Below are 47,569 nucleotides of genomic sequence, written 5' to 3' on the forward strand. Positions count from 1 at the left end.
GGCCTGCGATGAGTGAACCGACAGACGTTCTCGACGAACTCGTGGCATCTGCGATGGCAGGTGACCGGCGGGCCGTCGAACGTGTGCTGGCCATCATCCGGCCGCTGGTCGTGCGCTACTGCCGGGCGCGGCTGGGCCGGGTGGACCGATCGTCCGTCTCGGCGGACGACGTCGCGCAGGAGGTGTGTCTGGCCGTGCTGACGGCCTTGCCCGGCTACCGGGTCCAGGGGCGCCCCTTCCTCGCATTCGTGTACGGCATCGCTTCACACAAGGTGATCGACGCCCACCGGGCCGCCACCCGCAACCGTTCCGAACCCGTCGCCGACGTCCCCGACGCCGTCGAGGTCGCGGACGGTCCCGAGCAGCGCGCACTTCGCGTCGAGCTGTCCGGGGAGATGGCGCGCCTGCTCGAGGTACTACCCGAGAAGCAACGCGAGATCCTCGTGCTGAGGGTCGTCGTCGGACTCTCGGCGGAGGAGACGGCGGAGGCCGTCGGCTCCACACCCGGCGCCGTCCGCGTCGCCCAGCACCGCGCACTCGCCCGATTGCGCAAGTCGATGCCCGAGGAGGAGGTGGTCTAGAGATGAGCGATCGTGAACCCGGCGGTCCCGAGGAGGCCCCCCGCCGCGGCCGTCACCGCCGTCCCGACAGCGCACCCCCGAACGGCTTCCCCCTCGACGGGGTCCCCAACAACGGCGCACCCCGCAACGGCGTCCCGTTCGAGCCCGGTCCGCGCGCCCAGGATCCGCAGGGCCCGTCGCAGCCGCCCGACCAGGGCGGCCGGCGGCACTCCGCGGCCGACCGGCCGGTCAACGGCTCCCACCCCGACGGGTCGCACGGCAACGGCGGGTACAGCAACGGGCGGCACGTCAACGGCACCGGCGGCCCCGCGACGGGCCGGTCGCTGCCCCCCCGTGTCCCGCAGCCCGCCGTCACGCCGCCGGCAGGCGCCGAGGACGCGCCCGACCTGATGGCCGTGCAGTCCGACGACGCCCTCATCGACGCCCTGGCCCGCGGCTACGGCGGCGGCGGGGAGGACGGTGAGGACGACCGGATCGCCGCGATGCTCGCCGCCTGGAAGGCCGAGGTCGACGCCGACCCGATCCCCGAGCTCGTCGACACCGACACCGCGCTCGCGACGATCATGGCCGTCACCGGCGGCCCGGTCGACGTCGACACCACGGTGTTCCCCGTCGTGCAGGCCGACGTCGAGGCCACCGGGCCCCAGGGCCCGGCCGGCGACCCCGCCGACGGTGCGACCGTCACGCCGATGCGCCGGAGCAGACGGCCCGGCAAGAAGGCCCGCCACCTCGTCCCGCTCGTGGGCGCGGCCGCACTGATCGTCGTCGCCGTCACCGGTGTGTCGATCGGGGCGCACGGCGCCCAGCCCGGCGACGCGCTGTTCGGCGTCACAGAGGTCCTCTACACCGAAACCGCGCAGTCGCGGCAGGCGGCGGTCGACGCGCAGGCCGGCATCGCCGCGGTCAAGGAGTCGCTCTCCTCCGGCGACACCAGCGGCGCGGCGCAGCAGCTCACCGCCGTCGAGCAGCTCATGGCCAAGGTGCACCCGGAGGACGGCGCGCCCGTCCTGCAGGCCAACCAGCGGTTCCTGACCATGAAGCTGCAGGAGACGCCGGCCGGGCAGAAGGCCGACCCGGAGGCGCCGCTGCGCGACGGCACGCCGCCGCCCGCGCCGCCGTCGATCCCCGGTACGCCGAGCACGCCCACCGCGCCGCCCACCCCCGGTGGCTCGGTGACGTCGACACCGTCGGCGCCGCCGACGACCTCGACGCAGCCGCCGTCGACCACGGCGGCGCCCACGACGACCCAGTCGCCGTCGGGCACGCCGAAGCCGACGTCGGAGGGCCGGCCCGACCCGTCGTCGACGACATCCGGGCTGGGCTCGACCAGCACGTCCGACCCCACCCCGGTGCCGCAGCCCAGCTGACCCAGCGACGACGAAGGCCCCACCGCGGTGGGGCCTTCGTCGTGTCGGAGGTCTCAGCCGTCGCTGATCGTGGCGTCCGCGTAGCCGCGGCAGTACTCCCACGTCACGTAGTCGGCCGGGTCGGGATCGAACGCGGGCTCGTGCGGGCGCATCTGACCCTCGTCGAGCAGCTGCTGCAGACTGGCCCGCAGGAGGCGCCACTCGTGGAAGTGCTGCTCACCGCAGTCGCCGCAGTCGACGACGATGCCACGCACCCCGCGGCACTCCAGCAGCGCCTGGTAGACGGCGAGATCGGCGAGGTCGGCCACGACCTCCTCGCGCTCGGAGCTGCTCAGCTCGTCGAGGTGTGCGGCGTCGTCGAGGGACAGCGCGGGATCGTGGGGATCCCCCGCGAAGGGGTCCGGAGGCATCGCGTCGGCCGACACGCTCGACACCGTATCCCGCCGGCACCCGCCGCGTGTCCGGACGGAGCAATCCCCGCAGGTGCGCCCGGTGCCGGGTGTGCCGCACGACTCGTCGGTTCGGCCCCGCCCGGCGACCCGGATACGATGGGGTGAGGGCGGCGCCCGGGCCGTCCGCACACGTGCTGACCGGTGAGGGGCTGAAAGCCTGCGATGACCATTGAGACCACCGGACTGCCGCCGAAGTTCGCGATGCTGGGTCTCACGTTCGACGACGTGCTGCTGCTCCCCGCGGAGTCCGACGTCGTCCCGAGCGCTGCCGACACCAGCACCCAGGTGACGCGACGCGTCCGTATCCAGGTGCCCGTCGTGTCCTCGCCGATGGACACCGTGACCGAGTCCCGCATGGCCATCGCGATGGCCCGCGCCGGCGGGCTGGGCGTGCTGCACCGCAACCTGTCCGCCGACGAGCAGGCCGCGCAGGTCGAGGTGGTGAAGCGCTCGGAGGCCGGCATGGTCACCGACCCGGTCACCTGCTCGCCCGACGCCACGCTCGCCGAGGTCGACGCCCTCTGCGCCAAGTACCGCATCTCCGGCGTCCCGGTCGCCGACGCCGACGGCAAGCTCGTCGGCATCATCACCAACCGCGACATGCGGTTCGAGATGGACCACAGCCGGCCCGTCCACGAGGTGATGACGCCCGCGCCGCTGGTCACCGCGCGCGTCGGCGTCACCGCGGAGGCCGCGCTCGGCCTGCTGCGCCGGCACAAGCTGGAGAAGCTGCCGATCATCGACGGCGACGGCATCCTGCGCGGCCTCATCACCATCAAGGACTTCAACAAGACCGAGAAGTACCCGCTCGCCACCAAGGACCCCGACGGCCGGCTCGTCGTCGCCGCGGCCGTCGGTGTCGGCGACGACGCCTACGGCCGCGCGATGGTGCTCGTCGAGGCCGGTGTCGACGTGCTGATGGTCGACACCGCCCACGGCCACTCCAAGCGGGTCCTCGAGACGGTCGCGAAGCTGCGCGCGGAGGTGGGCGACAACGTCGACGTCGTCGGCGGCAACGTCGCCACCCGGGCGGGCGCGCAGGCGCTCGTCGAGGCCGGCGCCGACGCGGTGAAGGTCGGCGTCGGGCCGGGCTCCATCTGCACGACGCGCGTCGTCGCCGGTGTCGGAGCCCCCCAGATCACAGCCATCTACGAGGCGGCGCAGGCCTGTGCCGCCGCGGGCGTCCCGGTGATCGGCGACGGCGGCATCCAGTACTCCGGCGACATCGCCAAGGCCATCGCCGCCGGCGCCTCCAGCGTCATGCTCGGCAGCCTGCTCGCGGGCACCGCCGAGTCGCCGGGGCAGCTGATCCTCGTCGGCGGCAAGCAGTACAAGACCTACCGCGGCATGGGCTCGCTGGGCGCGATGCAGTCCCGCGGCACGGCGAAGTCCTACTCCAAGGACCGCTATGCCCAGGACGACGTGCTCAGCGAGGACAAGCTCGTCCCCGAGGGCATCGAGGGCCGCATCCCGTTCCGCGGGCCGCTGTCGCAGGTCGTGCACCAGCTCGTCGGCGGACTGCGGTCGGGCATGGGCTACGCGGGCGCGCAGACCATCCCCGAGCTGCAGCAGGCCCAGCTGGTGCGCATCACGGCGGCCGGTCTCAAGGAGAGCCACCCCCACGACATCACCATGACCGTCGAGGCGCCCAACTACGCCTCCAAGTAGCCATCTACGCTTGTCACCCGTGCGTGACCTCGTTGAGATCGGGATGGGCCGGACGGCCCGTCGCAGCTACGACCTGCAGCAGATCGAGATCGTTCCGTCGCGGCGGACACGGAGCTCGAAGGAGGTCACGCTCGGCTGGCAGCTCGACGCGTACCGCTTCGAGATCCCGCTGATGACCCATCCCACCGACGCCGTCGTCTCGCCCGCCAGCGCCGTGCGGATCGGACAGCTCGGCGGCCTGCCGGTACTCAACGCGGAAGGGCTGTGGGCCCGGCACGGCGACGCCGACGCCGCCCTCGAACGCGTCCTCGACGCCGCCGACACCGGCGACGAGTCCGCCGCCATCCGGTTGCTGCAGGAGTTGCACGCCGCCCCGATCCAGCCCGACCTGCTCGCCGAGGCGCTCAAGACCGTCCGCGAGGCCGGCGTGACCGTCGCCGTCCGGGTCAGCCCCCAACGCGCCCGCGAGATCACCCCGACGCTGCTGGCCGCCGGTGTCGAGATCCTCGTCGTGCAGGGCACGATCATCTCCGCCGAGCACGTATCCCAGGGCGAGCCGCTCAACCTCGGCGAGTTCATCATGGGCCTCGACGTGCCCGTCGTCGCCGGTGGCGTCGGCGACTACCGCACCGCCATGCATCTCATGCGCACCGGCGCCGCGGGCGTCATCGTCGGCTACGGCGAATCCACCGGCACCACCACCGACGCCGTCCTCGGCATCGGCGTGCCCATGGCCACCGCGATCGTCGACGCCGCCGCCGCCCGCCGCGACTACCTCGACGAGACCGGCGGCCGCTACGTCCACGTCATCGCCGACGGCGGCATGGCCGGCTCCGGCGACATGGCCAAGGCCATCGCCTGCGGTGCCGACGCCGTCATGCTCGGCGAGCAGCTCGCCGCGTCCTCGGAGTCGCCCGCCGGGGGCCTGTACTGGACCTCCTCGGCCGCCCACCCCGCCCTGCCGCGCTCGGAGATCACCGTGCAGGACACCGGCGACCGGACGTTGGAGCAGGTCCTGTTCGGCCCGTCGGACAGCCCCTACGGCGACGTCGCGCTCTTCAGCGCGCTGCGCCGCGCCATGGCCAAGACCGGTTACTCCGACCTCAAGGAGTTCCAGAAGGCCGGCCTGACCGTCCGCGGCTGAGCGACGAAGTCGCACGTCACGGGAGTGCTGCGCCGGCGCCCTGGCCGCGGACGTCTCGGCAAGGGACGCGGGCAGGCAAACCTGATCCGGGGCGTGGAGCGACGGATACGTCGCCGTACGCACCGGATCGGCTCACTCGCGGTCGCGCCGTCGCGGTCACACCGTAGGTCTCCGCCGCCGGGGTGTCCGGGGGCACGAACTATCCTCGGGGGGTGCAGCAGCCGACCGTCCTCGTCGTCGACTACGGGGCCCAGTACGCCCAGCTCATCGCCCGCCGGGTGCGTGAGGCGCAGGTGTACTCCGAGATCGTCCCGTCCGACACCCCGGTCGCCGAGATCGTCGCCCGCAAGCCCGTGGCGCTGATCCTGTCCGGTGGCCCGTCGAGCGTGTACGCCGAGGGCGCGCCGGAGATCGACCCGGCGCTGTTCACGTCGGGAATCCCGGTGCTCGGGCTCTGCTACGGCTTCCAGGCGATGGCGAAGGCGCTGGGCGGCGAGGTGGCGCCGGACGGCACCCGCGAGTACGGGCGCACCGAGCTGTGCCTGACGTCGACGGCCGGTTCCCTGCACGACGGGCTGCCCGCGAAGCACCCGGTGTGGATGAGCCACGGCGACTCGGTGGTGCGCGCGCCGGAGGGGTTCACGGTCACGGCGTCGTCGGACCGGGTCGCGGTCGCGGCGTTCGAGGACAGGGAGCGGCGCCTGGCCGGTGTGCAGTACCACCCCGAGGTGGGGCACAGCCCGCACGGCCAGGAGGTGCTGCGGCGGTTCCTGCACGAGGTCGCGGGGCTCGCGCCGAGCTGGACGACGTCGTCGATCATCGACGACTCGGTGGCCGCGATCCGCGCCCAGGTCGGCGACGGGCACGCGGTGTGCGGGCTCTCCGGCGGTGTCGACTCCGCGGTGGCCGCGGCGCTGGTGCAGCGTGCGATCGGCGACCGGCTGACGTGCGTGTTCGTCGACCACGGGCTGTTGCGCAGCGGCGAGCGTGAGCAGGTGGAGCGCGACTTCGTCGCGGCCACCGGCGCGAAGCTGCACACCGTCGACGCGGCCGACCGGTTCCTCGACGCGCTCGCCGGGGTCAGCGAGCCCGAGACGAAGCGCAAGATCATCGGCCGGGAGTTCATCCGGGTGTTCGAGGCGGCGACGTCGGAGGTCGCGGCCGCCGAGCACGTGGGGTTCCTGGTGCAGGGCACGCTCTACCCCGACGTCGTCGAGTCCGGTGGCGGCAAGGGCACGGCGACGATCAAGAGCCACCACAACGTCGGCGGGCTTCCCGACGACATCGAGTTCGCGCTGGTCGAGCCGCTGCGCACACTGTTCAAGGACGAGGTTCGCAAGGTCGGCGCCGAGCTGGGCCTGCCGGAGACGATCGTCGGACGCCAGCCGTTCCCCGGGCCCGGGCTGGGCATCCGCATCATCGGCGAGGTCACGTTCGACCGGCTGGAGACGTTGCGGGCCGCCGACGCGATCGCCCGCGAGGAGCTCACCGCCGCGGGCCTGGACAAGGCGATCTGGCAGTGCCCGGTCGTGCTGCTGGCCGACGTGCGCAGTGTCGGCGTCCAGGGCGACGGCCGCACCTACGGGCATCCGGTCGTGCTGCGGCCGGTGTCGTCGGAGGACGCGATGACGGCCGACTGGACGCGCCTGCCCTACGACGTCCTCGAACGCATCTCCACCCGCATCACCAACGAGGTGGCCGAGGTCAACCGCGTCGTCCTCGACGTGACGAGCAAGCCGCCGGGCACGATCGAGTGGGAGTAGGAACCGACCCGTGACCTCCCTTACGGCGCTGCCGCGCGAGCTCCCCGGCCGGCTCGCGGACGCGTTGCGAACCGGGCGGTTCGCCGTCACCGCCGAGATCGCGCCCCCGCGCGGGGCCGATCTCGCGCCCGTCCGCCGCGCGGCCGAGCACCTGCGCGGCTGGGTCGACGCCGTCAACGTCACCGACAACGCGGGCGCGAACGTCCGCATGTCGAGCCTCGCGGGCAGCCTCGCGCTGCTGGGCGAGGGCGTCGACCCCGTCATGCAGATGACGTGCCGCGACCGCAACCGGATCGCGCTGCAGTCGGACCTGCTGTCGGCGTCGGCGCTCGGGGTGCCGAACCTGGTGCTGATGACGGGGGACCGGCCCGAGCAGGGGGATCATCCCGACGCGGCCGCGGTGTTCGACCTCGACTCCGCCGCGCTGATGTCGGCCGCGCGTACCCTGCGCGACGACGGGACGCTGCTGTCGGAGCGGACCGTCGACCCGGCGCCGCGCTACCTGCTGGGTGCCGTCGACAGTCCCGGGCCGTCGGCCGACCGGTTCGCGCAGAAGGTCGAGGGTGGCGCCCAGTTCGTGCAGACGCAGTTCGTGTTCGACATCGCGGCGTTCGGCGGTTGGCTGGGTCAGGTCCGCGACCTGGGCCTCGACACCCGCTGTGGTGTGCTCGCCGGGGTGGGCCCGATCCGGTCGCTGCGGGCGCTGGAGTTCCTGTCGTCCATCCCGGGGGTCGTGATCCCGGAGGCGCTGGAGCGGCGGTTGCGCGGTGTCCCGGCGGACAAGGTGGCGGCCGAGGGGGTCGCGGCGTGCGTCGAGACCTTGCGTGAGCTGCGCGAACTGCCCGGTGTGGCGGGCGTGCACGTGATGGTGGTGGGCGACGAGCGCGGCGTCCCGGAGATCCTCGAGGCCGCGGGACTACCCAGAACGTCGTGAGTGGCGATAGTCGCCATAGCGACTATCGCCACTCACAGGGCCGTCCGTCCCCCAACGGGCGGCCTTCGGCAGGCGGCGCCTCCCCCGCGCCGCCGCGGTCTACGAGCCGTTGCGGCGCAAGCTGCCGATCAGCATCAGCAGCCCGAACAGGACCGCCGCCCCCGCGAGCAGCCACCGCAGGTCGAACCCGGCCCGCAGCGGGTCGTGCCCGCTGAGGACCGCCCCCGCGACGCCGAGGCTGATCAGCCCGACGAGCAGGGCGAACAGGTCGGGGAACCGCCGGGTCGCCGGCGAGGTCTTGTCAGCCACGGTGCACCTCCACGTTGCCCAGGCCCGCGTGCAGGTGCAGGACGATCGGCGTGCCGGAGCGGATGCCGTCGGCACCCAGGTCGTCGACCACGTCGATCTTCGCGTCGCTGCCCTCGCTCACCCGGTCGCCGAACTGGACGTGGCCGAGCCCGGCCGAGCCGAACACGGTGACGTCGGCGTTCGGCGGGACCCACACCTCGAGGTTGCCCATGCCGACGTCGGCCGACGTCTCCAGCGGCACCAGCGCCGCCCCGTCGCCGCCCGCCGGGAGCGAGAGGTCGAGCTGCCGCAGGTCGATGCCGATGTTGCCGGCGGCCCGCTCGTAGGTCGGGGCGACCAGCCCGACCGACACCGGCTGCACCTCGGTGTTCCCGACGCCGCCGCGCAGCGAGTCGGTCGGCACGTGCATCGCCCCCCACGTCAGCAGGCACATGATCAGCGCGAACGGGATGATCCCGCGGCCGGCGCGCAGGAACGCACCCACCACCAGGCCCACGCCCAGGATGCCCAGCACGATCGCGAGGAGCGTCGGCAGCGGCATCAGCCCGACCCCGCCGAGCATCAGCGCCCCCAGCACCCCGCCGACGACGAGCGCGGTGGCCAGCGTGACCGCCGTGACCGGCGGACGGCGGCGCGGCGCAGGCGGCTCCGGCTCGGGCTGCGGCGACGGCTCGGGCAGGTCCCACGCGAACGGCGCGGCGCCCAGCGGGTCCCACGACGGCGGCGTCGGCTTCGGCTCACCCGTCACCGGGTCCAGCTCGGTCGTCTCGTGCTGCGTCGTGTCCCCGTCGACGTCCTTGCGCAGGTTCACCGTCGGCGCACCCGCCGGCGCGGCGACGCCCGCCTGCGGGGCACGACCCGGGCCGGGGACACCGCGGCTGCCGCGGGCCCGGTGCAGCAGGAACAGCAGGCCCAGCGCGATGATCGCCGGCCAGATGATCCCGCCGTCGTGACCGAAGATCGCGCCCGTGCCGACGACCGCCGCCACCACCAGCGCGATCAGCAGACCCGGATGCGGCCGCTTCCCCGGCTTCGCCGCCGACTCGGCGCCGTCGGTCGGGTCGTTCTCGTCGGCCTCCGGGAGCAGGACCCAGCCCGCGATGTACAGCGCGGCGCCGATCCCGTAGATCGCCGCCACCACGAAGCCCACCCGCACCAGCACCGGGTCGATGTCGTAACGACGGGCGATCGCCGCCGCCACCCCCGCGACCTTGCGGTCGTGGCGAGGCCGCGCGGGGCGCGTCTCCCACATCTCCCGCAACGTCGACTGCACATCCGTGCTCATCGCTGTTCCCCCTCCATCATGGGCACCAGCCTCCCGCGTGGCGGGCGCGCGCCCATCCGGGACGACCCTGAGGTCACCCGGAGGTCGTCCCCGATGCCCCGGGGACGTCCTGCGTGTGACCATGGTGGCGTGAGTCAGCCGGCAGCAACCAGCGGAGCCCCGGGCGCGTCGCGTCCCGGGACGCCCACCGCGGTGGCCCCGGAGCCGCCCGTGCCCACGCGCGGCCCGCTCGAACGCCGCCGGTCCGGACGGCTCGTCGCCGGTGTCGCCGGCGGTGTGGCCGACCACCTCGGGATCGACGTCCTGTGGGTGCGCGCCGCGTTCGTCGTACTCGCCGCCATCAACGGCGCGGGCGTCGTCGGCTATGCGCTGCTGTGGATGTTCGTGCGCCAGGAGAGCGCCGACACCGACCGCACGGTGCCGCGCCGCGAACGTCAGCAGGCCATCGGCCTCGTCGTGCTCGGTGCCGGCATCGGACTGGTCGCCGCGCTGCTGGGCAACTCCGTCATCGGCTGGATCGTCGGCCCGCTCGGCGTCGCCGCCCTCGGCGCGGCCGTCGTGTGGCGGGAGGCCGACGAGGCGCAGCGCCGCCGCTGGGCCGCCGGCGCCCGCTCGGGCGTCACCGGTGCGGCGGGAGGCGGGCGCACCGCGCTGATCCGCATCGTCGCCGGGGCACTGTTCGTGGCCCTGGGCATCGCGGTGTTCCTGATCGGGAACATCAACCTCGGGCAGGTGCAGTTCGGTCTGCTCGCCGTGATCGCGACGATCGTCGGCGTCGGTGTGCTCACCGTCCCGTGGTGGCTGCGGCTGGCCCGCGACCTCGGCGAAGAGCGCCGCCAGCGCATCGTCGAGGCCGAGCGCGCCGAGATCGCCGCCCACCTGCACGACTCCGTGCTCCAGACCCTCGCACTGATCCAGCGCCAGTCCGACGACCCCCGCGAGGTCGCCCGGCTCGCCCGCGGCCAGGAACGCGAGCTGCGACACTGGCTCTACGGCCCGCAGGGCTACGGCCGGGGCAGCACCGGCGGCGGGGTCAAGGCCCCGGCGCTCGACGAGGGCCTCGCCGAGTCGCTGACCAAGGCTGCCGCCGAGGTCGAGGACACCTACGCGCTCACCGTCAGCCCCGTCCTCGTCGGTGCCGACCGGCCGCTCGACGCAGACCTGCGTGCCCTCGTCCTCGCCGCCCGCGAGGCGATGGTCAACGCGGCCAAGCACGCCGGGGTCGACGAGATCAGCGTCTACGTCGAGATCGAGCCCGACGAGGTCAACGTCTTCGTCCGCGACCGTGGCAAGGGATTCGTCCCCGACGACGTCCCCGACGACCGGCACGGCCTCGCCGACTCGATCAAGGCCCGCATGGCCCGCCACGGCGGCCGCGTGCGGCTGCGCAGCACCCCCGGCGAGGGCACCGAGGTGCACCTGGCCATGACGATCAGCGACGCGGTGTCGCCCGACCGCGGCACCGAGCACGACACGGAAGACAAGCAGGAGGCCACGTCGTGACCGACGACCAGCCCGACACCGACAGCACCGGCGGCGAGACGCAGAAGCCGATCACCGTCTTCCTCGTCGACGACCACGGCCTCTTTCGGGCGGGCGTGCGCGCCGAGCTCGACCGCGGCGTCCCCGACGTCGAGGTGGTCGGCGAGGCCGGATCGGTCGACGAGGCCGTCGCCGCGATCCGCCACCACACCCCCGACGTCGTGCTCCTCGACGTCCACATGCCCGACGGTGGCGGCGCCGAGGTGCTGCGCCGCGTCCGGCCCGAGGTCCCGGGCGTCGTGTTCCTGGCGTTGAGCGTGTCCGACGCCGCCGAGGACGTCATCGCCGTCATCCGGGCCGGGGCGCGCGGGTACGTCACCAAGACGATCTCGGGTCGCGACCTCGCCGACGCGGTCCGCCGCGTCCACGGTGGCGACGCCGTGTTCTCGCCGCGGCTGGCCGGGTTCGTGCTCGACGTGTTCTCCGACCGCCCCGGCGCGGCCCCGCCCGGCGACCCCGAGCTGGACCTGCTCACCCGCCGCGAACGCGACGTCCTGCGGCTGCTCGCGCGCGGCTACGCGTACAAGGAGATCGCGGGGGAGCTGTTCATCTCGGTGAAGACGGTGGAGACGCACGTGTCGAGCGTCCTGCGCAAGACGCAGCTGTCCAACCGCTACGAGCTGTCGCGCTGGGCCTCGGACCGCCGCCTGGTCTGACGCCACGTCCGGCCCGGAGACGACTGCGCCGGGCCCGACGCGGCGTCGGACCCGGCGAGGTCGAGGAAAAGAACGGTCAGCGCGCGCCGGTCAGGCCGCCGACGAGCCCGCCGACGGTGCCGCCCGCGGTCTCGACGAGGCCGCCCGCGGTGTCGCTGACGCCGCGGCCGACGGTCTCGACGACCGACTGCTGCGGCCCGCTGCTCGGCGCCGGGTTGGACGGGGTGAGCAGATCGAGCGCGGGCGCGAGCGGCGGTGCGAGCTTCTTGACCGGCTTGGTGACCGGGGCGAGGACCTGGTTGACCGGCGTGGTGACGGGCTCGGCCACCTTGTTGACGGTGCCCACGGCCGAGCCGAGGGTCTTGCCGAGGCCGTTGCCGAGACCCTCGACCGCACCGCTCGCGCCGTCGGTGACGGGCCTGAGCGGCGTGTTCCTGCCGGCCTGCTGGACGACGCGGGCGACCGGCTCGGTCACGCTGGTGACGGTGTGGTCGGCGGTGTCCGAGTGTTGCGGCAACTGGCGGTCGGCCGGGATCTGGCCGCCCGTGCCGCCTGTCCCGCCGCCGGGGTTGGTGACTGCGCTGTTGCCGCCGGAGCCCGAGCCGCCGATGCCGGCGACGCCACCTGTGCCGCCGCTGCCGCCGGAGCCGTAGACGACGCCGCCCGCACCGCCTGTACCGGCGCCGCCCGCACCGCCACGGCCGGCGGAGGCCGCCTGCGGCAGCGCCGAGGGGAACGCGACGTTCATCCACGACGTCGGGGCCGAGGTGCCGGCCGCGAGCGCGTTGCCGGATGACGGCAGCGCCGCACCGGAACCGTCGCCGGCTCCGCCGCGGCCGGGGAAGCTGCCGTCGAGCTGGTCCTGGGCGGCCGAGGAGTTGGAGGCCGCGTCGGTGAAGACGGCCGCGCCGAGGACGCCGCCGATGGTGAGCATGGCGGCCGCGGCCGCGGTCATCCTCCGACGGCCGGAGGCGCGCTGCTCGGCGGCGTCGCCGGCGCCGTCGAGGCGGGAGGCGCGGGGCTTGAGTGGCCGGTCGAAGGAGTGCGGGGCGCGACCCTCGCGGCGCATCAGGCTGCCGACGGAGACGTAGTCGGGCTCCGGCAGGACGGGGCTGCCGGGCTCGGCCTCGGCGGGCCGGTCCGCGTCCACATCGGACGCTGCCCGAGGTGCGGGAACGTTGCGCCGCACGAGTTCGGCGACCGTGACGATCTCGGCTTCACGTCGAGATGGACCACGCTGAGCGAACGCGACCACGGTGTGCCGTCCCCCTTCGAGTGATGACTTGCAGCGTCCACACTTACCGGACACACAGAACGTTCACCAAGTGTCATTCGCCCGCTCATCGATGCCGCCCCGAACGTGTGAGTCCCACTCACCGATGACGACCGACCGTTGAACGTCGGTAGCGCTCCGGAGTCGATCGCCCGCTTCGGTGGCTCCGGAGGCGAAGGTGCAGGCAGCGTCAGGTGCGGGGCCGTCCGGTCCAAGGGCGTCCGTGGCGGGGATCACCTTTCGCCGAGCGGTGCCTCCGAACGGAGGTCGTGTCGGCGCCGAACGGACGTGTCCCCCGTAAGACCACCCGGCCGGGGGAGCGGTCACCCGGTGACCGGATCGACCCCGCCCCTGGGTGCGACCCGGCGCGGCGTTCCCGGCCGGTGCGGGTGCGTCAGCGCGGGAGCTGGCCGCGGAACTCGCGTCGCGTCGCGTCGAGCGCGCCCTTGGCCGCGATCCCGGCGCCGCCCGCGAGGAGGATGCCGATGATGTCGGGCACCACGCCGCCCGTGGTGAAGAGCAGCCCGATCAGCGCGACGAGCGCCGTGCCGCCCGCGACCTTCCACCGGCTGTTGACGTAGTCGGAGGTCGCGCCGCCGGACAGGCCGCGCTCCTTGGCGCTCTTGTTGAGCATCGCGAGGTAGCCGACGTGGCCGAGCGCGGCGAGCACGCCGACCAGCGCGATGACGAAAGCGACGATGCCGAAGACGGTCCCCATGACTCCACTGTGCCACCGAATCCGCCGGTGGGGACGGGACTCCGGCCGATCGGGGGCCGCGAGCGGGTCAGCGTCCGCCCAGCCGGCCCCGGCCGAGCCGCAGCAGGAGCATGGCCAGCTCGCGGCCCTCCTCGCCGAGCTCGCGGAACCGGGCCAGGACGTGGATCTCGCGGCTGTAGACGATCCGCGGGCCGCCGCCCGCCATCCGGACGGCACCGATGCGCCGGGAGACGTCGGTGCGCTCCTTGACCAGCCGCAGGATCTCGGCGTCGAGCCGGTCGATCTCGCGGCGGAGAACGTCGATGTTCGCGGCGTCGTCGGCCGTGGGGTCGTCGACGGACGGGTCCCCGGACGGGGCGGGCTGCTCGGTGGTCACGGACATGGTCTCCTCCTGTGTACGGCCCACCGGCCCGTGACATGCAGGCGCCCCGGGTCCAGTGGACTCCGGGGCGTCGGGGCTGAGCGCGTCAGGCGGCGACGGGAACCGGAATCCGGTACCCGTAGAAAAATCGCTGAGCCGTCGACACGTCGGCGAGTCTGCCACACACGCGCGGAGGCGCGCATCCACACACGCGCGGAGGCGCGCATCCACACACGCGGCGGAGGCGCGCATCCACACCGGCGCCGCGGCGCGCATCGTCGTACCCCGCCGGTACCGTGTTCGACACGATGAGCGCGCTGTTCGAACTGCCTTCCAGCAACCCCGCCCGCCCCGCCACCGAGCGGGGGAAGAAGCTGCTCGAGGGGCTCAACCCGCGGCAGGTGGAGGCGGTCACCCATGCCGGGTCGCCGCTGCTGATCGTCGCGGGTGCTGGCTCGGGCAAGACGCGGGTGCTCACGCACCGGATCGCGTGGCTGCTCGCGGAGCGGCAGGTGCACCCGGGCGAGATCATGTCGATCACCTTCACCAACAAGGCCGCCGCCGAGATGAAGGAACGGGTCGACGCGCTGGTGGGCCGTCGGGCCAACGCCATGTGGGTGTCGACGTTCCACTCCATGTGCGTGCGCATCCTGCGCCGGGAGGCGAAGCACCTGGGGGTGCGCAGCGCCTTCTCGGTGTACGACGCGGACGACTCGCGCCGCCTCGTCGGCATCGTGGCGCGCGACCTGGAGCTCGACCCGAAGAAGTTCGCCGCGCGCGGGCTGGCCGCGCACATCTCGAACCTGAAGAACGAGCTGCTGTCGGCCGACGACGCCACCGAGCGCGCGACCAACGACTTCGAGCGCCGGGTCGCGGAGGTCTACGTCGGCTACCAGTCGCGGCTGCGGCAGGCCAACGCGTTCGACTTCGACGACCTGATCATGGAGACGGTGTCGCTGCTGTCGCGGCTGCCCGCCGTCGCGGAGTACTACCGGCGCCGGTTCCGCCACGTGCTGGTCGACGAGTACCAGGACACCAACAAGGCGCAGTACGAGCTGGTCCGGCAGCTGGTCGAGCCCGCGACGGCGGGGGCGAAGCCGGCGGAGCTGTGCGTCGTCGGCGACTCCGACCAGTCGATCTACGCGTTCCGCGGCGCGAACATCCGCAACATCATCGAGTTCGAGCAGGACTTCCCCGACGCGCGGACGATCCTGCTGGAGCAGAACTACCGCTCGACGCAGACGATCCTGTCGGCAGCCAACTCCGTGATCGCACGCAACGCGAACCGTCGCGACAAGCGGCTGTGGTCCGACCAGGGCGACGGCGAGAAGGTCGTCGGCTACGTCGCCGACAACGAGCACGACGAGGCGTCGTTCGTCGCGACGGAGATCGACCGGCTGGTCGACTCCGGGGACTTCCGCAACAGCGACGTGGCGGTCTTCTACCGCACCAACGCGCAGTCGCGGGTGTTCGAGGACGTGTTCCTGCGGGTCGGGCTGCCGTACAAGGTCGTCGGCGGGGTGCGGTTCTACGAGCGGCGCGAGATCCGCGACGCGCTGGCCTACCTGCGGGTGCTGTCCAACCCCGAGGACACGGTCAGCCTGCGGCGCATCCTCAACGTGCCCAAGCGCGGCATCGGCGACCGGGCGGAGGCGCTGGTTGCGGAGTACGCGGAGCGCCACCGCACGTCGTTCTCCCGGGCGTTGCGGGTCGCGGCCGAACAGCCCGAGGAGCTCCCGGCGCTGGCCACGCGCTCGCAGCGCAACATCGCCGAGTTCCAGCGGATGCTCGACGACCTGCGCGAGCTGGTCGACCGCGGCGACGACACCGCCGAGATCCTGGAGGCTGTCTACGGCCGCACCGGGTACGTCACGGAGCTGGAGGCCAGCGACGACCCGCAGGACGGCTCCCGGCTGGAGAACCTCGCGGAGCTGGTCACGGTCGCGCGGGAGTTCGCGGGCGACGCGGCGGTCGCCGACCTGCTCGACGGCGGCTCGTCCGATCCCGACGGCACCGTCATCGGCTCCGGTGAGCTGGCCCTCGACACCGACGACACGAACGTCGGCGCCCCACCGCCCGGGTCGCTTGCGGCGTTCCTGGAGCGGGTGGCGCTGGTGGCCGACGCCGACTCCATCCCCGGCGACGACTCGGGCATAGTCACGCTGATGACGCTGCACACGGCCAAGGGACTGGAGTTCCCGGTCGTGTTCCTCACCGGCTGGGAGGACGGCGTCTTCCCGCACATGCGCGCGCTGGGCGATCCGGCGGAGCTGGCGGAGGAGCGGCGACTGGCCTACGTCGGCATCACGCGGGCGCAGCAGCGGCTGTTCCTGTCGCGGGCGATCGTGCGCACCGCGTTCGGGCAGCCGAGCGTGAACCCGGCGTCGCGGTTCCTCGACGAGGTGCCGGCCGAGCTGGTCGACTGGCGTCGCGAGGAGGCGCAGCGGCCGTCGGCACCGGTGGGGCGGTTCGGGTTCGGCCGCCGCCCGAACGCGACCGACCGGGGCGACTGGCGGGTGCCGGAGCGCAAGCTCAACCAGGCGACGATCAGCCTCGACGTGGGCGACCGGGTCAACCACGACAAGTACGGGCTGGGCACGGTCATCTCGTCCGACGGCGCTGGTGCCCGGGCCACGGTGACGATCGACTTCGGCAGCGCGGGCACGGTACGGCTGATGCTCATCGGCGGGGTCCCGCTGCAGAAGCTCTGAGCGCCCCGGCTCCGGGCACGCGTCTCTCGCGCACCCGGCAGCCGGCGGCGATGCCCGCGGTGCAGGCGTCAGTCGTGCGACGGGCCGTCGTTGCCGGTGCCGGGGATGGCGATGCCGCGGGCGGCGAGCCACGGGAGCGGGTTGATCTTCTGCCCGCCCGGGGTCCAGATCTCGAAGTGCAGGTGCGGGCCGGTCGACTGGCCGCGGTTGCCCATCTCGGCGATCTTCTCGCCGGCGGTGACCTTCTCGCCGACCTTGACCAGGCTGCGGTTGATGTGGCCGTAGACGCTGTGCGAGCCGTCGGGGTGCTGCAGCACGACCCACATGCCGAAACCGCTGGCCGGGCCGGACTCGGTGACGACGCCGTCGGTGACCGCGTAGATCGGGGTGCCGATGCTGTTGGCGAGGTCGATGCCGTAGTGCGTGACACCCCAGCGGGCGCCGAAGCCCGACGTGAAACGGCCCGCCGTGGGCAGCACGAAGGCGGCGCCCTGGAACAGCACGCCCTGCGGGGCGCCGGCGGCGAGCGCCTGGCGCAGCATCTTGGCCTGCTGGGCGATCTTCGCGCCGATGTCGACGGCTTTGGTCAGGTTCGCGACGTCGACGTCCTCGCCGGGGTCGAGCGTGTCGACCGGCTGGGCCGAGGTGTGCAGCCGGCTCGCGCCGATGGCGGGCTGTGCGGGTGCGGTGCCCGGGTCGTCGGGGAGCGCCTCGGTGGTCGTCGAGACCGGGATCATCGCGTTGGTCGAGAGGGTCGCGTACGGCTCGTCGACCGGGTGGCTCTGCCCCCAGAGGGTGGCGAGCGACTGTCCTGCGGCCACGAGCGCTCCGGCCGCCGCGAAGGCGACCGTCGCACGTCCACGGACGTGCGCGGGCGGTGGTGCCGGAAGCCGGTGTCCACCCCGGGCGTCATGCCCGCGGGTGCGCGGGCGTACGTCGGGATGGTCCTGGTCGGCGCCGCTTGGGGAGCGGTGGCGCGACAAGAACTGCCCTTCTCGATGCGATGAGGCAGTCCGTTCCACGGCGGGTCGTCAGGGCGGGTTGGGGAGACCCTCGGCGGGCCGGTTCGGGGCCGGTCCGTCACCTTCGTGATCCGTCCGTGATCCGGACCCGGCGACGGTAGCGGGCTCCGCGGCGAGGTGGCAAATGTCGCGGGGGTGTGTGCGCAGATGCACCCGGACGTGGTCAGGCTGGCGACGATTCGTCACGCAGCGTCGTGGATCCGGCCCCGCGGGGGCGCGACCTGCGCGTGAAGTGATCACTGCTGGAGTCCAGGTGCGCGAGCGCGGTGGCGACCCAGTGGACCGTGCGTGCGTCGATCGGCAGCGAGAGGTGACCCACATCACGTAGCTCGAGTTCGTCGACCACGAGGTCCGGGTGGACCAACCGGGCATTCCGTTGCGGCACGACCATTTCGTCCATCCGGCTCCAGACGACCACGAACCGCGTGGAGCAGTGCGGAGCCGGCTCGGCGAGCTCGGTCAGGACCGGCGAGCCCGGCCGCAGCTGGCGCGCGAGCGGCGTCGGCATCAGGTACGCGGTCGCCGTCCCCGTGTGCGGACTGCCCAGCGTCACCAGCGTGTCGACAGCCTCGTCGCCGCCCATCCGTTGCACGTAGTAGCGGGCGATCATGCCGCCGAGCGAGTGCCCGACGATGTGCACCTTCTCCGCGCCCGTCGACTCCCGGATCTCCTCCACAACCCGGCGCAGGTCCCGCGCGGCGTCACGCAGATCGCCGGTGAGGACGCCGTAGTTCACCGCGTGCACCCGGCCGAAACCGCGGCGGCGCAACGCCCGGCCGAACACACCGAACACCGACCGGTTGTCCATGATCCCGTGCACCAGCACGATCGGCGTCCCCGCCGCAGCCACGTCCGACACCACCAGGCTGCGGCTGCGCAGCGGGAGGACATCGGTGCGGTAATGGTCGGGATCGCGCACCGACTCGGCGAGCAACCCCAACGGGTAGCTCGCGAGATGGACGGCGAGCCACGCGCTCTCCAGCGCGACACCGCGCAGGCCCGCGGGGGAGCCGAACGTGCGGACCGCGTAACCGGTGGCGCGGCCGGCCTCACGGGCGAGCGTCTGCACCCCACCGGCCACTGCGGCCAGGCGGGCTCTCGCACCGAGCGCCGACGCCATGGAAGAACGGTAGGTCAGGACCCCGCGTCCTGCCCATCCTGGACATCCGGACGCGCTGTCTCGGCACCCGGTGTGAGCAGCCCCACCGGCATGGTGACCGGCCTCACCGGGCCAGGTCAGGGCCGGTGCACCGAGCGTCGCTAGGGTCCTTGGGCGGAGAGCACGGTCGAGTCCGGTGGTCGACGGCGGCGACGCGTCCGATCACGCGCCCACGGCCGCCTTGGCACACCGCAGTGATCAGGAGAAGAGCCGAGTGGACCTGTACGAGTACCAGGCGAAGGACCTCTTCGCCGCACACGGAGTCCCGGTCCTGCCGGGCCGGACCGTCGAGACCGCGGACGACGCGGCCGCGGCCGCCGCCGAGCTGGGCACCGCCGTCGTCGTGAAGGCGCAGGTGAAGACGGGCGGCCGCGGCAAGGCGGGCGGCGTCAAGCTCGCCGAGAACGCCGACGAGGCGAAAGAGAAGGCCGGGGCCATCCTCGGCATGGACATCAAAGGCCACACCGTCCACCGCGTCCTGGTGACCACCGCCAGCGACATCAGCGAGGAGTACTACTTCTCGTTCCTGCTCGACCGGTCCAACCGCACCTTCCTGGCCATGTGCTCGGCCGAGGGCGGCATGGAGATCGAGCAGCTCGCCGTCGAGCGCCCCGACGCGCTCGCGCGCATCCCCGTCGACGCCATCGCGGGCGTCGACAAGGCGAAGGCCGACGAGATCGTCGCCGCGGGCAAGATCCCCGCCGCGGTCGCCGACGAGGCCGCGCAGGTCATCGTCAAGCTGTGGGAGACCTTCGTCTCCGAGGACGCGACCCTCGTCGAGGTCAACCCGCTCGTCCGCGACCCGCAGGACAAGGTGATCGCGCTCGACGGCAAGGTCACCCTCGACGAGAACGCCGACTTCCGCCACCCCGACCACGCCGCGCTGGTCGACGAGCGCACCGAGAACGCGCTCGAGGCCAAGGCGAAGGCCAAGGGCCTCAACTACGTCAAGCTCGACGACGGCCAGGTCGGCATCATCGGCAACGGCGCGGGCCTGGTCATGTCCACGCTCGACGTCGTCGCCTACGCCGGCGAGAAGCACGGCGGGGTCAAGCCCGCCAACTTCCTCGACATCGGAGGCGGCGCCTCGGCCCAGGTCATGGCCGACGGACTCGACGTCATCCTCGGCGACCCCGACGTCAAGAGCGTGTTCGTCAACGTCTTCGGCGGCATCACCGCGTGCGACGCCGTCGCCGACGGCATCGTCGAGGCCCTGAAGATCCTGGGCGATGCCGCCACCAAGCCGCTCGTCGTCCGGCTCGACGGCAACAACGTCGTCGAAGGACGCCGGATCCTCGACGAGGCCAACCACCCGCTGGTCACGCAGGTGGACACGATGGACAACGCGGCCGACAAGGCCGCCCAGCTGGCGGCGGGTGCCTGACATGTCGATCTTCCTCACCGAGAACAGCAAGGTCATCGTCCAGGGCATCACCGGCGGCGAGGGCACCAAGCACGCCACCAAGATGCTGGCCGCCGGCACCAACATCGTCGGCGGTGTCAACGCCCGCAAGGCCGGCACCACCGTCACCATCGGCGGCAAGGACCTCACGGTCTTCGGCACCGTCGAAGAGGCCATCAAGGAGACCGGCGCCGACGTCAGCGTCGTCTTCGTGCCGCCGAAGTTCGCCAAGGACGCCGTCATCGAGGCGATCGACGCCGAGATCCCGCTCGCCGTCGTCATCACCGAGGGCATCCCGGTGCACGACTCCGCCTACTTCTGGGCGCACGCCGTCGCCAAGGGCAACAAGACGCGCATCATCGGCCCGAACTGCCCCGGCATCATCAGCCCCGGCAAGTCCAACGCCGGCATCATCCCCGCCGACATCGCCGGCCCCGGCAAGATCGGCCTCGTGTCCAAGTCGGGCACCCTGACCTACCAGATGATGTACGAGCTGCGCGAGATCGGCTTCTCGACGGCCATCGGCATCGGCGGCGACCCCGTCATCGGCACCACCCACATCGACGCCCTCGAGGCGTTCGAGGCCGACCCCGAGACCGCCGCCATCGTGATGATCGGCGAGATCGGCGGCGACGCCGAGGAGCGCGCCGCGGCGTTCATCAAGGCCAACGTGACCAAGCCCGTCGTCGGCTACGTCGCAGGCTTCACCGCCCCCGAGGGCAAGACGATGGGCCACGCCGGCGCCATCGTCTCCGGCTCCGCGGGCACCGCGCAGGCGAAGAAGGAGGCCCTCGAGGCCGCCGGGGTCAAGGTCGGCAAGACGCCGTCCGAGACCGCCGCCCTGATGCGGGAGATCGTCGCCGGCCTGTAGGCCGCCGTGCGGTGGCCCGCCACACGGTGGGCCACCGCACTGGGTTACCGTCGGCCCGGTCGTCGGACGGACGCGCGACGCGGTCGCGCGACGAGGGGGAAGCAGTCGATGTCTCAGCAGACCGAGGCCCAGGTGGACAAGGGTCTGACAGGCCCGGCACGGTTCGTCGCGATGGGCGTCGGCGCCCTCGGGATCGTCGTCTACCTCTGCTCGTTCTCCAGCGCGATCTTCCTGTACCTCACCCAGGGCCAGCAGATGCTGATGATCGGCGGGCTGCTCGTCGCCGCCGGCCTGATCCGCCGCTCGCTCGTCCTCCCCGGCGCCATCGTCGCCCTCGTCGGAGGCCTCGCCGTCCTGCAGGGCTCGCTCGCCGCCTCGTCCGCGGCATCGGCACTGTCCGGTGGGTTCGGCTCGTCCAGCGCCTCGCTGCCGACGATCGTCATCATCGTCATGATCCTGGCGCTGCTCGAAGCAGCCGGCGCCGTCGTCGTCGTGCTCATGGAACTGGGCGTCATCAAGCCCCCCGCGCCCAAGCCGCCCACCGGCTACGGCCCGCCTCCCGGCTACGGCCAGCCCTACCAGGGCGGATACATGCAGCAGCCGCCGCCCGGCTACGGCGCCCAGCAGCAGCCGCCCAACTACACGCAGCCGACCGGCCCCCAGGCATCGCCCTACGCGCAGCCCCCGTCGTACGGCGCGCACGGCTGGGGCGGCCCGACCGGTCAGCAGCCCGCGGCACAGCCCCCGGGCGACTCCACGCAGACCATCCACACCAGCAGCACCGGCGAGCAGCAGCCCCCCACCCAGCAGCAGCAGTGACCCTCGCTGCGGCGTGCCTGACCGGATCGGGCCGTCCGCGCTGAGATGGTGGACGGCGTGAGCCGCACCCAACCTCCCCGGTCAACCCGGTCGGTCCCGGCCACCCCCGACGCCCCCGACCTCGGCGAACCCCAGCCCGACCCGCCGACCCGCAACCCCGGCGACGGCCTCGACCGCCTGCGGATCCTCCTCGCCTCCGCGATGGGGACCGTGCTCGTCAGCTACGGCATCCTCCTGCCCGCCGCGGCACTCGTCGTCCTCACCGCCGGGACCGGCATGTCTGTCGACGGCGTCTTCGCCACCGCGATCCCGCTCTGGCTGGCCGCGCACCAGATCCCGCTGACCGTCGTCGGCGCGCCGCTGAGCGTCCTCCCCCTGCTACCGACGCTCGTCCTCGTCCTGGTCGTCGCCGCCGGCGCCCGCTGGTCCGTGCGCCGCCTCGGCGGCCGTCTCCGCACCGACGCCGGAGCCGTCCTCGCCGCGCAAGCCGGGGCGCACGCCGCCGTCGCCGTCCTCGCCAGCGCACTGCTGCCCGCCGCCGCACCCGTCTCCGCCGCGCCCTGGGCCGCGATGGTCGGCGCCGGCGTCGTCACCGCCCTCGCCGCCGGGATCGGACTGCTCCGCCAGTGCGGCGTCCCCCCCGAATGGCGCGCCCGCCTCCCGCGCTGGGCCCCCGCCGCGCTCCGCGGCGCCACCGCCGGGCTCCTCGCCCTCGTCGCAGCCGGGGCCGCCGCCCTCGCCGTCGGCATGGTGCTGCGGGCCGGGGAGGTCGAAGCCACCTTCTCGACGCTCGCCCCCGGCTTCGGATCGACGCTCGGTGTCTTCGTCCTCGCCGTCGCCTACCTGCCCAACGCCGTCGTCGCCGGGGCGTCCTGGCTGCTGGGCCCGGGCGTCTCGGTCGGGACCGCCGCAGCCTCGCCCTTCACCGTCGCCGGCGGGCCCCGGATGCCGTTCCCGCTGCTCGCCGCCATGCCCGAGACCCCGCCTCCCGCCTGGGTCCTCGTCGTCCTGCTGGTGCCGCTCGCCGTGGGCGCCGCCGTCGGAGCCGCCTGCCGCGGTGCCCTCGCCGACGTCCCCGACGTCAAGCTCCGGCTGCGGGCCACCGCCGCCGCCGCCGTGCTCGTCGCCGTCGGGACGGTCGTCGCCGCCCTGCTCGCCGGGGGTCGACTGGCTGCGGGCCAGTTCGACCCGGTCCGGCTGCGACCGGAACTGCTGCTGCCCGCCGTCCTGCTGTGGGTGGGTGGTCCCGCCCTCCTGGTGGCGACGTTCCAGCGCTCCGTCCCCGGCGCCGTCCCGTTCGCGGCGGACTCGGAGTTCGAGGAGATCGAGGACGAGCCCTCCGACGTCGAGGAGTCGGAGACTCCCGAGGTCCCCGAAGAATCCGAGTCCCCGCGCAACCTCACTGCTGTCCGGCGCCGTCGGGAGGACGGTGAGGTTGCGCGCGAGTCTGTCGCTGAGCTCGGCGAGTCCGATTCCGCCGGGTCCGGGTCCGGGTCCGGGTCCGGGCCGGGGTCCGGGTCCGGGTCTGACGGCGGGTCCGACGGCGGGTCCGACGGCGGCGAGGCCGATGCGGGCGGGCCTGCCGATTCCGCGCGCAACCTCACTGCTGTCCGGCGCCGTCGGGAGGACCGTGAGGTTGCGCGCGAGCCCGACGCCGGGTCCGATGGGTCCGACGGGATCGACGACTCCGGGGGCGACGACGGCGAGCCCGCGCGCAACCACACTGCTGTCCGGCGTCGCCGGACGGACCGTGCGGGTGCGGAGGGGGGCGAGCCCGCGGCCGAAGCGGCGCGGAAGCCGCAGACCGTTGCCGAGCTCGTCGCCCAGCGACAGGCCGACGGCGACGCAGACTGGTGACCACACCCGTCCGTGACCCCGGCAGCCGGGGCGGCGACGGTGTGACGGCCGCCTCCGCCTAGGCTCGACCTCGACGTTCGTCCTGTCGACCCGTCGTGCCCGAGGAGTGGTGTGCCCGAGTCGTCCGGTTCTGCCCCGCAGAGCGAGCAACCCGTCCGCGGCCGGATCGTGGTACTCGCATCCGGCACAGGCACCCTCCTGCAGGCTCTCCTCGACGCCACCGCCGAGCCCGCGTACCCCGCGGGCGTCGTCGCCGTCGGCACCGACCGCGCCGGAGTCGGCGCGCTCGACCGGGCGCGAGCGGCGGGCGTCGACACCTTCTCCGTCGCCGTCCGCGCGTACGCCGACCGCGCGGCCTGGGACGTCGCCCTCACCGAGGCCGTCGCCGCGCACCGGCCCGACCTGGTGGTGTCCGCCGGGTTCATGAAGATCCTCGGCCCGGCCTTCCTGTCGGGCATCACGTGCCCGGTGATCAACACCCATCCCGCGCTGCTGCCGTCGTTCCCCGGGGCCCACGGGGTCCGCGACGCGCTGGCCTACGGGGTCAAGATCAGTGGTGCGACGGTGCACCTCGTCGACAGCGGCGTCGACACCGGACCGATCCTCGCCCAGGAGGCGGTCCCGGTGCTGCCCAGCGACACCGAGACCGAGCTGCACGAACGCATCAAGATCACAGAGCGACGGTTGCTGGTGGGCACCGTCGCCGCGCTCGTCCGAGGCGGGCGCGACCGGACGAGAGGTGACCTTCCGTGAGCGAGCGCAGAGCGGTCCGACGGGTCCTGATCAGCGTCTACGACAAGACCGGGCTGCTCGATCTCGCGACGGGGCTGCACGCCCTCGGCGTCGAGATCGTGTCGACGGGGTCGACGGCGCAGCGGATCGCGGATGCGGGCGTGCCCGTGACGCCCGTCGAGGAGCTGACCGGTTTCCCCGAGTGCCTCGACGGCCGGGTGAAGACGCTGCACCCGCGCGTGCACGCCGGGCTGCTGGCCGACACCCGCCGTCCCGAGCACCTCGCGCAGCTCGAGCAGCTCGGGATCGCACCGTTCGACATGCTGGTGTCGAACCTGTACCCGTTCACGCAGACGGTCGCGTCGGGTGCGTCGCCGGAGGAGTGCGTCGAGCAGATCGACATCGGCGGCCCCGCGATGGTGCGCGCGTCGGCGAAGAACCACGACAGCGTCGCGGTCGTCGTCGACCCGTCGCGGTACGCGTGGGTGCTCGAGCAGGTCAAGCAGGGTGGGTTCGACCTGGCCGACCGGCGCCGGCTCGCCGCCGACGCGTTCCGGCACACCGCGAACTACGACGTCGCCGTCGCGTCCTGGATGGGTAGCGTCCTGGCCGCCGACCCCGAGGGCGGGCCCTTCCCCGACTGGGCGGGTGCCACGTGGGAGCGCGCGGCGACCCTGCGCTACGGCGAGAACCCCCACCAGGCGGCGGCGCTCTACGTCGACGGCTCGGGCGGTCTCGCGGGCGCGGAGCAGTTGCACGGCAAGGAGATGTCGTACAACAACTACGTCGACGCCGACGCCGCCTGGCGGGCCGCGCACGACCACGGCGACGTCCCGACGGTCGCGGTCATCAAGCACGCCAACCCGTGCGGCATCGCCGTCGGCGCCGACGTCGCCGAGGCCCACCGCAAGGCCCACGCCACCGACCCGCTGAGCGCATTCGGCGGCGTCATCGCCGTCAACGGCGAGGTCAGCCCGGAGATGGCCACGCAGGTGGCCGACATCTTCACCGAGGTCGTCGTCGCCCCCGCCTTCGCCCCCGAGGCGCTGGAGATCCTGGGGCGCAAGAAGAACGTGCGGCTGCTGCGCATCGACGGCCCCGGGCGGCGCCTCGGCGTCGAGCAGCGGCCGATCTCCGGTGGGCTGCTGGTGCAGCAGCGCGATGCGATCGACGCGCCGGGCGATGACCCGTCCACGTGGACCCTCGCGGCCGGCGAGCCGGTCTCCGACGAGGTGCTCGCCGACCTGCTCTTCGCGTGGCGGGCCTGCCGCGCGGTGAAGTCCAACGCGATCCTGCTGGCGTCCGGCGGCGCGGCCGTCGGCGTCGGGATGGGGCAGGTCAACCGGGTCGACTCGGCGCGGCTCGCGGTCGCACGAGCGGGCGATCGGGCGCGGGGGTCGGTCGCGGCGTCGGACGCGTTCTTCCCGTTCCCCGACGGCCTGGAGATCCTGCTCGAGGCCGGTGTCGCCGCGGTGGTGCACCCGGGCGGCTCGATCCGCGACGACGTCGTCACCGAGGCGGCCGCCAAGGCGGGCGTGCCTCTCTACCTGACGGGGACGCGGCACTTCGCGCACTGAGTCCTGCTCACTGAGGCCTGCTCACCGGCGGCCCCGCCCTCTCGGCAGTATCCGGAGCAGGGCGAGGGCCGCGGTGAGCAGCGTCGTCACCGCGACGACGTGCCACAGCAGCGCCATGGGCCACGGCAGGTCGTCGACCGCGTAGCCGGCCAGTCCGACCGGCACGGCGACGCCGCCCGTGACCGCGCACACCTTGGCGTACAACGACTCACGCCCTGCTCGGCGCGAGATGGTGCCAGGTGGCGCGCCGGCCCCGCAGGGCCTGCGCCGCGGCGCGCAGGAACACCGCCTGCTGGAACAGGTCGTAGCCGAACTCGATCACCATCGGCAGCGCGAGCGCCATACCGCCGATCCCGCGGGCGCGGACGGTCCACACCCGTTCGACGACGAACACCGCGGTGACGCCCAGCCAGAGCCCGACGGGTGGACCGAGCAGGCCGGCCGTCGCGAACAAGACGGTGGCGAGCAGGAAGAGCGCCACTGCGACGATGCCGAGATACATCCCGACCTGCCGGGCCAGGTAGGGCAGGGTGACGGCGGTGAGCCCGTAGCCGTGCAGGTTCTCCAGGGCGCCGCGCTGCCAGCGCAGGCGCTGGCGCCACAGATCGCCCCACGTCGGCATGATCTCGGTGAGGACGCCGCAGCCCGCGGGAGAGACGGTCCGCCAGCCGAGGGTGCGCACGGCCAGGGTGATCTCGTTGTCCTCGGTGAGCGCGTCGGGGTCGTAGACGTGGCCGGCCGGTCCGGGCAGCGTGGTGCCGCGGGTGCGTGCGACCTCCCGTAGCACCCCGACCCGGAACACGGTGGCCGTCCCGGTGAGCACCGACGCCCGGTCGGCGCGCCGGGAGATCTCGCGGGCGTAGCGGGCGTACTCGTTGCGCTGCAACGCCCCGACGAGCCCCGCCCCCGCCTCGCCGTGGAAGACGCCGCCGACGGCACCCGCGGTGTGGTCGGTGCGCAGCCGCAGGACGGCGGTCTCGACGAACCCGGGGACGAGCATCGAGTCGGCGTCGGTGACGAGTAGGAGATCGTCGTCGGACAGGGTGGGCAGCAGCAGGTCGAGTGCCTGGTTCAGCGCACCGGCCTTGCGGTCGCGGTTGCCGTGGGTCTCGACGACCTCCGCCCCGTTCCTGCGCGCGACGACCGCGGTGTCGTCGGCGCAGTTGTCGGCCACGACGACGATGCGGTCGAGCGCGACGGTCTGGCGGCGCAGCGACGCGATCGCCTCCGGGAGGGCGCGCTGCTCGTCGTGCGCAGGGACGAGGGCGACGACCCGCGGTGGCCGGTGCCGGGGCAGGCCGGCTGCGTGGTCGAGCGGTGCCGACGGCAGGTCGAGCGTGAGGGTGGCCAGCTGGCTACGGCGTTTCTGACCCCGCGTCACGTGTGTCGCTCCAACGAGTAGGAGGGGAGCCCGGGACGGGGTTCCGCCCGGCTGCATATTCGTACAGTTGCGGCGGCCCGTGACGGGATTCCTCGATCGAGTGACTGTGGACAACCGGTGAATCTGAACCCTTTTTCGGCGGCTTTCCGGAGTTGTCCACAGGCGGTCGCGGGGGCGGTTGAGCCGCTCGCCGCCGGTCCCTATGATTCGAACATCAGTTCGAACGATGGGTGTCGGAGGGCGGGCGATGGCCGAGGTGGCGCGGGCCGATGCGGCGAGCAGGCTCGAGATGGCGCGCGGGTTGTTGCGGCGGGTGGAGCGTCCCGCCCGGCTCGACCCCGCCAGGGTCGCGCCCACCCCGGGTGACGACGGGAAGGTCCTGCCCGTTGCCGCCGCCCTCGCCCGGGTGCTGCCGGCAGGAGGGCTGCGGCGGGGGGCCACGGTGGCGGTGGGCGCCGCGCCGGGGGCCACCTCGTTGCTGTTCGCGCTGCTCGCCGAGGCGTCGGCGTCCGGGGCCTGGGCGGGAGTGGTAGGCCGCCCCGACCTGGGAGCGCTCGCCGCCGCCGAGGCCGGGATCCGGCTCGACCGGCTGGCGCTGGTGCCCGAACCCGGCCGCGATCTCGTCGCGGTGGTCGCCGCCCTGGTCGACGGACTCGATCTCGTGGCCGTCGCCGGTCACGAACGTGCCGGGGTCCGGGCGGCCGACCGGCAGCGGCTGGCCGCGCGGGCCCGCCAGCGGGGCACCGTGCTGATCGCGCTGGGCTCGTGGCCGGGAGCCGATCTGGAGCTGAGCTGCACCCGCCCGTTCTGGGAGGGGCTGGTCGGTGGCGGTGCCGGGCGGCTGCGCACCCGGCGGGCCGGGGTGCGGGTGCGCGGGCGGGGGATCGCGCCGGGCGGCCGGGAGGCCACGTTGCTGCTGCCCGGCCCGGTGGGCGCCCCCGAGCCGGCGGCCGTGGACACGGCCCCGGCCCCGGTCCGGGTGGCCGCCGTATGAGCCGGGTGCGCACGGGGGCCGAGCCGGCGACCGAGGGGCCGCCGGTGCGGGTGCTGGTGCTCTGGTCACCCGACTGGCCGGTCACCGCCGCCGCTCGCGCCGAAGGGGTTCCGTCGCACCAGCCGGCGGCGGTGGTCGTCGCCAACCGGGTGCTGGCCTGCTCGGCCACCGCCCGCGCCCACGGGGTGCGCCGGGGGCTGCGCCGCCGTGAGGCCCAGGCCCGTTGCCCCGAGCTGGCGGTCCTGGGGCGCGACCCGGAGCGCGACGCCCGGCTCTTCGAACCGGTCGTCGTCGCGGTGGAGGAGCTGGCACCGGGCGTCGAGGTCGTCCGGCCGGGGCTGGTGGCGCTCCCCGCCCGCGGCCCCGCCGGGTTCTTCGGTGGGGAGCTCGGGGCGGCGGAGCGGCTGGTCGACCAGGTGGCGGCCCGCACCGGCGTCGAATGCCAGGTCGGGGTGGCCGACGGGCTGTTCGCCGCCGTGCTCGCCGCCCGCCGCGGGGTCGCCGTCGAAGCGGGGGCCACGCCGGCGTTCCTCGCTGCCATGGACGTCGACGAGCTCGACCGCGAGCCGGAGGTCGACCGGTCCGAGCTCGTCGGGTTGCTACGCAGGCTCGGGCTGCGCAGCCTCGGCGCGTTCGGCTCGCTCGACGCCGCCGACGTCGCCTCCCGCTTCGGCGCCGACGCCGTGCTCGCCCACCGGCTGGCCCGCGGGCTCGACCCGCGCCCGCCCGTACGGCGCTGCCCGCCCGAAGAACTGGCGGTGGAGCTGGAGCTCGACCCACCGGTCGACCGGGTCGACGCCGCCGCATTCGCCGCCCGCGGCCTCGCCGAACGGCTGCACGGTGTGCTCGCCGGGCACGGGCTGTCCTGTACCCGGCTGGGTGTCGCGGCCACCACGGAGCAGGGGGAGGAACTGCTGCGAATCTGGCGCTGCGCCGAACCGCTCACGCCGTCCGGCACGGTCGACCGGGTGCGCTGGCAGCTCGACGCCTGGCTCACCCGGGGCGGGTCGGGTGCCGTCGTGCGGATGCGGCTGACGCCGGAGGAAACGGTCACCGCGGGCGCGCTGCAGCTCGGGCTGTGGGGCGAGGTCGGGGTGGCCGACGAGCGGGCCGGGCGCGCCCTCGTCCGGACGCAGGCGCTGCTGGGGCCGGGCGGGGTCGTCACCGCGGTGCTCACCGGCGGCCGCGACCCCGCCGAACGGGTCCGGCTCGTGGCGTGGGGCGACGCCCGCGGCACGCTCGACGGCATGTCCGACGAGCGGGCCGGCCCGATGTCGGGGGAGCCCGCTCCCCAGGAGAGTGGTCCCGTCGACGACCCCGCTCCCCGGGCCGGTCGTGCCGGTGGCGGTTCGGGGCCGGGCCGGGCGCGTGAGCCCGGGCCGGGTGTGGCCCAGCCGCCGTCCCCACCCGCCGGGCCCATGCGGCGCAACGCCCGGCGCGGCACCCGCCGCACCACACCGGTCCGGACCGCCCGGCCGGGACTGCTCTCGCCCCCGCCCGCGTGGCCGGGCAGGCTCCCCGCGCCGTCGCCCGCGTCGGTCCTGCCCGAGCCGCAGTCCGCCGTCCTGCTCGACGCCGCAGGGCGGCCCGTCGGGCTCCGGGCCTCCGACCTGCTCGCCACGGCCCCCGAGCGGCTCGACGTCGCGGACGGGCCGTCGGGGACGGTCGTCGGCTGGGCGGGGCCGTGGCCGGTGCAGCAGCGCTGGTGGGTGCCCGGCGCGGTCGGGACGGCCCGGCTGCAGGTCGTGCTCGACGACGGTGCGGCAGTGCTGCTCGTCGCCGCCCGCGGGAGGTGGTGGCTCACCGCCGTCTACGACTAGGGAGAGTGCTGCCTGGGCGTCGCGCAGCAGGTCCGAGTCGTGCGGCGCTCCTCAGGCGGTCTGTCCGTTCCGTACCGCACGGAGGCGCTGCCGCGGACCCCGGAGGTTCACGAGGTACGGGACGAAAGTACGTTGGCCCCGATCACGGCAGGCCCGGGAGGAGTCGTCATGAGGGCGGGAAGACTCGCGCACGTCCACAACGTCGAGGACATGCGCAGCCTGGCGCGCCGACGCCTGCCCCGGGCGGTGTTCGACATCGTCGACGGCGGCGCGGGCGACGAGGTGACGTTGCGCCGCAACCGCGAGTCGCTCGACAGGATCGTGCTGCGCCCCCGCGCGCTGGCCGACGTCACCAAGGTCGACACCACCACGACGATCCTGGGCGACCAGGTGTCGGTGCCGTTCATGCTCGCCCCGTGCAGCTCCGCGCGGATGTGCCACAGCGCGTCCGAACCCGCGGTCGCCCGCGCCGCCGGCCGGCTGGGCACCGCGTTCGCCGTCGCCGGTGGGGCCAGCGAGAAGCCAGAGGTCATCGCGAAGTCCGCCACGGGCCCGCTCTGGTACCAGGTGTACATGAAGCCCGAGCACCGGGCGAACGTCGAGCTGATCGACCGCGTCGAGGGCGCCGGCTACCGGGTCCTGTGCGTGACCGTCGACAGCGCGATCAAGCCGTACCGCGAGAAGGACCTGCGCAACCGCGTCGGCATCCCGCTGAAGATCTCCCCGCAGCTCGTGCTGGCCGGTGCCTCGCGGCCGCTGTGGGCGCGTGACTACCTGCTCGGCAGCGCCGGCCTCGGCCGTGTCGCGGCCAAGCTCGACCCGCGCTCACGGAGGGGTGGCGGCACATCGGCTCCCGCGCCCGACGCGCAGGCAGGGCCCGCGGTCGACGTGCTCGCCGCCAAACGCGCCTACGACAACCTCGCCGACGCCATCAGCCACGTGAAGTCCGTGACGCCCGAGGACATCCGCTGGCTGCGCGAGCGCTGGGACGGCCCGCTCGTCGTCAAGGGCATCCTGCGTGCCGACGAGGTCCCGATGCTGGTCGACATGGGTGTCGACGGCATCGTCGTCTCCAACCACGGCGGCCGGAACATGGACGGCGCCCCCGCGACCATCGACGTCCTCGGCGAGGTCGTCGACGCCGCCGCCGGCCGCGCCGAGGTGTTCCTCGACAGCGGCGTGCGCCGAGGCGCCGACGTCGTGAGGGCCGTCGCGCTCGGCGCCCAGGCAGTGCTCGTCGGCCGGCCCTACATGTACGCGCTCGCCGCGGCGGGCGAGGCCGGCGTCGACCGGGTGCTCGACCTGCTGCGCAACGAGGTCGTCCGCGTGATGTCGCAGCTCGGCGCGGCCTCCGTCGCCGACATCGACTCCTCCCTGGTCGGCTGACGCTCCGCTCCCCCGGAATCGGGTTGGCCTTCACGTCGGCGTCAAGGTCTAGCGTCGTTCTCGACCCCGAGGAGGGCGACGATGCGCATCGGTGAGCTTGCCCGGCTGGCGGACGTGACCACGCGGACGCTGCGCCACTACGACGAGCTGGGGCTGCTCACCGGGCGTCGCGGCGCGAACGGCTACCGCGTCTACGACGACGCCGATCTGCGCGCGATCCGCGAGATCCGGATGCTCGTGGGGCTCGGGTTCGCGCTGGAGGACACGCGCCCGTTCGTCGAGTGCCTGCGGGCGGGCCACGAGCGGGCGGCGAGCTGTCCCGACTCGATCGCCGTGCTGCGGCGCCGGATCGCCGAGGTCGACGACTCCGTCGACCGGCTGCAGGAGGTCCGCGGCGAGCTCACCCGCCAGCTCGGCGAGGCCTCGCGCGCCCGCTGCGAGTTCTCCGGCATCGACCCGTAGCCGCGCACGCTCCTCTATCAGGTCGACCACACCCTTCGCACGACGTTTCCAGGAGGAACCATGTCCGCACCCGACCTGCCCCCCGTCACCGACGCGTCCTTCGCCGCCGAAGTCCTCGGCTCCGACGTGCCGGTGCTCGTCGACTTCTGGGCGACCTGGTGCCCGCCCTGCCGCATGATCGCCCCCGTGCTCGCGCAGATCGCGCGGGAGCGGGAGGGCACGCTGCGCGTCGTGTCGGTCGACGCCGACGTCAACCCGTTGGTCTGCCGCGACAGCGGGGTCATGGCCATGCCGACGCTGGATCTCTACGTCCGTGGGGAGCGGGTGGCCAGGATCGTGGGGGCGCGGCCGAAGTCGGTACTCGACGCGATGCTCGACGAACACCTTCCCGCCCCCGCCCGCACCTGACCCCGCCCGCACCTGACCTCTGGGCGTCACCTGATCTCCGCGCCGCGCCGCGCCTGGCCTCGCCCTTGACCTCTGGGCGTCACCTGACCTCCGGCCCGGCCCCGCACCTGGCCCTGGCCGCACTGGCCGCGCTGCACTGCCCGGGCCGCATTGCCTGGGCTGCACCGGCCGGGCTGCTCTGCCCGGGCTGCACCGCCCGCGCCGCGCCGGCCGGGCCGCACCGCTCGGGTGGGCCTGCGTCGACAAGCCGCGCGCAACCTCACTGCTGTCCGGCGGCCGGATCACGACCGTGAGGTTGCGGCCGGGTTTCGGGCCTGGCTGCGGCGCACGGCGACGCCGATGAGGGAGGCGTCCGAGAGGGTTCCGGGCGTTCAGGAGGTGGTGCGGTACCCGGAGTTCGGCGACGGCGTCGTGAGCACGGCTACCGGACGCTCGCGCCCGATGCCGTCCGCGCGCAGAACCTCGTCGAGCCGGTCGAGGTTCGAGCGCAGGCCGGGTCCTGTGAGGACGTCCACCCTGTGGACAACTCTCTCGATCGAACAGGTGTTCGACTAGACTCGGGGTGTGGGTTTCAACAATCCCGACGTCAGCTGGGCCGAGCTGGAGTCGGTGCTCTCCGGCAGGCCTCGCGACGGTGCGAGCCTCACCGGCGGCCCCCCGGAGGGCGACGGTGGCGACAGTCCGGCCTGGTCACGCAAGCGCGAGCCGTATCAGGCGCCGTCGCTCACCGGTGATGGGGGCGAGCGGGTGCCCTACGCCGAACTGCACTGCCATTCGAACTTCAGCTTCCTCGACGGCGCGAGCCATCCCGAGGAGCTCGTCGAGGAGGCGGCCCGGCTGGGGCTCGACGCGGTCGCCCTCACCGACCACGACGGCATGTACGGGGTGGTCCGGTTCGCCGAGGCGGCGGCGGAACTGGGGGTGGCCACGGTCTTCGGCGCCGAGCTGAGCCTGGGGCTGTCCGCGCCGCAGAACGGGGTGCCCGATCCCGAGGGCAGCCACCTGCTGCTGCTGGCGCGCGATCCGGAGGGCTACCGGGCGCTGTGCCGGGTGATCAGCACGGCGCAGATCGAGGGCGAGGAGAAGGGCCGCCCGGTGTACGACCTGGAGCACGTCGTCGGGGAGACGGCGGGCCGGGTCGTGGCGCTCACCGGGTGCCGCAAGGGCGCGGTGCAGCGGGCGTTGCGGGCGGGCGGGCCCGCGGCGGCGGAGGAGGCGCTCACGTGGCTGGTCGAGCGGTTCGGCCGGGACCATGTCGTCGTCGAGCTCACGCAGCACGGGCTGCCGGGCGACACCGAACGCAACGACGCGCTGGCCGCCCTCGCGGCCCGGGCCGGCCTGCCCACGGTGGCCACCACCGCAGCCCACTACGCCACGCCGGGACGGTATCCGCTGGCCGGGGCGCTGTCCGCGGTCCGGGCCCGGCGCAGCCTCGACGAGGCCGACGGCTGGCTCCCGCCGGCGGCCACGGCACATCTGCGGTCGGGTGCGGAGATGGCGGCGCGCTTCGAGGCCCGGTACCCGGGTGCGGTGGCCCGGGCGGCGGCGCTGGGCAGGGAGTGCGCCTTCACGATCGACCTCGTCGCGCCCGACCTGCCACCGTTCGACGTCCCCGTCGGCCACGACGAGACGTCGTTGCTGTGGGAGCGGGTGCGCAAGGGCGCGATGTGCCGCTACGGCAGCCAGGTGGAGAACCCCGAGGCCGCCGAGACGATCGAGCACGAGATGGCGATCATCGTCGAGAAGAAGTTCCCCGGGTATTTCCTGATCGTCCACGACATCGTCGAGTTCTGCCGCAGGGAGGACATCCTCTGCCAGGGCCGGGGGTCGGCGGCCAACTCCGCGGTCTGCTACGCGTTGGGCATCACGCATGTCGACGCGGTGGCCAGTGGCCTGCTGTTCGAACGGTTCCTGTCCCCGGCGCGCGACGGCTACCCCGACATCGACCTCGACATCGAGTCGGGCCGCCGCGAGGAGGTCATCCAGTACGTCTACGAGAAGTACGGCCGGGGCTGCGCTGCGCAGGTCGCCAACGTCATCACCTACCGGCCGCGGTCCGCGGTGCGCGACATGGCCAAGGCGCTGGGCTTCTCACCCGGCCAGCAGGACGCGTGGAGCAAGCAGATCGAGCGGTGGCACGGCATCGGCGGCCCCGACGGCCCGCCTCCGCCCGACGGGATGCCGCCCGCGGTGCTCGCCCTCGCCGAGCAGCTGCTCGGGTTCCCCCGCCACCTGGGCATCCATTCCGGCGGCATGGTCATCTGCGACCGTCCGGTGTCGGAGGTCGTCCCTGTCGAGTGGGCGCGGATGCAGGACCGCACCGTCGTGCAGTGGGACAAGGACGACTGCGCGGCCGCGGGCCTGGTGAAGTTCGACCTGCTCGGTCTGGGGATGCTCACCGCGCTGCACACGATGATCGATCTCGTCGGTGCGCACCACGACCGGGAGGTGGAGCTGCACGAGCTGCAGCCGACCGATCCCGAGGTCTACGAGATGCTGCAGCGGGCCGACTCGGTCGGGGTGTTCCAGGTGGAGTCGCGCGCCCAGATGGCCACGTTGCCGCGGCTGCGGCCGGAGCGCTTCTACGACCTGGTGGTGGAGGTGGCGTTGATCCGGCCGGGTCCGATCCAGGGCGGCTCGGTGCACCCCTACATCCGTCGCCGCCGCGGCCTGGAGACGTGGCACCACGAGCACCCGCTGCTCGAGGGGGCGCTGCAGAAGACCCTGGGGGTGCCGCTGTTCCAGGAGCAGCTCATGCAGGTCGCGGTCGACGTCGCCGGGTTCTCCGCGGCCGACGCCGACGAGCTGCGCCGCGCGATGGGCTCCAAACGGTCGACGGAGAAGATGGAACGGCTGCGGGGCCGCTTCTTCGACGGTATGGCCGCCAACGGGATCACCGGCGAGGTGGCCGACGGCATCTTCACCAAGATGTTGGCCTTCGCGAACTTCGGCTTCCCCGAGAGCCACTCGATCAGCTTCGCGTCGCTGGTCTACTACAGCGCCTGGTTCAAGCGGTACTACCCGGCCGCCTTCTGCGCCGCGCTGCTGAACTCGCAGCCGATGGGCTTCTACTCGCCGCAGTCGCTGGTGGCCGATGCCCGCCGGCACGGGGTGCTCGTCCGCGGCCCCGACGTCTGCGAGGGTGGTGCGGAGGCCACGCTGGAGCCCGAGGCCCGCAGTGAGGGCGGTGTCGCCGTCCGGCTGGGGATGGGCGAGGTGCGTTCCGTCGGGATCGACAAGGCGGAGGAGATCGAGGCCGAACGCGTCCGCAACGGGCGCTACCGCGACCTGGCCGACCTGGCCCGCCGGGTCCGGCTCACGGCGCCGCAGGCCGAGGCGCTGGCCACGGCGGGGGCGTTCGGCTGTTTCGGGATCGACCGTCGGTCGGCGCTGTGGGCGGCGGGGGTGGTCGCGGCGGTGCGGCCGGAGCACCTGCCGGGTGCGGCCGTCGGGATGGAGGCACCCGCCCTGCCGGGGATGACCGACGTCGAGCTCACCGTCTCCGACGTGTGGGCCACCGGCGTCTCACCCGACAGTCATCCGATCGAGCACCTGCGCGCGACGCTCGACGGCCTCGGCGCGGTGCGCATCGACATGCTCGACGAGGTGGGCAGGCAGACCATGGCCGGGACGGCGCGGCGCGCAGGCCGCGGCGGGCGGGCCGGCGCGGAGGGTGCCGACGTGGTCGTCGAGACCCTCGATCCTTACGACCCCGACGTGCGGCCGCCCCGGGTGCTGGTCGGGGGGCTGGTGACGCACCGCCAGCGCCCCGCCACCGCGGGCGGGGTCACGTTCATCAACCTCGAGGACGAGACCGGGATGCTCAACGTGACGTGCTCGGAGGGCCTGTGGGCCCGCTACCGGTCGGTGGCGCTGGGCAGCAGCGCCCTGCTGGTGCGGGGGCGGCTGGAACGCAGCCCGGAAGGCGTCCTCAACCTGGTGGCCGACCGCATGCAGAAGTTGGCGTTGGCGATTGCCGTCCCGTCGCGGGACTTCCGATGAGATGCGATGAAGTGCACTGTCCGGACAGCACCGGACACCCCGCCGGAAAAGGCGGGGTGTCCGGTGGGAGAACGGATCTACTTGACCATCGGGTTACCCATGGGCATGGCGCGTCCGCCGAGATCCTGACCGATGCCGTCCATCAGGATGTAGGCGAAGATCGCGCAGAAGATGAACGTCGTGATGCCGGCGATGGGGAACAGGCCGGTATTGCCGGCGCTGACGCCGATGAATGCCAGCGCGAACGTCGCGTCGACGAACACCAGTCCCAGCGTGTACGTGATGGGGAGGCGCAAGGTCGCCAGCGTCAGGATCACGAAGACGATCAGGAACGCCAGCAGGTAGGTCCGCTGCACCGACGCGACCTGGGCAGCCTGGGTGACGCCCCACCAGCCGCTGGTCAGGCCGATCAGGAGCACACCGAAGCTGGACCAGAAGCCGGCGAAGGTGCCGAGCACGGTGGCGACGGTGCTCATCCCGGCGCGGCCGGCCCAGACCGTGGCGACCAGCATGAACACGCCGGTACAGATCGAGACGGCGGGGATCATCCCGCCGGGGAGCGTCGCGGTGTCGAGATAGCCGACGAACCAGAGACCGAGGGTGAGACCGCCCGGTAGGAATGTCGCCAGACCGAGCAGGAGGGGATTTCCGACAGGGGCCGGGGCAACTGTTTCGGCAGCGGCATGCGCCCCGGACTGCACGTCGCTTTCAACGCTCATGACCACACTCCTCGTCGACGGTCACCGACGACGTCCGACGTCGTCGGTGCGTCGATTGTGCGCCGCGGCAGTAGGGAAGACACCCCGGCGAATGGGCAGTGCCGTCAACGGATCAGGTGAACCCATCGTGACGACAGACCTGTCAGGGCGGAATTCGAATCGAATGAGGGATGCCGTGAGCACCTAGCGGATCGGGTAGTGGATCAGGACTGTCGGTGGGGTGTGGCACCGTGCGTCAGGACGGGACGGTCGGTGGAGTCGGAGGGGGCGGGGTGGCGGAGTCGCCGGAGACGGTCGAGGTCGAGATCGAGGAGGAGTTCCACGAGGACGAGGACTTCTCGGAGATCGTCGCGGCCGACGAGCACTGGGTGCGCCGGCGCTTCGTCCGGTGCTCGTTCACCGGATCGGACCTGCGCGGGCTGCGGACCGAGGGCTGCACGTTCGACGAGTGTGACTTCGCCCGCGCGGACCTGGGGGACTCCCAGCACCGGGGCACGGCGCTGCGCACGTGCACGTTCCAGGCCGCGACGCTGCTGGGTGCGCGGTTCCACGGGTGTTCGTTGTTGGGCAGCAGCCTGCTCGGGGCCCGGTTGCGGCCGATCACATTCGTCGACTGCGACTTGACGCTGGTCGCGCTGGGCCGCGCCGACCTGCGCAGGACAGACCTGTCGGGGCTGCGGATGCGGGAGGCGAACCTGGTGGAGGCCGATCTGCGGGAGGCCGACCTCGCGGGGGCCGACCTGTCGGGCGCCCGGCTGCGCGATGCGCGTCTCGAGGGCGCCGACCTGCGCGGTACCCGGATCGACGCGGACGGCCTGGTCCAGGCCCGGCTGACGGGCGCGAGGGTCGACGCCGAGACGGCGGTCCGGTTCGCGGTGGCGCACGGCCTGGTCATCAGCTGATCGGTGCACCCCGCCGTACGCACCGGGTTCGGCGGGGCGCCGGGCAGGCGCCGGGTCAGGGGGCGGAGAGGCGCACCCGTGTGATCGTCACGGCGAGCACGGCCATGACCAGGCCGAAGCTCGAGTACAGGAGCACGTCGACGACCTTGCTGCGGATCGCCAGCAGGCCGATGCGCTCCTGGGGCAGGATCACGCGCAGCACGGCCGCGACGATCATCGCGCCGCCGAGCAGCACCGCGCCCTCGCGCCAATGCGCCGTCAGCACCCGCTGCATGCCGGCGAGCGCGATGGCCAGCACCAGCAGCAGGGCGCCGTGGTCGGCGAGCACGGCCCGCCAGCCGCGGCGGGTGCCGTCGGCACCGGTCATCCGAGGGTCCGCTCGGCAGCCTCGACGACGTTGGTGAGCAGCATCGCGCGCGTCATCGGCCCGACACCGCCGGGCATGGGGGCGAGTAGGCCCGCGACCTCGGCGACCTCGGGGGCGACGTCCCCGACGAGCCCGATGTCGGTGCGGGTGACGCCGACGTCGAGGACGGTGGCGCCGGGACGCACCATGTCGGCGGTGATCAGCCCGCGCACGCCGGCGGCGGCCACGACGATGTCGGCGCGGCGAACCTCCTCGGCGAGGTCGCGGGTGCCGGTGTGGCAGAGGGTGACCGTCGAGTTCTCGCTGCGCCGGGTGAGGAGCAGCCCGAGCGGCCGGCCGACCGTCACGCCACGACCGACGACCGCGACGCGGGCGCCGTCGAGCTCGACGTCGTAGCGCCGGCACAGCTCGACGATGCCGCGCGGGGTGCAGGGCAGGGGCCCGGACTCGTTGAGGACGAGCCGTCCGAGGTTGGAGGGGTGCAGGCCGTCGGCGTCCTTGTCGGGGTCGATGCGCTCCAGCGCGGCGCCGGAGTCCAGACCGCGCGGCAGGGGGAGCTGGACGATGTAGCCGGTGCAGGCGGGGTCGGCGTTGAGCTCGTCGATGGCCTGTTCGACGTCGGCCTGGGTGGCGTCGGCGGGCAGGTCGCGGCGGATCGAGCGGATGCCGACCTTCTCGCAGTCCCGGTGCTTGGCCCGCACGTAGGAGTGGGAGCCGGGGTCGTCGCCGACGAGGACGGTCCCGAGGCCGGGCGTCGCTCCTGCCGCCGTGAGCTTCTGCACGCGCGCCGAGAGCTCGACGAGCATCTCCGCCAGGGTCGCCTTGCCGTCCATCACCGTCGCCGTCACGGTCCCATCCTCCCAGCCCCGCCGGGACTCCCGTCGACGCGCCTCGTCCCCGGCCCGGCCTCCCGGGGCCCTCGCCCACGGGTGGGCGGTCCGGGTCCGGGCCGACCACGCACTGTTCGTCGACGCGTTCCGGAGGGCTGCATCCCTGGTGTGACCAGCGCCGGGTGAACGGGGCGGACGTCACCCGGGCGGTGCGGAGCTTTACCAGTACGCTTGTCCGGAGAAGAGTCGCGTCCCGAGAGGAGAGCCCGCCGACATGGCGAAGATCAAGGTCGAGGGCAAGGTCGTCGAGCTCGACGGCGACGAGATGACCCGGATCATCTGGCAGTTCATCAAGGACAAGCTGATCCACCCGTACCTGGACGTCGATCTCGAGTACTACGACCTCGGCATCGAGGCCCGCGACAAGACCGACGACCAGATCACGATCGACGCGGCCAACGCCATCAAGAAGCACGGCGTCGGCGTCAAGTGCGCGACGATCACCCCCGACGAGGCACGCGTCGAGGAGTTCGGCCTGAAGAAGATGTGGCGGTCCCCGAACGGGACGATCCGCAACATCCTCGGCGGCGTGATCTTCCGCGAGCCGATCATCATCTCGAACATCCCGCGCCTGGTGCCGGGCTGGACGAAGCCGATCATCGTCGGCCGTCACGCGTTCGGTGACCAGTACCGCGCCACCGACTTCAAGTTCCCTGGCGAGGGCACGCTGACCGTCACCTTCACCCCGGCCGACGGCTCCGAGCCCATCCAGCACGAGGTCTTCCAGGCCCCGGGCTCGGGTGTCGCGATGGCGATGTACAACCTGGACGACTCGATCCGGGACTTCGCGCGCGCGTCGATGAACTACGGCCTGGCCCGGAACTACCCGGTCTACCTGTCGACCAAGAACACGATCCTCAAGGCCTACGACGGTCGCTTCAAGGACCTGTTCGCCGAGGTCTTCGAGGCGGAGTTCAAGGACAAGTTCGACGCGGCGGGCCTCACCTACGAGCACCGCCTGATCGACGACATGGTCGCCGCGGCGCTGAAGTGGGAGGGCGGCTACGTGTGGGCCGCCAAGAACTACGACGGCGACGTGCAGTCCGACACCGTGGCGCAGGGCTTCGGCTCGCTGGGCCTGATGACCTCGGTCCTCGCGACCCCGGACGGCAAGACCGTCGAGGCGGAGGCCGCGCACGGCACCGTCACCCGGCACTACCGCCAGCACCAGGCCGGCAAGCCGACGTCGACGAACCCGATCGCGTCGATCTACGCCTGGACGCGGGGCCTGGCGCACCGCGGCAAGCTCGACAGCAACCAGGAGCTGATCGGCTTCAGCGAGGCGCTCGAGGACGTCGTCATCAAGACGGTCGAGAGCGGGAAGATGACCAAGGACCTCGCCCTGCTCATCAGCAAGGACGCGCCGTACCAGACCACCGAGGAGTTCCTCGAGACGCTGGACGCGAACCTGCAGAAGGCGCGCGCCTGACGTTCCGCACCACACCGCGCGGCGCGCACCCCCACGACGGGGTGCGCGCCGCGTGGCGTTTCACAGGGGCGTGGCGTTTCGGACGGTCACGGGCGCGTCGCGCTCGGCTACGGTGGACCCAGCCCGCGCACCCGAAAGGCCGCTGACCGCCCATGGCTGGCAAGATCACGGTTCCGAAGCTCGACGCGTCCACCTTCAAGGGCTGGGCGTTCGTCCTCGTCGCCGGGTGTGTCCTCACGATCCTCGCGCTCATCGACGCGGGCCAGTTCGGCAAGGGCGCGAGCGGCTCGACCGGCTGCGTGATGATCGTCGGTTCCGACACGGTCAACGTCCGGCAGAACCCCGGTGTGGAGCTCGCGCCCGTGGGGGAGCTGACCAAGGGTCAGGAGGTCGACGCGCAGCGCAACGTCGTCAACGGCTACCGGCAGCTCGCGGGGGAGAACCGTTGGGCGCTCGACTCCAGCCTCTCCACGAAGGCCGGTTCGAGCTGCTGACCCGCTGTTACGGGCTGTCGGACCGATCTGTCAGTCTCCTCCCGTGCTCACGGTCAGCTCCGTCAACGTCAACGGTGTCCGCGCTGCCGGCCCCAAGGGGCTCACGGCGTGGCTGGCCGCCACCGACGCCGACGTGGTCTGCCTGCAGGAGACGCGCGCCCGCCACGAGGACCTGCCCGCAGCCCTGCTCGCGGCGCTCGACGCGCACGGTTGGCACCTGACCCTCGCGCCCAGCGGCGCGGCCCGGGGTCGGGCCGGGGTCGCGGTGCTCACCCGGGCCGAACCCGAGGCGGTGCGCATCGGTGTGGACGCGGCGGAGTGGGCCGACGCGGGCCGCTACGTCGAGGTCGACCTCCCCGGTCTCACGGTCGCGTCGCTGTACCTGCCCAACGGCACCGTCGGCACCCCGCGCCAGGACGAGAAGGACCGCTTCCTGGCGACGTTCGCGCCCTATCTGGCGTTGCGCCGGGAGAAGGCGGCGGCCGAGGACCGCGAGGTGCTCGTCTGCGGCGACTGGAACATCGCCCACGCAGAGGCCGACATCCGCAACTGGCGCGGGAACGTCAGGAACTCGGGGTTCCTGCCCCACGAGCGGGCCTGGCTGACGGAGCTCTACGGCGCCGGCTGGGTCGACGTGGTCCGCGGCCTGCACCCGGGTGTCGACGGCCCGTACTCGTGGTGGTCCTACCGCGGCCGCGCCTTCGACAACGACACCGGCTGGCGGATCGACCTCCACGTCGCGACGGCGGGGCTCGCCGGGCGCGCGCGGAGCGCCGTGGTCGAACGGGCCGCGACCCACGGGGAACGCTGGTCCGACCACGCGCCCGTCACGGTCCGGTACGCGTCGTGAACCCGAGCAGGGTGATCGGCGGCCGCTACGTCGTCCTCGGGGAGCTGGGCCGCGGCGGCATGGGCGTCGTGTGGCGGGCCGAGGACCGGGTGATCGGCAGGCAGGTCGCGGTCAAGGAGCTGCGGCTGCCCGACGGCCTGTCCGACGAGGAGCACCGCCGGTTCCGCGACCGGCTGCTGCGCGAGGCGCGCACCGCGGGCCGGCTCAACCACCCCGGCATCGTCACGGTGCACGACGTCGTCACCGACGAGGGCGTCGACCACATCGTGATGGAGCTGATCGAGGCCGACACGCTGACCGACGTCGTGTCGCGCGGCGGCCCCCTCGACGAGCGGTCGGCCACCGAGGTCGCCCGCCAGGTGCTGGCCGCGCTGCGCCGGGCGCACGCGGGCGGCGTCGTGCACCGCGACGTCAAGCCCAGCAACGTCATGCTCGGCCACGACGGCCGCGCCACCCTCACCGACTTCGGCATCGCCCACGCAGCGGACGACCCCCGTCTGACGACGACCGGCCTGCTCGTCGGCTCGCCCGGCTACATGGCGCCCGAACGGCTCGAAGGTGCCCCCGCCGCCCCGGCCGCCGACCTCTGGGCGCTCGGCGCCACCCTCTACTACGCGGTCGAGGGCACCGGCCCGTTCAACCGCGAGACCACCCCGCAGACGATCTACGCGGTCATGAACGACGACCCGCCGCCGCCCCGCGCCACCGGACCCCTCGCCGCGGTCATCGCGGGCCTGCTCATCCGCAACCCGGCCGCGCGGCTCACCGCCGAGCAGGCCGAGGTCATGCTCACCCGCCCCGCCGACGGCTCCGGGGCGACGACCGCCCACGTCCCCGCCCGCACCAACCCGGGGGCGCCGTTCGGTGTCGCCGGTGCGTCGCAGAAGACGCGCACCGCGCCGATCGTCGTCGCCGCCGTCGTGGCCCTGCTGGCCGGGCTCGGGCTGGGCGCGTGGGGCGGCGCGACGCTGCTCGGCGGCGGCAGCGGCGGCGGGACCACGACGACCGAGGCCGCGGTCCGTACCTTCAGCTACGGCCCCGGCGGCCAGATCCCGCAGTTCGACTTCTCCTACCCGACGTGCCTGACCGCGCAGCTCGTCGCCGGTCGCATGGTCACCTCCGACGCGTCGACCAGCTGCACCGGACCCCACGACCTCGAAATCTTCGAGGTGCTCACGCCGTTCGACAGCGGCACCAAGGTGCCCTACCCGCCCGCCGACGACCTCACCCGCTACGGCCAGGCCGCCTGCTCGCTGATCTTCGACTCGGCCCGGGTCACCGGCGACAAGTCGGCTCTGACGCTCACCGTGCTCGTCCCGTCGCAACAGACATTCGACGACGCGACGGTCAACAGTAGCAACGGCTCCAGGAGCGTGCTCTGCGTGCTGGGCCGCACCGACGGGGCGCAGCTCACCGGCACACGGGTCGCGGACTCGTGACCGGCGAACACGCCAACGTCGCCGCAGTCCGTGCCGCCCTGCTCGCCGGTGGCGCCGATCCGGCCCGGGTCGCGCGGCTGCGGGTGCTGCCCGGCGAGGTCCGCACCGCCGCGGCCGCCGCGGAGGCCCTCGGGGTGGGGGTCGGCCAGATCGCCAACTCGCTGGTCTTCGACGCCGGCGGCACGCCGCTGCTGGTCCTGACCTCCGGGGCGCACCGCGTCGACACCGGGAAGGTGGCCGCTGCCCTGGGCGTCTCCTCGGTCGGGCGTGCCACCCCGGAGTTCGTGCGCGCCGCCACGGGGCAGCCCATCGGCGGGGTCGCGCCGGTGGGGCACCCGGCGCCGGTCCGCACACTGGTCGACCGGGCGCTGGCCGCCCACGACGAGGTCTGGGCCGCCGGCGGCATCCCGCACGCGGTGTTCCCGACCACCTTCGACGAGCTCGTCGCCGTCACCGGCGGCACCCCGGCCGACGTCGCCTGACCCTGCTGTGTGAGCAGGCCCGGCGCGCAACCTGACGGTCGTCCCGCAGCCCCCGAACAGCCGTGAGGTTGCGCCCGACACTCCGCGCGCAACCTCACGGTCGTGGAACGGGCGCGGAACAGCAGTGAGGTTGCGCGCGGATTTGGCCCCGCCCCGGTGCGGCCGTCCTTGGGCGCCCGAGCGCGGCCCGCCCCGCCCGTCCCCGGGTTGCACGAACGGCACAGTCGCGCCACTGAACTGCGCGACTGTGCCGTTCGTGCAAGAAGCTGTACGTGCACCTCAGGCAGGGCGCTGCGGCGGGCGGTTGTCAACCTCGGGGAAGGGGCGTTCTGTTCCGCGAACGGCTGGGCATGTGACGAGAGCGCCACGGGGCCGCCCGGTCGGTCGACCCTCGGGCGGGGGCGACCTAGGGTAGCGACCATGGTCGACGTCTCGCCCGATCCGCGCGCTGCGGAGCCCGAACCCTCTCCGTCCGCGGTGCGGCGGGCGTTGCGGCGGGCCCGGGACGGCGCGACGCTCGACGTCACCGAGGCTGCGGTGCTGCTGGCCGCCCGCGGGGAGCAGCTCGACGAGCTGCTCGACGCCGCCTCCCGGGTTCGCGACGCGGGCCTGGTCGACGCCGGACGCCCGGGCGTTGTCACGTACTCGCGCAAGGTTTTCATCCCGCTGACGCGGCTGTGCCGCGACCGGTGCCACTACTGCACCTTCGCGACGGTCCCGCACCGGCTGGAGTCGCTGTTCCTGGAGCGCGACGAGGTCCTGGAGATCGCGCGCCAGGGCGCGGCGGCGGGCTGCAAGGAAGCCCTGTTCACCCTGGGCGACCGGCCGGAGGAGCGCTGGCCCGCGGCCCGGGAGTGGCTCGACGCCCGCGGTTACGACTCCACGTTGGACTATGTGCGTGCGTGCGCGATCGCGGTCCTGGAGGAGACGGGGCTGCTGCCGCACCTCAACCCCGGTGTCATGTCGTGGGAGGAGCTGACGCGGCTCAAGCCCGTCGCGCCGAGCATGGGCATGATGCTGGAGACGACGGCGACGCGGCTGTGGTCGGAGCGGTCCGGCCCGCACTACGGCAGCCCTGACAAGGAGCCCGCGGTCCGGCTGCGCGCGTTGACCGACGCCGGCCGCGTCGGGGTCCCGTTCACCACGGGCATCCTGATCGGGATCGGCGAGACCCGGACCGAGCGCGCGGAGTCGATCTTCGCGATCCGGTCGGCGTCGCGGGCGCACGGGCATGTGCAGGAGACGATCGTCCAGAACTTCCGGGCCAAGCCCGACACCGCGATGCGTGACGACCCGGACGCGTCGTTGGAGGACCTGGCCGCGACGATCGCGGTCACCCGGATCGTGCTGGGCTCGAAGGTGCGCGTGCAGGCCCCGCCCAACCTGGTGGGGGAGGAGTTCGCGTTGATGCTGCGCGCGGGCATCGACGACTGGGGCGGCGTCTCGCCCGTCACCGCCGACCACGTGAACCCCGAGCGGCCGTGGCCCGCGATCGAGGAGCTGGCGGCCCGCTCGGCCGAGGCCGGGTTCACGCTGCGGGAGCGGCTGACGGTGTACCCGCGTTACGTGCGGGCGGGTTCGCCGTGGATCGACACCCGGCTGCACGCCCACGTCGCGGCCCTCGCCGGGCCGGACGGGCTCGCGAACGAGGACGCGGTCGTCGAGGGCAGGCCGTGGCAGGAGCCCGACGGCGGGTTCGAGTCGACCGGCCGGATCGACCTTCACGAGGCGATCGACACCACCGGCCGGACCGACGACCGTCGCGGCGACTTCGACTCCGTCTACGGCGACTGGGAGGCGTTGCGCGACAGCGTGTCGGCGTCCGCGACGGCGGCGCCGGAGCGCCTGGACTCCGATGTCCGTGCCGGGCTGCGGCTCGCCGCGTCGAACCCCGCCGCGCTGCTGAACCCGGCCAACGAGGCCGCCGCGATGGCTGTCCTGACCGCCGACGGCGCCGCGTTGGAGGAGCTGGCCCGTCTCGCCGACGAGGTGCGCCGGGACGCGGTGGGCGACGACGTGACCTTCGTCGTCAACCGCAACATCAACTTCTCGAACGTCTGCTACGTCGGGTGCCGGTTCTGTGCGTTCGCCCAGCGTGAGCGGGATGCCGACGCGTTCCGGCTGTCGCTGGACGAGGTCGCGGCCCGCGCCGCGGACGCCGCCGCCGACGGGGCCACCGAGGTCTGCATGCAGGGTGGTATCGACCCGCAGCTGCCGGTGACCTTCTACGCCGACCTGGTCCGCTCGGTGCACGCTGCGGTGCCGGGGATGCACGTGCACGCGTTCTCGCCCATGGAGATCGTGTCCGCGGCGGCGAAGGCGGGCGTCTCGATCAAGGAGTGGATCACCGAGCTGCGCGATGCCGGGCTCGGCTCCATCCCGGGAACGGCCGCCGAGATCCTCGACGACGAGGTCCGCTGGGTGCTGACGAAGGGTAAACTGCCTGCGGCACAGTGGGTCGAGGTGGTGTCGACGGCGCACGAGCTGGGCGTCGCGTCGAGCTCGACGATGATGTATGGGCACGTTGACACCCCGTTGCACTGGCTGGGGCACATGCGCACGCTGGCGTCGATCCAGGACCGCACGGGTGGGTTCACCGAGTTCGTGCCGTTGCCGTTCGTGCACCACAACGCCCCGATCTACCTGGCCGGTATCGCCCGCCCGGGCCCGACCGAGCGTGACAACCGTGCGGTGCACGCCTTCGCCCGGCTGGCTCTGCACGGGCGGATCGATCACATCCAGTGCTCGTGGGTGAAGCTCGGTGACGACCTGTCCGCGGAGATCCTGCGCGGCGGTGCCGACGACATGGGCGGCACGCTGATGGAGGAGACCATTTCCCGGATGGCGGGCTCGGAGAACGGCTCGGCCCGCTCGGTGGCGGAGCTGACGTCGATCGCCACGGCGGCGGGCCGCCCGGTCCGGCAGCGGACGACGACCTACCGCGGCCGTCCGGAGCACCTCACCCCGACCCGCCGCGCGCTGCCCCTGACCCTCGCCTGACAGCGCCCTCGACCCCGCCGAGTTCGACACGAGACTGGTTCGATCATGGCCGGGACCAGTCGCACGTCGAACTCGGCGGAGGTGGTCAGCGGGCGCGGCTCGGCGACGTAGCATCGGGGCATGGGCGTACTCGGTGAGATGTTCCCCGGGCCGAAGATCCGTGACGAGAGCAGCGAGGCCGGTGACGGCGAGAAGTGGCAGCTCGGGCCGATCGACCTCGACTCGAACACGGTCGTCCTGCACCGTGGCGGCGACGCCACCCAGAGCGACATGGAGGCGGTGGTCGTCGAGGACGCGGACGGCGACTCCGACTGACGCTGTGAGTGGCAATAGTCGCTATA

At 73.2% G+C, this 47,569-nt stretch carries 43 protein-coding genes; 29 read left to right on the forward strand and 14 right to left on the reverse strand.

The window, feature by feature from the left end; translation table 11 throughout:
- Positions 1-8: 8 nt before the first annotated feature.
- Both PSU4_RS08770 and PSU4_RS08775 read left to right on the forward strand, forming a co-directional pair.
- On the forward strand, positions 9-581 hold the full coding sequence (locus PSU4_RS08770) for a sigma-70 family RNA polymerase sigma factor (protein ID WP_147104717.1): 573 nt from the start codon (positions 9-11) through the stop codon (positions 579-581).
- A gap of 2 nt (positions 582-583) precedes the next feature.
- Positions 584-1,948: an anti-sigma-D factor RsdA gene (locus PSU4_RS08775; protein ID WP_147104719.1), complete on the forward strand. Its 1,365-nt coding sequence runs from the start codon at positions 584-586 to the stop codon at positions 1,946-1,948.
- A gap of 53 nt (positions 1,949-2,001) precedes the next feature.
- Here PSU4_RS08775 and PSU4_RS08780 read toward each other — a convergent pair whose 3' ends face one another.
- Complete coding sequence (locus PSU4_RS08780; protein ID WP_147104829.1) at positions 2,002-2,358, reverse strand: DUF5319 domain-containing protein; 357 nt, start codon at positions 2,356-2,358, stop codon at positions 2,002-2,004.
- A gap of 204 nt (positions 2,359-2,562) precedes the next feature.
- On the opposite strand from PSU4_RS08780, the gene guaB reads away from it, so the two are divergent.
- From guaB to PSU4_RS08800, 4 genes are all read left to right on the forward strand, one after another.
- Positions 2,563-4,068: an IMP dehydrogenase gene (gene guaB / locus PSU4_RS08785; RefSeq protein WP_147104722.1), complete on the forward strand. Its 1,506-nt coding sequence runs from the start codon at positions 2,563-2,565 to the stop codon at positions 4,066-4,068.
- Positions 4,069-4,087: 19 nt separating this feature from the next.
- Positions 4,088-5,212, forward strand: coding sequence for a GuaB3 family IMP dehydrogenase-related protein (locus tag PSU4_RS08790; RefSeq protein ID WP_147104725.1), 1,125 nt, complete (start codon positions 4,088-4,090; stop codon positions 5,210-5,212).
- 212 nt (positions 5,213-5,424) lie between these two features.
- Complete coding sequence (gene guaA / locus PSU4_RS08795) at positions 5,425-6,975, forward strand: glutamine-hydrolyzing GMP synthase (protein WP_147104727.1); 1,551 nt, start codon at positions 5,425-5,427, stop codon at positions 6,973-6,975.
- Positions 6,976-6,985: 10 nt separating this feature from the next.
- Positions 6,986-7,909 (forward strand): methylenetetrahydrofolate reductase, encoded by a 924-nt coding sequence (locus PSU4_RS08800; RefSeq protein ID WP_147104730.1) that lies wholly within the window; start codon positions 6,986-6,988, stop codon positions 7,907-7,909.
- Positions 7,910-8,008: 99 nt separating this feature from the next.
- Here the strand turns inward: PSU4_RS08800 and PSU4_RS08805 are convergent, their stop codons facing one another.
- Together PSU4_RS08805 and PSU4_RS08810 are read right to left on the reverse strand one after the other, a co-directional pair.
- Entirely contained in the window at positions 8,009-8,218 is a 210-nt protein-coding gene (locus PSU4_RS08805) for a hypothetical protein (RefSeq protein WP_147104733.1), read from the reverse strand.
- Positions 8,211-9,503 (reverse strand): PspC domain-containing protein, encoded by a 1,293-nt coding sequence (locus PSU4_RS08810; RefSeq protein ID WP_186816821.1) that lies wholly within the window; start codon positions 9,501-9,503, stop codon positions 8,211-8,213. The genes PSU4_RS08805 and PSU4_RS08810 overlap by 8 nt, the downstream gene beginning before the upstream one ends.
- A gap of 93 nt (positions 9,504-9,596) precedes the next feature.
- Between PSU4_RS08810 and PSU4_RS08815 the strand changes: the two genes are divergently transcribed.
- Positions 9,597-11,006, forward strand: a complete 1,410-nt coding sequence (locus tag PSU4_RS08815; protein WP_246115006.1) for an ATP-binding protein — start codon at positions 9,597-9,599, stop codon at positions 11,004-11,006.
- Positions 11,003-11,701 (forward strand): response regulator, encoded by a 699-nt coding sequence (locus tag PSU4_RS08820; RefSeq protein ID WP_147104738.1) that lies wholly within the window; start codon positions 11,003-11,005, stop codon positions 11,699-11,701. The genes PSU4_RS08815 and PSU4_RS08820 overlap by 4 nt, the downstream gene beginning before the upstream one ends.
- 76 nt (positions 11,702-11,777) lie before the next feature.
- Here the strand turns inward: PSU4_RS08820 and PSU4_RS08825 are convergent, their stop codons facing one another.
- The 3 genes from PSU4_RS08825 to PSU4_RS08835 form a co-directional block, all read right to left on the reverse strand.
- Complete coding sequence (locus tag PSU4_RS08825; protein ID WP_147104741.1) at positions 11,778-12,851, reverse strand: hypothetical protein; 1,074 nt, start codon at positions 12,849-12,851, stop codon at positions 11,778-11,780.
- Between the two features lie 517 nt (positions 12,852-13,368).
- Positions 13,369-13,692, reverse strand: coding sequence for a hypothetical protein (locus PSU4_RS08830; RefSeq protein ID WP_147104744.1), 324 nt, complete (start codon positions 13,690-13,692; stop codon positions 13,369-13,371).
- Positions 13,693-13,759: 67 nt separating this feature from the next.
- Positions 13,760-14,074: a chorismate mutase gene (locus tag PSU4_RS08835; protein WP_186816822.1), complete on the reverse strand. Its 315-nt coding sequence runs from the start codon at positions 14,072-14,074 to the stop codon at positions 13,760-13,762.
- A gap of 287 nt (positions 14,075-14,361) precedes the next feature.
- Here PSU4_RS08835 and PSU4_RS08840 point away from each other — a divergent pair, with 287 nt between their 5' ends.
- A complete protein-coding gene (locus PSU4_RS08840; RefSeq protein WP_147104747.1) occupies positions 14,362-16,764 on the forward strand; it encodes a UvrD-helicase domain-containing protein in 2,403 nt (800 codons plus the stop codon).
- A 68-nt stretch (positions 16,765-16,832) separates the two neighbouring features.
- Here the strand turns inward: PSU4_RS08840 and PSU4_RS08845 are convergent, their stop codons facing one another.
- Both PSU4_RS08845 and PSU4_RS08850 read right to left on the reverse strand, forming a co-directional pair.
- The gene (locus PSU4_RS08845) at positions 16,833-17,585 is read right to left on the reverse strand and encodes a M23 family metallopeptidase (protein WP_147104750.1); all 753 of its coding nucleotides are present in this window, start codon (positions 17,583-17,585) and stop codon (positions 16,833-16,835) included.
- 364 nt (positions 17,586-17,949) lie between these two features.
- A complete protein-coding gene (locus tag PSU4_RS08850) occupies positions 17,950-18,906 on the reverse strand; it encodes an esterase/lipase family protein (RefSeq protein WP_147104753.1) in 957 nt (318 codons plus the stop codon).
- Between the two features lie 253 nt (positions 18,907-19,159).
- Between PSU4_RS08850 and sucC the strand changes: the two genes are divergently transcribed.
- The 6 genes from sucC (at position 19,160) to purH (ending at position 26,203) form a co-directional block, all read left to right on the forward strand.
- The gene (sucC, locus tag PSU4_RS08855; RefSeq protein ID WP_147104755.1) at positions 19,160-20,329 is read left to right on the forward strand and encodes an ADP-forming succinate--CoA ligase subunit beta; all 1,170 of its coding nucleotides are present in this window, start codon (positions 19,160-19,162) and stop codon (positions 20,327-20,329) included.
- A 1-nt stretch (position 20,330) separates the two neighbouring features.
- Entirely contained in the window at positions 20,331-21,218 is an 888-nt protein-coding gene (sucD, locus tag PSU4_RS08860) for a succinate--CoA ligase subunit alpha (protein WP_147104758.1), read from the forward strand.
- A 108-nt stretch (positions 21,219-21,326) separates the two neighbouring features.
- Positions 21,327-22,037 carry a DUF5336 domain-containing protein gene (locus PSU4_RS08865; protein WP_147104761.1) on the forward strand — a complete coding sequence of 237 codons (711 nt, stop codon included), beginning with the start codon at positions 21,327-21,329 and terminating at the stop codon, positions 22,035-22,037.
- 57 nt (positions 22,038-22,094) lie between these two features.
- Positions 22,095-23,894 carry a cell division protein PerM gene (locus tag PSU4_RS08870; RefSeq protein WP_147104764.1) on the forward strand — a complete coding sequence of 600 codons (1,800 nt, stop codon included), beginning with the start codon at positions 22,095-22,097 and terminating at the stop codon, positions 23,892-23,894.
- Between the two features lie 111 nt (positions 23,895-24,005).
- Positions 24,006-24,647: a phosphoribosylglycinamide formyltransferase gene (gene purN / locus PSU4_RS08875; protein WP_147104768.1), complete on the forward strand. Its 642-nt coding sequence runs from the start codon at positions 24,006-24,008 to the stop codon at positions 24,645-24,647.
- Positions 24,644-26,203, forward strand: a complete 1,560-nt coding sequence (gene purH / locus PSU4_RS08880) for a bifunctional phosphoribosylaminoimidazolecarboxamide formyltransferase/IMP cyclohydrolase (protein WP_147104771.1) — start codon at positions 24,644-24,646, stop codon at positions 26,201-26,203. Before purN ends, purH begins: the two co-directional genes overlap by 4 nt.
- Before the next feature lie 21 nt (positions 26,204-26,224).
- On the opposite strand, the gene PSU4_RS08885 is transcribed toward purH, so the two are convergent.
- Together PSU4_RS08885 and PSU4_RS08890 are read right to left on the reverse strand one after the other, a co-directional pair.
- The gene (locus PSU4_RS08885; protein WP_147104774.1) at positions 26,225-26,407 is read right to left on the reverse strand and encodes a hypothetical protein; all 183 of its coding nucleotides are present in this window, start codon (positions 26,405-26,407) and stop codon (positions 26,225-26,227) included.
- 4 nt (positions 26,408-26,411) lie between these two features.
- Positions 26,412-27,584 carry a glycosyltransferase family 2 protein gene (locus PSU4_RS08890; RefSeq protein WP_147104777.1) on the reverse strand — a complete coding sequence of 391 codons (1,173 nt, stop codon included), beginning with the start codon at positions 27,582-27,584 and terminating at the stop codon, positions 26,412-26,414.
- Positions 27,585-27,810: 226 nt separating this feature from the next.
- On the opposite strand from PSU4_RS08890, the gene imuA' reads away from it, so the two are divergent.
- The 5 genes from imuA' (at position 27,811) to PSU4_RS08915 (ending at position 32,654) form a co-directional block, all read left to right on the forward strand.
- Positions 27,811-28,578, forward strand: coding sequence for a DnaE2-dependent mutagenesis accessory factor ImuA' (gene imuA' / locus PSU4_RS08895; RefSeq protein WP_246115007.1), 768 nt, complete (start codon positions 27,811-27,813; stop codon positions 28,576-28,578).
- A complete protein-coding gene (locus PSU4_RS08900) occupies positions 28,575-30,398 on the forward strand; it encodes a DNA polymerase Y family protein (RefSeq protein WP_147104780.1) in 1,824 nt (607 codons plus the stop codon). The genes imuA' and PSU4_RS08900 overlap by 4 nt, the downstream gene beginning before the upstream one ends.
- A gap of 168 nt (positions 30,399-30,566) precedes the next feature.
- Positions 30,567-31,784 carry an alpha-hydroxy acid oxidase gene (locus PSU4_RS08905; protein ID WP_147104783.1) on the forward strand — a complete coding sequence of 406 codons (1,218 nt, stop codon included), beginning with the start codon at positions 30,567-30,569 and terminating at the stop codon, positions 31,782-31,784.
- An 81-nt stretch (positions 31,785-31,865) separates the two neighbouring features.
- Positions 31,866-32,246 (forward strand): MerR family transcriptional regulator, encoded by a 381-nt coding sequence (locus tag PSU4_RS08910; protein WP_147104785.1) that lies wholly within the window; start codon positions 31,866-31,868, stop codon positions 32,244-32,246.
- A gap of 60 nt (positions 32,247-32,306) precedes the next feature.
- Positions 32,307-32,654: a thioredoxin family protein gene (locus PSU4_RS08915; RefSeq protein WP_147104788.1), complete on the forward strand. Its 348-nt coding sequence runs from the start codon at positions 32,307-32,309 to the stop codon at positions 32,652-32,654.
- A 371-nt stretch (positions 32,655-33,025) separates the two neighbouring features.
- On the opposite strand, the gene PSU4_RS31190 is transcribed toward PSU4_RS08915, so the two are convergent.
- Positions 33,026-33,169, reverse strand: a complete 144-nt coding sequence (locus PSU4_RS31190) for a hypothetical protein (protein ID WP_186816823.1) — start codon at positions 33,167-33,169, stop codon at positions 33,026-33,028.
- A 49-nt stretch (positions 33,170-33,218) separates the two neighbouring features.
- Between PSU4_RS31190 and PSU4_RS08920 the strand changes: the two genes are divergently transcribed.
- Positions 33,219-36,656: an error-prone DNA polymerase gene (locus tag PSU4_RS08920; protein WP_147104791.1), complete on the forward strand. Its 3,438-nt coding sequence runs from the start codon at positions 33,219-33,221 to the stop codon at positions 36,654-36,656.
- Between the two features lie 77 nt (positions 36,657-36,733).
- Here PSU4_RS08920 and PSU4_RS08925 read toward each other — a convergent pair whose 3' ends face one another.
- Positions 36,734-37,375, reverse strand: a complete 642-nt coding sequence (locus PSU4_RS08925; protein WP_147104794.1) for an acetate uptake transporter family protein — start codon at positions 37,373-37,375, stop codon at positions 36,734-36,736.
- 272 nt (positions 37,376-37,647) lie between these two features.
- On the opposite strand from PSU4_RS08925, the gene PSU4_RS08930 reads away from it, so the two are divergent.
- On the forward strand, positions 37,648-38,277 hold the full coding sequence (locus PSU4_RS08930; RefSeq protein WP_147104796.1) for a pentapeptide repeat-containing protein: 630 nt from the start codon (positions 37,648-37,650) through the stop codon (positions 38,275-38,277).
- 55 nt (positions 38,278-38,332) lie between these two features.
- Here PSU4_RS08930 and PSU4_RS08935 read toward each other — a convergent pair whose 3' ends face one another.
- Both PSU4_RS08935 and PSU4_RS08940 read right to left on the reverse strand, forming a co-directional pair.
- Complete coding sequence (locus tag PSU4_RS08935; protein ID WP_147104804.1) at positions 38,333-38,644, reverse strand: DUF3017 domain-containing protein; 312 nt, start codon at positions 38,642-38,644, stop codon at positions 38,333-38,335.
- Positions 38,641-39,492, reverse strand: coding sequence for a bifunctional methylenetetrahydrofolate dehydrogenase/methenyltetrahydrofolate cyclohydrolase (locus tag PSU4_RS08940; RefSeq protein WP_147104807.1), 852 nt, complete (start codon positions 39,490-39,492; stop codon positions 38,641-38,643). The genes PSU4_RS08935 and PSU4_RS08940 overlap by 4 nt, the downstream gene beginning before the upstream one ends.
- A gap of 256 nt (positions 39,493-39,748) precedes the next feature.
- Between PSU4_RS08940 and PSU4_RS08945 the strand changes: the two genes are divergently transcribed.
- The 7 genes from PSU4_RS08945 to PSU4_RS08975 all read left to right on the forward strand — a co-directional run bounded on the left by PSU4_RS08945 (position 39,749) and on the right by PSU4_RS08975 (position 47,543).
- Positions 39,749-40,963, forward strand: a complete 1,215-nt coding sequence (locus tag PSU4_RS08945) for an NADP-dependent isocitrate dehydrogenase (protein WP_147104810.1) — start codon at positions 39,749-39,751, stop codon at positions 40,961-40,963.
- A gap of 152 nt (positions 40,964-41,115) precedes the next feature.
- Complete coding sequence (locus tag PSU4_RS08950; RefSeq protein WP_147104813.1) at positions 41,116-41,457, forward strand: SH3 domain-containing protein; 342 nt, start codon at positions 41,116-41,118, stop codon at positions 41,455-41,457.
- 43 nt (positions 41,458-41,500) lie between these two features.
- Positions 41,501-42,307 carry an exodeoxyribonuclease III gene (locus PSU4_RS08955; protein ID WP_147104817.1) on the forward strand — a complete coding sequence of 269 codons (807 nt, stop codon included), beginning with the start codon at positions 41,501-41,503 and terminating at the stop codon, positions 42,305-42,307.
- On the forward strand, positions 42,304-43,746 hold the full coding sequence (locus PSU4_RS08960; protein ID WP_246115008.1) for a serine/threonine-protein kinase: 1,443 nt from the start codon (positions 42,304-42,306) through the stop codon (positions 43,744-43,746). The genes PSU4_RS08955 and PSU4_RS08960 overlap by 4 nt, the downstream gene beginning before the upstream one ends.
- Positions 43,743-44,228, forward strand: a complete 486-nt coding sequence (locus tag PSU4_RS08965; RefSeq protein ID WP_147104819.1) for a YbaK/EbsC family protein — start codon at positions 43,743-43,745, stop codon at positions 44,226-44,228. The genes PSU4_RS08960 and PSU4_RS08965 overlap by 4 nt, the downstream gene beginning before the upstream one ends.
- Before the next feature lie 420 nt (positions 44,229-44,648).
- Complete coding sequence (locus tag PSU4_RS08970) at positions 44,649-47,228, forward strand: bifunctional FO biosynthesis protein CofGH (RefSeq protein ID WP_147104823.1); 2,580 nt, start codon at positions 44,649-44,651, stop codon at positions 47,226-47,228.
- A gap of 120 nt (positions 47,229-47,348) precedes the next feature.
- Positions 47,349-47,543 (forward strand): hypothetical protein, encoded by a 195-nt coding sequence (locus tag PSU4_RS08975; RefSeq protein ID WP_147104826.1) that lies wholly within the window; start codon positions 47,349-47,351, stop codon positions 47,541-47,543.
- Positions 47,544-47,569: the final 26 nt, after the last annotated feature.

Origin of the sequence: Pseudonocardia sulfidoxydans NBRC 16205 (genome assembly GCF_007989085.1) — a bacterium.
Lineage (GTDB): Bacteria > Actinomycetota > Actinomycetes > Mycobacteriales > Pseudonocardiaceae > Pseudonocardia > Pseudonocardia sulfidoxydans.

Bases quoted from the DNA above. Each gene is read 5' to 3' on its own strand.
- PSU4_RS08900 (WP_147104780.1), top strand. From the start codon at position 28,575: ATGAGCCGGGTGCGCACGGGGGCCGAGCCGGCGACCGAGGGGCCGCCG.
- guaB (WP_147104722.1), top strand. From the start codon at position 2,563: ATGACCATTGAGACCACCGGACTGCCGCCGAAGTTCGCGATGCTGGGT.
- PSU4_RS08840 (WP_147104747.1), top strand. From the start codon at position 14,362: ATGAGCGCGCTGTTCGAACTGCCTTCCAGCAACCCCGCCCGCCCCGCC.
- PSU4_RS08935 (WP_147104804.1), bottom strand. From the start codon at position 38,644: ATGACCGGTGCCGACGGCACCCGCCGCGGCTGGCGGGCCGTGCTCGCC.
- PSU4_RS08815 (WP_246115006.1), top strand. From the start codon at position 9,597: ATGCCCCGGGGACGTCCTGCGTGTGACCATGGTGGCGTGAGTCAGCCG.
- PSU4_RS08865 (WP_147104761.1), top strand. From the start codon at position 21,327: ATGTCTCAGCAGACCGAGGCCCAGGTGGACAAGGGTCTGACAGGCCCG.
- PSU4_RS08975 (WP_147104826.1), top strand. From the start codon at position 47,349: ATGGGCGTACTCGGTGAGATGTTCCCCGGGCCGAAGATCCGTGACGAG.
- PSU4_RS08915 (WP_147104788.1), top strand. From the start codon at position 32,307: ATGTCCGCACCCGACCTGCCCCCCGTCACCGACGCGTCCTTCGCCGCC.
- PSU4_RS08770 (WP_147104717.1), top strand. From the start codon at position 9: ATGAGTGAACCGACAGACGTTCTCGACGAACTCGTGGCATCTGCGATG.
- PSU4_RS08850 (WP_147104753.1), bottom strand. From the start codon at position 18,906: ATGGCGTCGGCGCTCGGTGCGAGAGCCCGCCTGGCCGCAGTGGCCGGT.
- PSU4_RS08945 (WP_147104810.1), top strand. From the start codon at position 39,749: ATGGCGAAGATCAAGGTCGAGGGCAAGGTCGTCGAGCTCGACGGCGAC.
- PSU4_RS08835 (WP_186816822.1), bottom strand. From the start codon at position 14,074: ATGTCCGTGACCACCGAGCAGCCCGCCCCGTCCGGGGACCCGTCCGTC.
- imuA' (WP_246115007.1), top strand. From the start codon at position 27,811: ATGGGTGTCGGAGGGCGGGCGATGGCCGAGGTGGCGCGGGCCGATGCG.
- PSU4_RS08910 (WP_147104785.1), top strand. From the start codon at position 31,866: ATGCGCATCGGTGAGCTTGCCCGGCTGGCGGACGTGACCACGCGGACG.
- PSU4_RS08810 (WP_186816821.1), bottom strand. From the start codon at position 9,503: ATGAGCACGGATGTGCAGTCGACGTTGCGGGAGATGTGGGAGACGCGC.
- PSU4_RS08970 (WP_147104823.1), top strand. From the start codon at position 44,649: ATGGTCGACGTCTCGCCCGATCCGCGCGCTGCGGAGCCCGAACCCTCT.
- PSU4_RS08950 (WP_147104813.1), top strand. From the start codon at position 41,116: ATGGCTGGCAAGATCACGGTTCCGAAGCTCGACGCGTCCACCTTCAAG.
- PSU4_RS08775 (WP_147104719.1), top strand. From the start codon at position 584: ATGAGCGATCGTGAACCCGGCGGTCCCGAGGAGGCCCCCCGCCGCGGC.
- PSU4_RS08830 (WP_147104744.1), bottom strand. From the start codon at position 13,692: ATGGGGACCGTCTTCGGCATCGTCGCTTTCGTCATCGCGCTGGTCGGC.
- PSU4_RS08905 (WP_147104783.1), top strand. From the start codon at position 30,567: ATGAGGGCGGGAAGACTCGCGCACGTCCACAACGTCGAGGACATGCGC.
- PSU4_RS08780 (WP_147104829.1), bottom strand. From the start codon at position 2,358: ATGCCTCCGGACCCCTTCGCGGGGGATCCCCACGATCCCGCGCTGTCC.
- sucD (WP_147104758.1), top strand. From the start codon at position 20,331: ATGTCGATCTTCCTCACCGAGAACAGCAAGGTCATCGTCCAGGGCATC.
- PSU4_RS08925 (WP_147104794.1), bottom strand. From the start codon at position 37,375: ATGAGCGTTGAAAGCGACGTGCAGTCCGGGGCGCATGCCGCTGCCGAA.